The organism is Streptomyces sp. NPDC002773 (genome assembly GCF_040295605.1).
GTDB lineage: Bacteria > Actinomycetota > Actinomycetes > Streptomycetales > Streptomycetaceae > Streptomyces.
Window position 1 is genome coordinate 1 of sequence record NZ_JBEOVO010000035.1, and the last position, 56,984, is coordinate 56,984.

Below are 56,984 nucleotides of genomic sequence, written 5' to 3' on the forward strand. Positions count from 1 at the left end.
ATACCCCCGGGCCACACCCGCACCCGAGAGGTACAACTCACCCGCCACACCCACCGGAACCGGCCGCAACCCCCCGTCCAGCACGAACACACCCGCGTTGCGGAGGGGACGGCCGATCAGGGTGGCCGTACCGAGGGTGACGTCGTCGTGGGCGCCGTGGGTGGCGACCGCTCCGACCTCGGAGGCGCCGTAGAAGTTCACGAGGCGGGCGGAGGGCAGGCAGGCCCTGAACCGTTCCACGGTGGCGGCGGGAAGCTGCTCCCCGCTGCAGATCCAGACCGTGCAGCCGGCCATGCGCGGCAGTTCGCCGCTGTCGATGAAGGCGTTCAGGAGGCTGGGGACGACGGTGAGGCGGGCGATGCCGTGCCGCACGACGGCGTCCGCGAGATCGGGGACGCTGCGGGCGGTGTCGGCGTCGACCAGGACCGTCGACCCGCCGGACAGCAGCGGGGCGAGGAGTTCGGTGATGCCGTCGATGACGCTGACCGGCGACTTGGCGAGGATGGCGGCCGTGCGCTGCTCGGGGAACTCCTCGGCGAACCAGGTGAGCCGGTTGACGAGGGCCCGGTGCAGACCGGTGACGCCCTTCGGCCGGCCCGTGGAACCGGAGGTGTAGATGACGAAGGCGGGGTGATCCGGCCCGAGGGGGGCGGTCCGCTCCCGGTCGGTCACGTCGGCGTCGGCGTCGGCGTCGGCGTTGGCGTCGGTGTCGGTGGCAGTGCCAGGCAGGTCCTTCCGCTCAGCCGTCGTGCCGGGGTCGTCGAGCAGCAGCCGCGGCAGGTCCGTGTCCGGCAGGGTCCGGGCGGTCGGGCCGTCGGTGAGCAGCAGGGCCGGCCGGGCGTCGTCGAGCATGAGCGCAATTCGCTCCGCCGGGTAGGCGAGGTCGACGGGGAGGTAGGCGGCCCCGGACTTGAGTACCGCGAGGAGTCCGACGATCATCTCCTCGGTCCTCGGCAGCGCGAGCGCCACAAGCCGCTCGGGCCCGGCGCCGCGTGCGATCAGCTGCCGCGCGAGCCGGTTCGCCCGCGCGTTCAGCTCCCCGTACGTCAGCTCCGTACCGCCGAACACGACGGCGACCGCCTCCGGCGACCGTGCGGCCTGGGCCTCGAAGAGGGCGGGCAGGGTGGTGTTCGGGTTGCCGCCGGTGGTGCCGCTCCAGTCGTTCAGGATGCGGTCGCGTTCGGGCTGGGACAGGATCTCGATGCCGCTGACGGGGAGGTCGGGGTCGGCGGCGACCTGTTCCAGGAGGCGTACGAGCCGTGCGGCGACCGAGGTGGCCGTCGACTCGTCGAACACGTCGGCGCTGAACTCCAGGAATCCGTCCAGGCCGTCGGGAGTGCCGTCGTCGTCCTGCTGCTCGACGACGAAGAAGTTCAGGTCGAACTTGACCGAGTCGACGGACGGCGGTTCGAACTCGGCGCGTATGCCAGGGAGTTCGAGTCCTGCATGTTCGTTGTTCTGGAGTACGAGCATGACCTGGAAGAGGGGGTTGCGGCCCATGGACCGCACCGGGTCCAGGACCTCGACGAGCCGTTCGAACGGCACGTCCTGGTGGGCGAAGGCCGAAAGGGAGGTCTCGCGGGCGCGGTCGAGGAGGTCGCGGAAGGCCGGGTCTCCGGACACGTCGGTCCGCAGCACCAGGGTGTTCATGAAGCAGCCCACGAGCTCGTCCAGAGCGTCGTCGAGCCGGCCCGCCACGGGTGAGCCGATCGGCACGTCCTCCCCCGCACCCAACCGCGACAACAACGCGGCCAGACCGGCCTGGAGCACCATGAACACCGAGGCGCCCGACTCCCGCGCCAACCGCACCAGAGCACCGTGAGCCCCCGCGTCGAGCCGGAACGGAACCGTCCCGCCCCGATGCGACATCACCGCCGGCCGCGCACGGTCGAACGGCAACGCCAACTCCTCCGGCATACCCGCCAACCGCTCACGCCAGAAACCCACCTGACGTGCCGCCACACTCGAAGCGTCCGACTCGTCGCCCAGCAACTCCCGCTGCCACACCGCGAAGTCCGCGTACTGCACGGGCAACGCCGACCACTCCGGCGCGCCGCCCCCGCACCGCGCCGCGTACGCACGCGACACATCGCGGACGAGGGGGGCGACGGACCAGCCGTCCCAGGCGATGTGGTGGACGACGAGCTGGAGGAGCTGCTCGTCGGGGCCGGTGCGGTAGAGGTGGGCGCGTACGGGGATCTCGGCCGTCAGGTCGAAACCACGGGCCGCACGGGCCGCCGGCACCACCTCAGCGGCGTCCCCACCCACCAGGTCCACCACGTCCAGCCCCGGCCACACCTCGGCCGCGTCGAGGACCACCTGCCTCGGCTCCCCGTCCACCTCCGGGAACACCGTCCGCAGACTCTCGTGCCGCCCCACCACATCCGCCAGCGCCCCACCGAGGGCCGCCCCATCGAGCGGACCCGACAACCGCACCGCGAAGGAGACGTTGTAGGCGGCCGACTCGGGGTCGAGCCGGTTGAGGAACCACAGCCGTGTCTGGGTGAAGGAGAGCGGAAGGTGGCCGGCGGTGTCCTCGCGCGGAGTCCGGACGAGGGCGGGCCGGACCGTGTCGCCGTTGCCGAGGCGGGCGACGACTCCGGCCACGGTCCGCGCCTCGAAGAGGGTACGGATCGGCAGTTCGACGTCGAGCGCCGACCGGGCCCGGCTCACCATGCGGGTGGCGAGGAGGGAGTGGCCGCCCAGCTCGAAGAAGTCGTCGTCGATGCCTACGTCGGAGATCTGGAGCAGTTCGGCGAAGATGCCGCAGAGGATCTCCTCGACCGGGGTGCGGGGGCCGCGGCCGCGTCGGGTGCGGGTCTCCTCGGGGTCGGGCAGCGCCTTGCGGTCGAGCTTGCCCTGCGGGGTGAGCGGGAGTTCGTCGAGGCTCACGATCGCGGCGGGCACCATGTACTCGGGCAGGACGGCGGCGAGCGCGTCCCGCAGTGCGGCGGCGTCGGCGCCGCCGGGGGTCGCGGGGACCACGTAGGCGACGAGCCGGTCCTCCTGGCCGGGGGTGCTCCGTACGACGGCGGCGGCCTGGCGGACCTCCGGCCGGGCGGCGAGTTCGGTCTCGATCTCGCCGAGTTCGACGCGGAAGCCGCGCAGCTGCACCTGGTCGTCGGCGCGGCCGACGTAGTGGAGCTGTCCGTCGGGGCGCCAGTTCGCCAGGTCGCCCGTGCGGTACATGCGCGCTCCGGCGGGCCCGTACGGGTCGGCCACGAACCGTTTCGCGGTGAGGTCGGGCCGGTCCCGGTAGCCGCGGGCGAGGTTGCCGCCGACGTACAGCTCGCCGACGGCTCCGGCCGGGACCGGGCGGAGTGCCTCGTCGAGGACGTAGACGCGGTGGGCGGCGGTCGGGCGGCCGATCGGCGGGTGGCCGGCGGTGCCCAGCGGGTCGCTGACCGTGGAGGCGAGCACGGCCTCGGTGGGTCCGTAGCCGTTGAACATGCGGACCTGTCCGGCCCAGCGTTCCACGACGTGCGGCGGGCAGGCCTCGCCGGCGACGATCAGGGTGAGGTCGTCGGGGAGCCGGGAGCCCTCGGGGAGGGCGCCGACGACGACCGGCGGCAGTCCTGCCAGGTTGACCCGGTGCCGGTGGAGCAGGTCGACGAGGGGCCGACCGGGGACCCGGCAGTCCTCGTCGGCGACGACGAGGGTGCCGCCGGCGAGCAGGGAGAGGCTGAGTTCCCACACCGAGGCGTCGAAGCTGAACGAGGCGAACTTCAGGACGCGGGCCCGGTGGTCGACGCCGAACTTCTCGACGAGGCTGGCCACCATGGCGGCGAATCCGGCGTGGTCGACCAGGACGCCCTTGGGGCGGCCGGTGGAGCCGGACGTGTAGATGACGTACGCGGGGTGCCGGGGGTCCAGGGGCGCGGGCCGGTCGGAGTCCTCGGGTGCGTGGTCGGGCAGGGCGGCGAGGGCGGCTGCCGTGTCCTGTCCGTCGAGCAGGAGGACGTCGCAGTCGGCGGCGGGCAGCCGGCCGGCGAGCTCCGTGGTGGTCACGAGGGTGGCAGGACCGCTGTCGGAGAGCATGAACGCGATCCGGTCGGCGGGGTACTTGGGGTCGATGGGCAGGTAGGCGGCGCCCGCCTTGAGGACGGCGAGGATCGCCGCGGTCATCTCCACCGGGTCGGACACGGCGAGGGCGACGGTCCGCTCGGGTCCGGCGCCCCGGGCGAGGAGCAGCCGGGCGAGCCGGTTGGCGCGCCGGTCGAGTTCGCCGTACGTGACCTCGGTGTCCCCGGCGACGATGGCGACGGCCCGGGGGTTGTCGGCGACGCGGGACTGGAACAGGGCGGGGATGACGGGCCGGGGCGTGTCGTCGGCCTGGCCGCCCCACTCCGTGACGAGCCGCCGGTGCTCGGCGGTGTCGTCGAGGGTGAGGCGTCCGACGGGGGTGTCGGGGTGGTCGACCGCGGTGCGGACGACCTCGACCAGCTGCCGGAGCGTCTCCTCGACGGCGGTCCGTTCGTGCGCGGTGGGCCGGTACTGGAGGGTGAGTGTGAGCCGGGGGCCGGGGTGGACGAGGACGGCGAGGCCGCGCTCGGCCGCGAGGCGGGTGGTGCCGTCGCCGAGGCGCAGGGCGGGCACGAGCGCGTTGAGTGCGGTCAGGTCGGCGCGCGGCTGGTTCTGGAAGCTGAACACGGTGTCGAACAGGTCGCCGGCGCCCGCGAGCCGCTGCACCTCGCCGAGGCCGATGTGCTGGTGCTCCAGGAGGTCGGTCTGCTGGGCGTAGAGGCGGCGTACGAGGTCGGTGAACGGCTCCGCCGGGTCGAGGGTGACCCGCTGCGGAAGCATGTTGAGGAAGAGTCCGACCATGCCCTCGACGCCGGGGAGTTCCGGCGGGCGGGCGGAGGCGACGGTGCCGAAGACGAGGTCGCCGCGTCCGGTGCGGCGGCCGAGGACCACGGCCCAGCAGGCCTGGAGGACCGTGTTCAGGGTGACGTTGCGGCCGCGGGCCCAGGAGGTGAGGCGTGCGGTCAGGTCCTCGGGCAGTTCGTGGACGAGGGACTCGGGCGGCCGGGAGCCTTCGGCGTGCTCGCCGGTGGACAGCAGGGTGGGTTCGGTGACGCCCGCGAGCGCGGTCCGCCAGGCGGCCCGTGCGGCCTCGGTGTCCTGGGCGGCGAGCCAGGTGAAGTAGTCGCGGTAGGGCGGCGCGGGTGGCAGGACGTCGGCGTCGCCGCCCGCGGCGTACAGGGTGAAGAGTTCGCGGGCGAGGATCCCCATGGACCAGCCGTCCGCGAGGAGGTGGTGCAGGGTCCACAGCAGCCGGACGCGGTCGCCGGGCAGGCGGATCGCGGTGAACCGCAGCAGCGGCGCGGTCGTCAGGTCGAAGCCCCGCTCCCAGTCGGCCTCGGTGAGGCGGGCGCATTCGGCGTCCCGTTCGGCCTCCGACGCCGTCCCGGTGAGGTCGACGTCGGTCCAGGGGGCGCGGACGCGGCCGGCGACGGACTGCACGGGCTGCTCGTCGGGCGCCGCCTCGGGGAAGCTCACCCGGAGCCCGGGGTGCCGGTCGAGGAGGGCGTCGGCGGCGGCGCGGAAGGTGTCGGTGTCGAAGGGTCCCTCGATGTCGAGGACGGTCTGGAGGAGGTAGCTGTCCGTGCCGTTCCGCTCCAGTTCGGCCTGGATGAGCAGGCCCTGCTGGAGCGGGGAGAGCGGCAGGATCTCGGGGCGGGGCCCGTGCTCGGCTGCCTCCGCGGTATGCCGCGCGAGGGTTGTGAGGGCCCGGAACCAGGTGCGGGCGATGTCCTCCGCGTCGGCGTCCCCGAACAGTTCGCCGGCCCAGATCCAGTCCGCGACCAGGTGCGGTCCGTCGGCGCGGTCCTCGGTCACCGGGGTGACGGCGAGGACGTGCCGCAGCGGCATGCGGGGGTGGACGCCGGTGCCGATGACGGCGTCCTCGGTCACCAGGGACCAGTCGCCGCTCGGGGCGTCGGTCTGGAAGCGGCCGAGGTAGTTGAAGCCGATCTCGGGCACGCCGTGGCGGGCGAGGGCGGGGAGGGTCTGCGGGTTGAGGTGGCGCAGCAGGCCGAAGCCGAGGCCGTGGTCGGGGAGGCGGCGCAGCCTGCGCCCGACCTCCTGGAGTGCGGTGCCGGCGCTCTCGCCGCCGGCCCACAGGTCGTCCCAGTCCACGGTGGGGCCGGGGCCGACGAGGACGGGGTAGACGCTGGTGAACCAGCCGACGGTACGCGACAGGTCGACGTCGTCGGTGAACTGTTCGCGGCCGTGGCCCTCCATTTCGACGGTGGTGTCGGCCGGGACGTCCCCGTTGCGGCGGCGCCAGTCGGCGACCGCCATGCCGAGCGCGGTGAGCAGCAGGTCGTTGATCTCGCCGTCGTGGATGCCCCGGACGCCGGAGAGGACGGCGGCCGTCGTGCGGGTGTCCAGCTCCAGGCGCAGCCGGTGGGCGGTGCCGTAGACGTCGCGGAGCGGGTCGAGCGCGCGGTCGCCGAGCGGGGCGGCGCCGGGACTGAACTGTTCTTTCCACAGGGGGAATTCGGCGACCCGGTCGGCGGTCCTGGCGTGGGCGCCGAGCTTGCTCGTCCACTCGCGGTACGAGGTGGGGACCGGGTCCGGGCTGCCGCCCGCGACGGCGGCGGCGAGGTCGGAGACGAGGACGCGCCAGGAGACGCCGTCCACGCACAGGTGGTGGGTGAGCCAGACCAGGCGGCCGGAGCGGCCGGGGCCCCGGTCCACGAGGACGAGCTGGGTCACCTGGCCGGTGTCCGGGGAGAGCCGGGCGCGGGCGAGGTCGGTCTGCTCGCGGACGGCGTCGGCCAGGGCCCGGGGGTCGTCCGCGAGGTGGGAGGCGTCGACATGGCGTACGAGGTCGGCGGCGGTCACCGCGCCCGGCGGGAGCGCTTCGAGGGACCAGAGCCCCTCGACGGGGACGGTGAGCCGGGTGCGCAGGGCGGCGTGCCGGTCGAGGAGGGCGTCGACGGCGGTACGGAGGGTGTCGGCGCTCAGCCCGGCGGGGGTGCGCAGGACGACGAACTGGCTGTACTCGCGGGAGCGTTCGTCGAGGGCGGCGAGGTCCTCGCGCAACTGGTGGGCGATCGGGGCGAGTTCGATCTCGCCGGTGCCGTCGTGGAGGGGGGCGGCGGGGCGTGCGGGGCCGTCGGCGGGGGTGGCGGCGGCGACCGCGCGGGGGGTGCCGTGCTTGCGGATGAGGAGCGGGGTGACGGCGAGGCCGGCCTTGCGGGCGTGGCTGACCGCCTGGATGGCGGTGATGCTGTCGCCGCCGAGCTCGAAGAAGTTGTCGTCGGGGCCTGCGGGGACGCCGAGGACTTCGGTGTAGACGGCGCGGAGGATGACCTCGGCGGGGGCGGCCGAGCCGGGGGCTCCGGGGGCGGCCGGGGTGCCGGGGGCGGTCTGGTCGCCGGTGTCGTGCGCTGCGGTATCGCGGTCGGTCCTCGGCAGCGGCAGCGGCAGCGCCTTGCGGTCGACCTTGCCGTGCGCGGTCAGCGGGAGGGCGTCGAGGACGAGCAGGTGCTGCGGCACCATGTACTCCGGCAGGGTCGCCGCCAGGTGGGCGCGGAGCGAGCCGGTGCCGAGGGGGGCGCCCTCGCGGGGGACGCAGTGGGCGACGAGGTGCTTGCCGCCTGAGGCGTCGCCCACGACCGTGACGACGGCGTCGGCGACGTCCTCGTGGCGGCGCAGGGCGGTCTCGATCTCGCCGAGTTCGATGCGGTGGCCTCGGATCTTCACCTGGTGGTCCCTGCGTTCCAGGAAGACGAGTTCGCCGCCGTCGTCCCAGTGGACGCGGTCGCCCGTGCGGTACATGAGGGATCCTGCGGGGCCGTACGGGTCGGCGACGAAGGTGCTCGCCGTACGGCCCGGGTCGCCGAGGTAGCCGCGGCCGACGCCCGCGCCCGCAACGTACAGCTCGCCGGGCGTGCCGTGCGGCAGGGGCCGCAGGTCGTCGCCGAGGACGTACAGGCGGGTGTTGCGGACGGGGGCGCCGATGGGGACGGGCCGGTCGGAGGCGGGGGCGCGCCGGATGTGCGCGTGGGTGACGTCGTCGGAGCACTCGGTGGGTCCGTAGGCGTTGACGAGGGGCGTCCCCGGGTGGCGGGCGAGCCAGCGGCGGCAGAGGTCGGCGGGGAGGGCCTCGCCGGTGACCATGAGGTGGCGCAGGCCGGGCAGGTCCACGCCGGTGCCGGTGAGGTCCCAGGCGTCGAGGGCGGCGCGCAGCAGGGAGGGCACGACCTCCAGGACGGTGACGCCGTCGGCGGCGGCGAGCGGGAAGAGGAGGTCGGGGTCGGCCGCGGTGTCCCGGCCGACGACGCGCACCCGGCCGCCGACGACGAGCGGGGCGAGCATCTGCCAGACGGAGATGTCGAAGGTGACGGGGGCGTTCTGGACGAGCGTGTCCCGCTCGGTCAGCGCCAGGTCGTCGACCTTGGCGAGCAGGTGGTTGACCATGCCCGCGCGGTGCACCATGGCGCCCTTGGGCTGCCCGGTGGACCCGGAGGTGAAGATCACGTACGCCAGGTCCCGGGGCGCGCCGGCGAGCGGCGCGAGGCCGTCCAGGGGGTCCTCCGCGCCGTCGGGGGTGACGATCCGCACGGGGTGTCCTGCGGCCGCGGCGGCCTGCTCGGCGAGGGGGCGGTGCGGCGCGTCCGCGATCAGGTGGTCGATGCCGTGGTCGGCGAGGAGGGCGGCCGTGCGGGCGAGGGGCGCGTGCGGGTCGAGCGGTACGTAGGCGGCGCCGGCGGCGATGACGGCGAGTACCGAGGTCACGTAGCCGGCGCCGGGGGTGACGAGCACGCCGACGAGGCCCGTGCCGGGCAGGGTGCGGGACAGTGCGGAGGCGCGGGCGACGAGGGAGGCGTACGTGAGGCGGACGTCGTCGTCCTCGACGGCGACCGCGCCGGACCGCCGGGCGGCCTGCTCCCGGACGCGCTCGACGACGCAGGTGAAGTCGGCGGGCCGCTCGGGGCCCGAGGCGGTACGCAGCCAGGCGGGACGGCCGCGGCCTCCGGGCGAGGCGGCGCGGGGGCCTTCGGGCGACGGGGTGCCGCGGTCCCCGGGCGACGGGGTGCCGTGGCCTCCGGGCGACGACTCGCCCTGGCCTGCGCGCGGGAGAACGCCCTGGCCCCCGGGCGACGGCTCGCCCTGGCCTGCGGGGAACGGCTCGCCTTTGCCTCCGGGCGACGGCTCGCCCAGGCCTGCCCGCGAGGGAACGCCCTGGCCCGCGCGCGGCGGAACGCCCCGCCCTTCGGGCGACGAACCGCCCCGGCCTGCTCGCGCGGAGGCGCCGTGGGCTCCCTGCGCGGGGATGCCCGGCAGGTCGTCGGGGATGTCCAGGCTGCCCACGCGGTCCTCGTCCGCGGCCGTGGCGAACCGTCCGACGAAGGCGGCGAGCCTCGCGAGGTGGTGTGCGGTCTCGGCGTCGGTGTAGCGGTCGGGGTTGCCGTTGAGGTGGATCTCGATGCCGTCGCCGGGGGTCTCGACGAGCGTGACCATCACGTCGTCGACGAGGCCGGTGGACAGGTTGTGCACCTCGGCCGTGCACGGGCCGAGGCCGAGGCCGGTCTGCTGCGGCAGCAGGTTGACGAAGGGGCCGAAGGGACGGCGGTCGTCGCTGCGCAGCCCCATGCCGCGGCGGATCGCGCTGACCCGGTGCCGCTGGTGCCGCAGGACCTGGGCGAGCTCCCGGGAGGTGAGCCGGAGCAGTTCCGCCTTGGTGAGGGCGGGGCGTACCGGTACGCGCAGGGGCAGGTAGTTGGCCATCATGCCGGGCACGGCCCGCTGGCGGGCGTTCATCCGGGCGGTGGCCGGCAGGGTCAGCAGCACCTCTTCGGTGCCGGCGACCCGCTGGGTGTAGAGGGCGGTGGCGGCCATCGCCACGGTGGGCCAGGTGACGTCCGAGCGGCTCGCGCTGTCGCGGAGGGCCCGTACCGTCTCGTCGGGCAGGACGACGGAGTGGCGGAGGAATCCGCTGGGGAGCCCGGCGGCGGTGGGCCGGCGGGACAGCGTGACCGGCTCCGGCGGCTCGGGGAAGCGCCGCTGCCAGAACTCCGCGTCGCGGCGGGCCGGTCCGGACGCGCGGTACGCGGTCTCGGCGTCGACCAGGTCGCGCAGGGGCGGCAGGGCCGTACCGGGCGCGTGGCCGTCCGGGTCCGCGGCGTACAGCTCGGCGAGCCGGCGCCACAGGACCGTCTGGCTGAAGCCGTCGCACAGCAGGTGGTGCACGCACAGGTAGAAGAAGGCGCGGTCGGGGGCGACGGTGAGGACGGCGGTCCGCATCAGCGGGAAGTCGTCGATGCCCATGGGGACGGCGAGGTCCCGCCGCATCCACGCGCGGGCCGCCTCCGCGGGGTCGTCCGCGTGCCGCAGGTCGGCCTCGGTCAGCGGCGGCTCGGGGAGCGGTTCGATGCTCTGGCGCGGTTCGCCGTCGACGTCGGTGAAGCGGGCCCGCAGGCATTCGGCCTCTTCGGCGAGCCGGCGGAGCGCGGTGCGGAAGCGGCCGGTGTCGAGCGGGCCCCGGATGTCCAGGTATCCGGCCGAGTTGTACGCGCTGCTGCGTCCGGCGGCCCGCGCGTCGAGCCAGATCTCCACCTGGCCCGCGGTGAGCGCCGGTCCGGCGCCCGGAGTCGATGTCATCACAGGCTCCCAGTGGTGGTCGGGCCGACCCGGACGGGATCGGCGGGATGGTGCGGGGCGGGCGGGACGTGGGAGGGGCGGCGGCCGCGGGCCCTCGGGGCGGGCGGCGGCGGTGTGAAGGGGTCCTCGGTGAGGGTCTCCGGCCCGAACGCGTCGCCGACCCAGGCGTCGTCGTACACGGTGTCCAGATACCGCTCGCCGAGGTCGGGGGCGATGGCGACGGCGGTCAGGTCGGTGGCGCCGGGCCGGTTCTCGCGCAGCCAGCGGACGGCGCCGCTGAGCACGGTGCCGGTGGAGCCGCCGAGCAGGAAGCCTTCGCGGAGCAGCGCCCGGCAGGCGCGCACGGTGTCCTTCTCGGGGACGATGACGACGTCGTCGACGAGTGACGCGTCGAGGAGGGCGGGCCGCACGCTCGTGCCCACGCCGGGGATGAGCCGGGGGGCGGGCTCGCCGCCGAAGTTGACCGAGCCGGCCGCGTCGACGGCGACGATGGTCACCGCCGGGTTGTGCTCGCGGAAGAACCGGGCGCAGCCCATCAGGGTGCCGGTGGTGCCCGCGCCGACGAAGAGGAGGTCGAGGTCGGGGAAGGCCTTGGCGATCTGCGGGGCGGTCGACTGGTAGTGCGCGGTCCAGTTGCCCGTGTTGGCGTACTGGTTGAGCCAGTGGAAGTCGTCGTGCTCCTCGCACAGCCGGCGGACCAGGTCCAGGCGCGCGCCGAGAAGGCCCCGCTCCGGGTGCGGCCGGGAGACCACGCGTACGTCGGCGCCGAGCCGCTGCATCAGCCTGCGGGACGCCTGGGTGCACCGCGAGTCGGTGATGCAGACGAACCGGTAGCCCCGGCTGACGGCGACCAGGCTGAGGGCCACGCCCAGGTTCCCGGACGAGCTTTCGACGATGGTCATGCCGGGGCGGAGCGCCCCGGTGCGCTCGGCGGACTCCACCATCTCGTTCGCGGCGCGGAGTTTGACCGAGCCCGCGAAGTTGAAGCCCTCGCATTTCAGGTAGAGGGGATATCCGGTGACCCGCCGGACGTCGACGAAGAGGTCGTCGACGTCGAATTCCTGCGGCGTCGTGATGACTGGCATGCGTCTGCTCCCGCCCGCTGCGCGCGTGTTCAGGCCGTGGTGGTCTGCCGCTGTCCGTAGCGGTCCAGTTCGTGGAAGAAGTCGTCGACGACGTGGAGTTCACCGGCGTCTCGGACGAGGTCGTGGACGTACTTGCCGACGGCGAGGTCGAGCACGCCGAGGCCGAAGGGGGAGAACACCAGCGGCAGCGACGGATCGGGCCGTACGGACCCGGTGATCACGTCGTACAGGGTGCCGGTGATGAACTCGCGGTTTCCGGTGCGCTGTTCGGCGAGGTGGACCGAGGTGTCGGCCTTGAGGCAGTGCTCGATGTCGTCGACGATGTTGGCCGAGGCCAGGACGACCTCGGGTGCCAGGTCGCGCAGCGAGACGTTCAGGACGAGCGGGCGGTGGGCGAAGAGCCCGGGGTCGGTGACGTGCGGCGCGCCGGCGACGGTCGCGAAGACCACGAGGTCGGAGGAGCGCAGCAGGTCCTCCGAGGTCTCGTGGACGGTGACGGGGGCCCGCTCGCCGGTCTGCTCCAGGTAGACGCGGAACTCGCGGGCGTACTCGGGGCGCAGGTCGTGGACGCCCACGTGCTCGAACTCCCAGCCGGTGGCGGCCAGGAAGGTGTGGATGTAGCGGGCGATGAGGCCGGTGCCCACGATGCCGAGCCGCAGCGGCCGGGGGCGGCCCCGGGAGAGCCGGTCGGCGGCGAGCGCGGCGGACGCTGCGGTCCGGACGGCGCTGATGATGGAGCCTTCCATGCAGGCGAACGGGTAGCCCGTGGCGGGGTCGTTCAGGAGGAGGGCCGCGGAGGCGCGGGGCAGGCCGGAGGTGATGTTGCCGGGGAAGCTCGATATCCACTTGATGCCGTCGACGCCGATGTCACCGCCGCAGGAGGCGGGCAGCGCGATGATCCGCGCGTCGGGCCGGTCGGGGAAGCGCAGGAAGTACGAGGGCGGGTTGACGGTCCGGCCCGCTCCGTGGAGCCGGTAGGCGTCCTCCACGATCTCCACGACCTGTTTCTCGCGGCCGGAGAGGGCGCCCTGGACCTGCGCGCCCGGTATCACCGAGAAAGCCGGGGACGGCTTCACCATGACTGTGTCCACCTTTTCAGACGATGACGTGCTCGGCTCGGCCGAGGACGGTGAAAGTGCATGCTTGTGCCGGGCCCTGACGGCGGGCTGATCCACCGCTGACAGGACGGCGCTCTCAGCGCGTGGCGAGGGGTGGTGCGGCGCGGTCGATCTTTCCGCCGAGCAGCCCCTGGAAGAGGTTCAGCCGCTGCATGTGGGCGGTGCCTTCGAGGAATTCCATCGCCCGGGCGTCCCGGGTGAGTTTGTCGAGCAGCGGGTGGTCGAGGCGGGCGCCGGGCCCGAAGAAGGAGCAGGCCGCCAGGGTGGTGTCCTCGGCGAGCCGGGCGGTGCGCAGCTTGGCGGCGGAGGCCAGGTGGCCGTCCGTGCCGCGGGCGTCGACGGCGGCGGCGGCGTGGTGCACCAGGAGGCGTGCCGCGTCGACGCGCCGGCCGAGGTCGTCGAGCCGCTCGCGTTCGGCGGCGCGCAGGGTGCCGCGGTGGGCGGTGACGTACTCGAGGGCGGCCCGGGCGATGCCGACGGAGATGGCGGCGACGCCGGGTCGCAGCAGGTTGAAGGTCTGGACGAAGGCCCACACGCCGCGCCGGGTGGCGGGCAGGTGCCGGCCGAGGAAACGGTCCTCGGGGACGACGACGCGGTCCATGGCGATGGAGCTGATCCGGGCGCCGCGCAGTCCGATCATGTCGAGCGGTTCGGCGCGGAAACCAGGGTCCGCGGTGTCGACGAGGACGGCGGTGATGCCGAGCGGTCCCGGCCTGCTGCGGGCGAACACGACGCCGAGCTGGGCGCGGGACGCGTTGCCGACGTAGCGTTTCTCGCCGCTCAGCAGGGCGCCGCCGCCCTGGGCGGGGGTGAGGGTGCTGCGCATCGCGGCGGCGTCGGAGCCGCCGTCGGGTTCGGTCAGGGCGAAGCAGGTCCACAGCGGTTCACTGAGCATCCGGCCGTAGAACCAGCGTTTCTGGTCCTCGTCCGCGAAGAGGCCGACGGCGACCCCGGCGAGGAGCGGACCCGGCGCGGCGACGAGCGTGCCGACGTCGGCGCAGGCCAACTCCTCCATGACGATGGCCCGTTCGAGGGCGGAGTCGCCGTAGAAGCGGTATCCGTCGATCTTCTCCGGCTCGTGACCGTACGCTTCGGGTATGCCCATGGTGGCCAGGTGGCGCACGGCCGGCAGGTGGAAGTGGCGGCGGACGGCTTCCGGGTCGCGGTCGATCTCCAGGGCGAGCGGGCGCAGGTCCGCGCCCCATGCGCGCATGCGGCCGCGGAGCGCCGCGAGGCGTGCGTCCACGAAGGTCATGGCGTGCCCTCCCCGCCGGTGTGGGCCTCGGCGAGCAGCTCCGAGACGTGGACGGTCATGCCGGGGCTGTCCCTGAGGTAGCCCGAGGCCCCGAGCAGCCGTACCTGTTCGCGGTCGGCGGCGGTGATCCGGCGGTGCAGGTGGTGCAGCATGCCGGTGTCGAGAGCGCCCGGGGCGGCCCCGGTCAGTACGGCCCGGACCTCCAGGTGCTCGACGAGGACGTCGGCGACGGTGCCCTTGACCAGCTGCTGCTGGAGCAGGGTGGAGTCCCCGGTCCGCCGCTGCGCGAGACGGGCGACACAGGCGGCCCGCAGCCCTTCGGAGAGCCCGAGCCGCAGCCACACCAGGCCCAGGGCGTACGTGGCACCGGGCCCCCCCGTACCCAGGGTGTACGCGGCACCCGGGGCCCCGCCGGGCGCGCCCGGGAGGCTGTCGCCGTCCGGGCCCGGCCGGGTGGTCCGGGTCGTGAGTACGGCGCCGCCCGGGAGGGCGGTCTCGGTCGGCGGGGTCTCCCGTCGGCGGTCGCGGGGGTGGCGCAGGCCGTCGGTCCAGATCTCCTCGGCCTCCGCGTGGGTCCGGGCGTCGACCACGGCGTGCCCGGCGGGTCCGCACGGCAGCAGGCCGGGCAGGACGGCGGTGCCGAGCGCGGCGAGCGCGGGGGCGAGACCCTCGTGCCGGGCCGTGCCGTGGACGAGTTCGAGCAGCGCCGTACCGTCGGGCGCGAGCGTGGTCACGCGTCCGTCCTGAGCAGGCAGGCGCTGAGTTCGCCGGTCTCCGGATCGTGGTCGAGCAGCGCGAGACGGTCCTCGTGCGGGGCCCGGCCCGCCTCGGCGACCAGCTCGGTCAGGGCCGCGGAGGCCGGGAGCCCGGCCGGTGCCGGCAGCCGGCGGCCGGTGCGGCCGGGCAGCGCGGCCCCGGGGTCGAGGCCGGGGCCGAGGACGAGCGGGACGTCCGGGCCGCAGCCGAGGCCGTCGAGGAGCGCCGGGGCCAGGCCCGGCACGTCCTCGGCGCCGACGCCGGAGGTGCGGCGCACCGCGAGCTCTCCGGCCGCGCCGTCGACGGTGAACAGCAGGGCGACTCCCGCGTCACCGGCGAGGTCGCGGCCCGTCTCGTACGGCAGGGTCGCCTGGTCGAGGACGAACACGGCGGCCGAGCGGTATCCGTGCCGCCGGACGTACCGCCCGGCCAGCTCCAGGGCGACGAAGGGCGCCGCGGAGCCGCAGTCGGCGACCGTGAGCACCTGCGGGTCGCCGGGGACGAGCACGGAAAGGGCGGTGACCGCGGCGAGCCGGCAGTCCAGGTCGGGGGTGGCATGGGCGACGACGACGAGTTCGGCCTCCACGGGCCCGGCCGACAGTTCGGCGAGCAGCGCCGCGGCCATGACGGCGAAGGTGTTGCCGGTGCCGCGGGCGGCGACCTCGGGGCGGTGCTCGACCCCGTAGAGCGTGGTGAGGTCGGCGAAGTGCCGTGCGGAGAAGGCGTCGTCGATCCGTGCCGTGCCCTCGGGGAACGTACGGTGCGCGGCCGCCGCGAGCCGCAGCGGGAACACTCCGGTGTCCTCGGCGGCGCGGGGTGCCTGGGCGGGCTGCACGGTCATCCCCTGGCACCCGTTTCGGCGGCGATGAAGTCGGTGAGGGAGCGCACGCTCGCGAAGTGCGCCATCTCGAGGGAGTCCGTGTCGAACTCGATGTCCAGCGACTCCTCGAGACGCATCAGCATCTCGAAGACGCCCGTCGAGTCGAGGCCCAGCTCGTCGAAGAGCCGGGAGTCCTCGGTCAGTTCCGGCAGGTCGTAGTCGAGCACGTCGTGGAGGGCCGCGGAGATCTCGGAGACGATCCGGGCGCGGTCGGTGGTGGTCGGAGCGGTCATGGCGGGAGTCCTTCCGGCGGTGGTCGGGGTCAGTGGGTGGCGGTGGTGCGGGTCCGGAGTACGGCCGCCGGGAGCCGCTGCTTGCTCAGCAGGTCGTCCGGGCGGTCGGCCTCGCGGACGAGGTGGGCGTGTCCGTCGACGACGAGCACCTCGGCGGGGTAGCCGTGGCTGAGGAAGTTCACGGGCGAGGCGGTGGGGCCGTACGCGCCGGAGCGGTCCACGCCGAGCAGGTCGCCCGGGGCGAGCGGCGGCAGTTCGATCTTCTTGGCCAGGGTGTCGTTCGGGGTGCACAGCGGTCCGGTGACGTTCCACGTCTCCGTGCCGGTCTCGTCGCCCGCGGCGCCGCTGATCAGGCGCATGGGGAAGTTCCGCTTGACGAAGGAGCCGATGCCGACGGCCGCCATGTGGTGGTGGGTGCCGCCGTCGGTGACGGCGAAGCGCTCCCCGAGCGAGGTCTTCACGTACCGGACGCGGAGGACGTACGTGCCGGCCTCGGCGGTCAGGTAGCGGCCGAGTTCCATGACGAGCCGGGTGCGCGGGTGCCGGTCGGCGAAGGCGGCCACGACGGGGTTGAGGTCCGCGGCGAGCACCGGGAGGTCGAGGTCGTTCTCGCCGTCGAAGTAGGCGACGCCGAGGCCGCCGCCGATGTCGACGAGCTCCAGGTCGAAGCCGAGCGCGGCGGAGAGGCGTTCGGCCAGCTCGAAGATGCGCGTGGAGTTCTCGACGACGGACTGCTCGCTGAGGATGCGGGTGCCCATGTAGACCTGTACGCCCATCAGTCGGACGTGCGGGAAGCGCTGGGCGAGGCCGGTGTCGGCGAACAGCTGTGCCTCGTCGATGCCGAACTGGCGGGGCTTGCCGCCCATGGTGAGGCCGGAGCCCTTCACCGAGAAGGCGGGGTTGACGCGCAGGGCGACGGGCGCCCGCTCGCCGCGCTCCCGGGCCAGTTCGTCGATGACGGCGAGTTCCTGGAGCGACTCGCAGACGACGGCGGCCACGCCCTCGTCGAGGCAGGCGGCCAGTTCGGCGCGGCTCTTGCCCGGGCCGAGGAAGATGATGTCCTCGGGGGCGACGCCGGCCCGGCGGGCGGTGAGGAGCTCGGTCAGCGAGCAGACCTCGGCGCGGGCGCCGTGCGCGTGGAGCAGGGCGCAGACGGCGACGTTGGGGTTGGACTTGAGGGAGAAGAAGATTTCGAGGCGGGGGTCGAAGGCCTCGCGGAGCTCCCGCATGCGGCCTTCGAGCGCGTCCCCGTCGTACAGGTAGAAGGGGGTGCCGTAGGTCTCGGCGAGTTCGGCGACGGGGATTCCCTGGACCTCGTGTCGTGTGGTCATGCCGCGTTGTCCTTCCGTGCCGCGAGTCGCGCGGCGATCTCCGTGTCGAGGGTGCCGATGCGGGCGTCCGATTCCTCCACGAGGACCCCGTACAGGCGTCCGTCGACGGTCGGCGCGGCGGGGCTCTCGGCGGGGCCGCCGGGGAAGCTCTCGGCGAAGGCCGCGTTGACCGTGGCGTGGTTGTTGACGAGCAGGCCGGTCCCCCGGTCCGCGTCGAAGAGGAGCCCGTCGAGCAGGTCGCGGGTCTCCGCGAACGGCAGGGGCGCGGCGAGCCGGAGCGGGTAGTGGCGGGCGACGGCGATCCGGCCGTCCCGGACGAACCGCTCCTCCAGGCCGACCTGGTAGGTCGACATGTTGTGCCGGGCGTTGATCTCCACGACCGGGTAGAGGCCGCCGTCGGGGTCGACCATGGCGTCCACGCCGACCACGCCGAAGTAGCCGTCGGCGGCGAGGCGCTTGCCGAGTCGCTCGGCGGCGTCGCGGACCGCGTCCCGCTGGGCGGCGGTGAGCCGGGCGGGCATCCGGTGCCCCTTGTGCACCCCGCCCTCGGTGAGCTGTTCCTTGACGAAGTCGAAGCGTACGGAGCCGTCGCGGCCGACCGTGAACTGGTAGTTCAGGTCCGTCTCCTTGGCCACCCATTCCTCGACGACGAAGGCGACGGACCCGTTCCCCGAGCGGTCCGCCTGCTTGCGCACCATGCCGAGGATCCGGTCGGCCCTGCGCCGGCTCTCCAGTACGGCGATGCCCTTGCCGGAGACGCCGAACGCCTCCTTGACCACGTACCGGGTGCCGCTGTCGTCCGTGGCGGCGGCGAAGGCCGCGGCGAGTCCGTCGAGGGTGTCGCAGGCCCAGCCGCGGGGCTGGCGCAGCCCGAGCTCGTCGGCGACGCGGCGGCTGTACACCTTGCTGTTGACCGCCTTGCAGACGTCCGGGCCGGGTCCGGCGAGCGGCAGTCCTGCCGCCTCGGTGAAACGCCGCTCGTCCGTGGAGATGCCGTGCGCGGTGACCTGGCAGCCCTGCGCCGACAGCGCGGACAGGGCCGCCAGCAGCGCCGGGTCGTCGAGGGCGTCCTCGGTGACCGTGCGCTGCGGGTCCTGCCGGCCGGGCACGTGGATGCGGGGCAGGTCGACGCCGAGTCCGGCGAGGAAGGCGAGGTAGTCGTCGTCCGGCCGGGTCTTGAGGACGACGTGGTCGCCGGCGCCGCCGAGGAACAGGGCGAACTCGTCCATGTGGTTGACCACGGCTCCGGCCGTCGCCGCCGAGAGACGTGGCAGGGTGTGCTCGCCCTCCGCCCACTGCTGCTCCACCTCGAAGTTGCCGAGGAACAGCAGCGGGGTCTCGGGCGCCCCGGTCAGGGCTGTCGCGAGCCGCGCTCGGAAGCCCGGGAGTGTGCCGCTCATGTGCCGTCCTCTCGGTGTCAGTGCTGGAGGACCGTCGCCGCGAACGACTGGCCGAGGCCGGCGGAGGTCATCAGGTAGAGGCCTCCGGGCCGCAGCAGGCCGAGTTCGCGCGCGGACTGGTAGTTGACGAAGGGGTCGGCGCAGAAGCAGTGGCCGGTCTTCGCGATGTTGTCCAGGAAGATGCGGTCCTGGGAGATGCCGAGGTTCTTCGCGGCGACCGTCCACGAGACGCGGTTGACGTTGTGCGGGAGCACGAGGTCGAGGTCGCCGATGCCGATCCCGGCGGCGGCGAGCGCGCCGTGGATGACCTCGGACATGACGTCCTGGTAGATGCGCTTGGCCTCCCTGGCCCCCTCGGGGTCCAGGTCGATCACGCCGTCGTCCCGGCCGATGATGCGGGCCTGGTAGCCGAGGACCCGGTCGCGGGGGCCGTCCGCGCTGACGAGCAGGGCCGTCATGCCCTCGCCCATGATGGAGACGTCCTCGACCCACTGGGAGAACGGAGTGAACGTCTTGTCGCCGGCCAGGACCAGGGCGAGGGCGCCGGGGTCCGGGTCGGCGGCCAGCAGGGTGCCCGCCACGTCGAGGGCGAGCAGTCCGGTCGCGCAGCCGTGGTCGGCCACGGAGAACACGGTCGCGTGGCGCAGTCCGAGCGCCTCGCGCACCTGCTGGAGGGGGTTGACGGGGTAGGGCGCGGTGGTGCGCAGCCCCTTGGCGCGCACCACGTAGCGCACGCGGTCTTCCTGGCCTGCGAGGGCCTCCAGCTTCCCGGCGGCCGCGAGCAGCAGCTCGGCCTCGGACTGGTCGGGCGCCTGGCAGATCCGCTCCAGGCCGTAGAGCCTGGTGAACCTGCGTACCTGCTGGTCGGTGAGACCCAGCGGTTCACGCAGTTCTTCCACGGGTATGGCGGGTGGCAGATAACTCGACACCGCTTCGAGCGAGGTCATGCGCCGGGCCTCCTTGAGTGGTCGGAGCCACTCCAGACTCTTCAGAGGCGCTGACAGGGGGCTGACACGGCGCTGATCGCCACCGCCGCCGACGCCGCGAGGGCGTACGGACGGCGGGTGGGCGGCGGTCGTACGGAGGTGGGGACGGCGGCTGTACGCGGTGGGGGTCGCGGTCGTACGGAGGTGGGGCGGGCGGGCTCGGGCCCGCCCGGTGCTCAGCTGTTCCTGACGGTGATGTCGCCGTTGCTGGTGCGCACCCCGAGCTCGTACTTGCCGGCCGGGTCGCTGGGCACGTCGATGGTCTGGTCGCCGTTGTTGGAGTCGACGGTCACCTTGTAGCTGGCCCGCGGCACGGTGAGGGTGACGTCACCGTTGGAGGTCTGGGCGCGGACGTCGGCGGGGGTGTCCGGGGACAGGTTGATCTTGCCGTTGGAGGTCTGGGCCTGGATCCGGTCGCCCTTGATGCCGGTGCCGTTGATCTGGCCGTTGCTGGTCCGCACCTGGACGGTGCCGGTGACCCCGTTCATCTCGACGCGGCCCGAGCTGGTCGTCACCTCGACGGAACCGACCTGGGCGAGGCGGATCGCCCCGCTGGAGACCTCGCCGCTGACCGGGATGCCGGCCGGCACGTCGACGGTGTAGTTGACCGAGCAGCGGTTGCCGCAGCCGCCGAGGACGAGCACGCCGTTCTCGATCCGGTGGGTGGCTCCCTGGGGCCGCTCGCCCTGGAACTCGATCTTGCGGTGCAGCGCGAAGGCGCCGTCCTTGACCCCGTTGACCGTGACACCGCCCGATCCGTTGTCGAGGCGGACCGAGGTGATCTTGCCGGAGAGGTTGCTGTCGTCCTCGTACGTCTCCCCCTGCACCATTCCGCAGGAGGCGAGCGACACGACGGCGGTGCCGGACACGGCGAAGATCCCGAGGCCGCGGAGTAACTGGCGCATGAAGGTCCCTCAGTTCTGGAGAGTGGCCCGAACGGGCACGGGGGGGGGAGAGCCGGTCCGGGCCCCTGGTGGACCCGGCGCTCTGCGACGCTATCGCACGTGCAACGGAGCGACCATGGGGCAAACCCCCGGGTCCTGGAGCGGGTTGCCCGTACCCCCGGAGGGGTGGCCCGGGGCGGTGCGGGAGGCCGTCGGCGGGCCGGTCAGCGCGGTGTCAGCGGGGTGTCAGCGGCGGGGCCCAGCATCGTGCCATGACTGCGGCGACGACCCCGCCTCCGGGCAGAACGCTGGGCGTACTCGGCGGGATGGGGCCCGCGGCGACCGCGGAGTTCCTCCGTCTCCTGGCCGACGACGTGCCGGCCTCGCGGGACCAGGAACACCCCCGGATCGTCATGCTCTCCGACCCCTCCGTGCCCGACCGCACGGCGGCGATCCTCGGCGGCGACACCGAGGCGGCCCGGCGCATTCGCAAACATCTGTTCACCCTCGTCGAATGGGGGGCCGATCTGCTCGCGATCCCCTGCAACACCGCGCACGCGCTGCTCGACGACATCGCCTCCGAACTTCCCGCCCCCCTCGTGGACATCGTCGACGCGACCCTCGACGAGGCGGTACGGCTGAGCCCGGAGGGCGGCTGGCTCACGGCCACCACCGGAACCGTGGCCAGCGGCCTGTACCAGAAGCGGGCGGCGACGCGCGGTTACCCGCTGCACGTCCCCGGCGACGCGGAGCAGGAGCGCGTCCACACCGCCGCCGGGCTCGTGAAGGCCGGGCGGACCATCGAGGCCGCCGGCGCCTTCCAGGACGTCGTGGAATCCCTGTGGCGGCGGCGCTCCCTCCCGGTGCTCGCCGCCTGCACCGAACTCCCGCTCGCCCACCGGGCCTCGGCGCTGCCGCCGGAGTCCATGGTCTCCAGCCTGCGGGCGCTGTCCCGCGCCTGCGCCGCCGCACTGTACTGAGGAGGGCCCCATGCCGTGGACCCGTATCACCGCACCGCGGGCCTCGGCCCTGGTGCGGCTCTTCTGCTTTCCGCACGCCGGCGGCTCCCCGCTGTTCTTCCGGGGGTGGAGCGGCGCGCTCGCCGGCGCCGAGGTGTACACCGTGTGCTACCCGGGGCGCGCCGAGCGCCTCGACGAGGAGCCGTTCCGTGACCTGTGCGCGATGGCGCGCCTGATCGCCGAGGAGATCGCCGGTTCGGACGACGGCCGGCGGGTCGTGCTGTTCGGACACAGCATGGGCGCGCTCGTGGCGTACGAGACGGCGGCCGTGCTGGAGGAGCGCGGCTCCCCGGTGTACGGGCTCCTCGTCTCGGGTGCGCGGGCGCCGCACCTGCCGCGCTCCGACGCCCCGGAGGGCCCGGAGGGCGCCCTGCGGACCCTGACCGAACTGGGCGGCACCCCGCCGGAGTTGCTCGACGACCCGGACTTCCGCGCGCTGATCCTGCCCGCGCTCACCGCCGACTTCGCCATGCTCGGCGCGTACGCTCAGCCGGACCGGGCGCCGCTGTCCTGTCCCGTCACCGCGCTCGTCGGGGACGCCGATCCCCGGGTGACCCCGGCGCAGGCCGGGGCGTGGCAGGAGGCGAGCCGGGGCGCCTTCCGGCTGCGGACGGTGCCCGGCGACCACTTCTACCTGGCCGCCGAGCCCCCGTTCGACGTGCTCAGGGACGGCTGCCGGGCGTGAGCGTCGCCGGACGCTCGCGGTACCGCTCGGCGAGGAGGAAGGCCAGGTCGAGGGACTGGTCGTGGTTGAGCCGCGGATCGCAGGCGGTCTCGTAGCGCCGGTCGAGGTCCTCGGTGCGGACCTCGTTGCCGCCGCCCACGCACTCGGTGACGTCGTCACCGGTGAGTTCCACATGGACGCCGCCGGGGTGGGTGCCGAGGGCGTGGTGCACCTCCATGAAGCCGCGGACCTCGTCGAGGACGGCGTCGAAGCGGCGCGTCTTGTGCCCGCTCGGCGCCGTGAAGGTGTTGCCGTGCATCGGGTCGCTGACCCAGCACACCTGGGCCCCCTCCGCGGTCACCTTCTCCACGAGCGTGGGCAGCACGTCGCGGACGCGGTCGGCGCCGGCCCGGAGCACCAGGGTCAGCCGGCCCGGTTCGCGGGCGGGGTCGAGGCGGTCGATGAGGCCGAGGACGTCGTCGGGCGAGGCGGTGGGGCCGAGCTTGACCGCGATCGGGTTCGCGACGCGGGAGAAGTACTCGACGTGCGCGCCGTCCAGGTCCCGGGTCCGCTCACCGATCCACAGCAGGTGCCCGCTCGTGGCGTACGCGCGGCCGGACTCCGCCTCGACGCGGGTGAGGGCGGCCTCGTAGTCGAGGAGCAGCCCCTCGTGGCCGACGAAGAACTCCGCGCTCGTCAGCTCCCCGAGGCCGACCCCGCAAGCCTGCATGAAGGCGAGGGTGCGGTCGATCTCGTCGGCGATCCGCTCGTAGCGCCGGCCGGCCGCCGAGCCCGCCACGAACCCCTGGTTCCAGTCGTGCACCTGGCGCAGGTCGGCGAAGCCGCCGGTGGTGAGCGCCCGGACCAGGTTGAGGGTGGTCGCGGAGGCCTCGTACATCCGCCGCATCCGCCACGGGTCGGGCGTACGGTCCCGCTCGGTGAAGGCGGCGCCGTTGACCGCGTCGCCGCGGTACGACGGCAGGGCCACCCCGTCACGGAGCTCGACCGGGCTGGAGCGCGGCTTGGCGTACTGCCCCGCCATGCGGCCCACCTTCACCACCGGCAGGGCGGTGGCGTGGGTGAGGACGACGGCCATCTGGAGCAGGGTCCTGAGCTTGCCGCGCACGCCCTGGGCGGTCGCCTCGCCGAAGGTCTCCGCGCAGTCACCGCCCTGGAGGAGCACGGCCTCGCCCCTGGCCACCGCCGCCATCCGCTCGCGCAGCCGGTCGCACTCGGCGGCGAGGACCAGCGGCGGCGCCTGGGACAGCCACCGCGTCACGGAGCGCACCTCCCGCCCGTCCGGCCAGTCGGGCTGCTGGGCGGCGGCGCGCGTCCGCCAGGACCCGCCGGATTCATTCAAGTCGCTTTCCATGGTCCGAGCTCCCTTCCCGTGCACGGATCGAAAACTGCGGAAAGCACAGTCCATTACGGCGTCCGGGGTCAAGGAATTCGGAAGTGGTCCGTATCGGTGCGGCGCGATTGGTCTGGCACGCCGACGGCTCGCACGGTTCTCTTTTCATCGTCGGGATGAATCGACCGCTGCCCGGGACGATTTCGAGAATTCGACGGGAGTTCACCATGGCGAAGACGACGGGGACGACGGGGACGACGGGGAGTGAATCCATCGGGGTGCGGGTCGCGGCGGACGAACTGCCGTGGCACGACCCGCTCGACCTGTACACCGGCCTGCGCGAGGCGCTCGGGCCATCGGAGATCTTCCTCTTCGAGGACCTGAGCGGCGAGGGCCCGCGGCAGCGGCTCTCGGCCGCCGTCGGGGTGGGCCGGCTCGCGGAGATCCGCGGCTTCGCCGGCCACGTCGAGATCGACGGGGCGCCGGACGTGGTGCGCGCGCTCGTGGCGGCCGCCGAGGCAGCGGGACTCCACCCGGAGGCGGAGGGGCCGGGTGTGCGCCGGCTGCGGCTGACCCGCTCCGACCAGCTGTGGGACCTGGCGGCCCGCGCCCAGCGGCTCTTCGCCGTCGACACCGGACTGCCCGCCACCGACTACGCCTTCGGATTCCTGACGACGTTCGCGTACGAGTCCGCCTGGCACATGGAGGAGCTGCCGCCCCGCACCAAGGAGACGGACGGCCCCGATGTGACCCTGACGCTGTTCCGGGACACCGTCCGCTACGGACCCGACGGGGTGCGGCTGCTCACGGCCGACAGCGCGGCCTTCCCGCCGCGCCCCGCGCACCTGGACATCGCCCTGGAGGTCTGGGCCGCGGCCCAACGCCCCGAGAACGGCCCGCTGTCACCGGTCCCCGCGGCCCCGGAGCCCCTGGACGTGCGGGACAGCGTCAGCCGCTCGACGTTCCTCGACTGGGCCGGACGCTGCCTCGACCACATCGGGGTCGGTGACATCTACCAGATCCAGATCGGCCACCGCATCGACGTGACGACCGCCCTGGGCCCCGTCGACGTCTACCGCCGGCTGCGCGGCCGCAACCCCTCGCCGCACATGTACCTGCTGCCGCGCGCCGGCAGCACCCTGATCGGCGCGAGCCCCGAGCTGTTCCTGCGGATCGAGGACGGCAGGATCGTCATGCGCCCCATCGCGGGTACGGCTCCGCGCTGCCCGGACGACCACGAGGAGAACCAGCGGCGGATCAAGGAGCTGCGCGAGAGCGAGAAGGAACGGGCCGAGCACATCATGCTGGTCGACCTGTGCCGCAACGACATCGGGCGGGTCTGCCGGCCGAGCGTCCAGCCCGTCGACCGGCTGATGGCGGTGGAGACGTTCTCGCACGTCTTCCACCTGGTGTCCTCCGTCTCCGGCGAGCTCGAACCCGGCACGGACCCGTGGCAGGCCGTACGGGCGACGTTCCCGGCCGGCACCATGACCGGCGCCCCCAAGCTCCGCGCGATGGAGATCATCGACGGTCTGGAGCGGGAGCACCGGGGCGCGTACGCCGGCGCGGTGGGCCTGGTCGACGTGCGCGGCTGGAGCGAACTGGCCCTGTGCATCCGCACCATCGAGTACGACGGCGCCGTCTACTCCACGCAGAGCTCGGCCGGTCTGGTGGCGCAGTCCGACCCCGAGGCCGAGTGGCGCGAGACCCTGGCCAAGATGGGCGCCGCGTACTGGGCGCTGACCGGGGCCGAGCTCTCGGCGTAGGCGAACCCCGCAGCCATTCGTATCCATCCCATCCCCGATACCGCTCTGGAGACGACCGGTATGAAGGTCCTGCTGATCGACGCCTACGACAGCTTCGTCCACATCATCGACCAGTACCTGCGCACCCTCGGGGCGGACACCGAGGTCGTACGGTCCCGCACCCGCTCCCCCGACGAGCTCGCCGCCTCCCGCCCCGACGCGGTGGTCCTCGGCCCCGGCCCCGGACACCCCCGGGACTCCGGCCACGTCGACCTTGTCCACCGCTTCGCCGGCCGGGTGCCCCTGCTCGGCGTGTGCCTCGGCCATCAGGCCATCGCGTTGGCGTACGGCGGCCGGGTCGAGGTCGCCGACCAGATCATGCACGGCCGGATCAGCACGGTCCGGCATGACGGCGCGGGCATCTACCAGGGTCTCGGCCACACGCTTGAGGCCACGCGGTACCACTCGCTGGTCGTCTCCGAACCGCTGCCCGAGGAGCTGACCGTCACCGCGGTCGCCGCCGACCACGGCTATGTGATGGGGCTGCGGCACCGCTCCCTGGCCGTCGAGGGCGTGCAGTTCCACCCGGAAAGCATCATGACGACGGCCGGTCTCACCCTCCTGGAGAACTTCCTCCGCGGCGGCGGCTCCCCGGCGCCCGGGCAGGGCGCGGGGCTCACCGGCGCACGGCCGCGCTGATCCCCGGCGCGAACGCGCCGAACTCCCGTACGGCCGCGCCGATCTCCCGTACGGCCTCGGCCACGCCCGAGCGCGGCAGGTGCGTGTGCCCGACCACGAGCGCGGGCGCGCCCCGCAGCGGCCGTGCGTGGTAGGCCGCCGCGCCGCGCAGCAGCACCGACCGGCCGAGGGCGGCTCCCACGAGCGCCGCCTCGTCGGCGTACCGGGGCAGCCGGACGTACGCGTGGTGCCCCGCGGCCCGGCCGGTGACCTCCGCGCCCGGAAGATGGCGGCGCACCGCCTCGTCGAGCGCCTCGCGGCGGCCGCGGCAGTGGGCGTTGAGCCGGCGCAGGTGCCGGTCGAACGTCCCGCTGCGCAGCAGTTCCGCGAAGGCCAGCTGGGTCAGCGTCTCGGTGCCGAGGTCGTGGCGGGCCCGCCCCCGCAGCAGCGGCTCGACGAGTTCTCCGGGGACCGCGAGCCAGCCCAGTCTGAGGCCGGGTGCCAGTGTCTTGCTGGCGGTCCCGGCGTAGAGGACCCGGTCGGGGGCGAGGCGTTGGAGCGCGAGCGGCCGGGGGGTGCGCTCGTACCAGAGGCCGCCGTCGTAGTCGTCCTCGATGATCCAGCCGCCGACGGCCCCGGCCCACCGGATCAGCGCCTCGCGCCGCCGTGCGCTCAGGGTCACCCCGGTGGGGAACTGGTGGGCGGGCGTCACGAGGACGGCCCGGGCGCCGCTCGCGGCCAGGGCGTCGACGTCGAGGCCCTCGTCGTCGACGGGCACCGGCACCGGGGTGAGGCCGCTCTCCCGCAGGAACCGGCGCTGCCCCGGATGGCCGGGGTCCTCGATGGCGAGCCGGTCCACGCCGTGCCACGGCAGCACGGCGCAGAGCAGGCCGAGGGCGTGCCCGAAGCCGGCCACCACCATGATCGTGTCGGCGTCCGCGCGGACGCCGCGCGATCTGCCCAGGTAGTGGGCGAGTTCGGTGCGCAGGGCGGGCTCGCCGGCCGGCGGCGGGTAGTCGTGGTCGGCGGGCGTGGCCGCGTCGAGGACGCGCTGGTAGCAGGAGAGCCACTCGCGCCTCGGGAAGGCGGGCAGATTGCGTCCCCCCGCCCGCAGGTCCCAGCGGGTCGCCGGGCTGCGGCCCGCGTCGAGCAGCGCGGGTACGACGGCCTCCTCGCCCACGTGCGGGCCCACCCGGGTCCCCGCGCCCCGCGTCGCCTCCAGGTACCCCTCGGCGACGAGCTGCCCGTAGGCCTCCACGACCACGCTGCGTGACACGTCGAGGTCGTCGGCGAGGGCGCGGCTGGACGGCAGCCGGGTGCCGGGATGGAGAACTCCCTCGGATATCTCCTTCTTGATGAACCGCTGGATCTGCGCCGTCAGGGAAATCTCGGAATCCCTCGCGATGTCGACGGTCATGTGCAGTGCCACAGCACTTCCCTCCCTCTGGCGGATTCCCGCGGAAATTGGACCGTACGACTCGGCGGACAGTGGTCTGGAATGCCGGTCGGGCGGTCAGCAGACTGGTGTACGACACGTATTCGGATGTCGGGCTGAGGAGAATTCCATGAGCGCCGAACCGCTGACGCACAGCTGGCCGGATCTGCTGGACGCCCTGCTGAACGGCCGGAGTCTTACCGCGCGGGACACGGAATGGGCGATGGACGACGTCATGTCGGGCAGGGCGGGGCCGGTACGGCTCGCCGGGCTCATGGTGGCGCTGCGGGCCAAGGGCGAGACCGTCGAGGAGATCGAGGGGCTGGTACGGGCCCTGTACCGGCACGCGGTACGTCTGGAGGTCCCGGGCGCCACGCTCGACATCGTGGGCACGGGCGGTGACGGGTCGAACAGCGTCAACATCTCGACGATGTCCGCGGTCGTGGCCGCCGGCGCCGGTGCCCGTGTCGTCAAGCACGGCAACCGGTCGGCGTCCTCGGCCTGCGGCTCGGCCGACGTCCTGGAGGAGCTGGGCGTCGCGCTGCGGCTGGAGCCGGCCGAGATCGCGGAGGTCGCCGAGGACGTCGGCATCACCTTCTGCTTCGCACCGGAGTTCCACCCGGCGCTGCGGCACGCGGCCGGGCCGCGCCGGGAGCTGGGCATCCGTACGGTCTTCAACGCGCTGGGCCCGCTGGTGAATCCGGCCGCGCCGACCGCCTGCGCCGTGGGCGTGGCCGATCCCCGGCTGGCTCCGCTGCTCGCCGGGGTACTGGCCCGGCGGGGGGTGTCGGCGCTGGTGTTCCGGGGCGACGACGGCATGGACGAACTGACGGTCACCACGACCTCCACGGTCTGGTCGGTGCACGGCGGTGAGGTGCGCGAGGAGCGCTTCGACCCGCGGGCCCTCGGCATCCCCCGGGCGGACGCGGGCGCGCTGCGAGGCGGCGACCGGGCGCACAACGCGCGGGTGGCCCGCGAGGTCCTCGCCGGCGCCCGGGGGCCCGTACGGGACGCGGTACTGCTCTCGGCGGCCGCCGGTCTCGCCGCGCTCGAACCGTCCTCGCGGCCCTTCACCGAGCGGCTGTCCCCGGCCCTGTTCCGGGCGGCCGAGTCCATCGACTCGGGCGCGGCGACCGCCGTCCTCGACCGCTGGCGCACGATCACCACGAAGCGTGCGACGGGAGGCTGAACCCCCGTCAGGGCCGGGCCCACGGGGCCCGGCCCTGACGGTCCGGTCGAGGTCGAGGTCGTCACGATTCCGGCGGCCGGGCCGGGGGCGGCGAGGCGGGAAGGGGCCGGGCGGGAGCGGGACGTGCCCGCCCCTCCGGCGCCACGGGGACCCGGCCCGCCGACGCGGGAGCAGGACGTCCCCCGCCCGCAGACACGGGAGCGGACCGCGCCCCGCCCGCCGACGCCGCAGTGGACCGCGCCCCGCCCGCCCTCGTCAGCTTCCGTACCGCCTCGCGCGGGGCGCCGCCCGTCACCAGGCAGGTGCCGACCAGGACCGCGTCCGCGCCCTGACGGGCGTGGGCGGCGACGTCGGCCGGGCCGCGGACGCCCGACTCGGCGATGGCGACGACGTCCGCGGGGAGGTGGGGCGCGACACGGGCGAAGGCCGTCCGGTCCACCTCCAGGGTGCGCAGGTCACGGGCGTTGACGCCGATCACCCGCGCGCCCGCGGCCAGCGCCCGTTCCGCCTCGTCGGCGTCGTGGACCTCCACCAGCGGGGTGAGGCCGATCTCGCCGGCCTGGGCCACCAGGTCGGCGAGCAGCGGCTGGTCGAGCGCGGCGACGATCAGCAGCACGAGGTCCGCGCCGTGGGCCCGCGCCTCCCACAGCTGGTAGTCGCCCAGGACGAAGTCCTTGCGCAGGACCGGCACGCTCACGCGCGAGCGTACGGCGTCCAGGTCGGCGAGCGTCCCGCCGAACCGGCGCCGCTCGGTCAGCACGCTGACGGCACGGGCGCCGCCCGCCTCGTAGTCGGCGGCGAGGGACGCCGGGGAGGGGATGGCGGCGAGCGGCCCCTGGGACGGGCTGGCCCGCTTCACCTCGGCGATCACCCCGGTGCCGCCGTCGCCACGCAGCAGCGCCACGCAGTCCCTGACCGGCCCGGCCTGTGCCGCCCGGTCCCGCAACTCCCGTACGGGCACACGGCGTCGCCGCTCGTCCAGGTCGTCACGCACACCCGCGACGATGTCGTCGAGGACCGTCACGACAGCTCCTCCTCCGCCGAAGGCCCGGCGGAGAGACCCGCCGGCCCCGCGGCCGACGGCCCCCCGCGGCCCGGCCTCATCCGCAGCCCCCCGCGTGGCCGTCGTCGGTGGAGCGGGGGCCGAGTCCGACGGCGGCGGCGACCGGTTCCGGCAGGCGGGGGGCGGGGATCGTCCGTGTCCGGAGGTGGCCGACGAAGTCGGGGAGTCGGTCGAGGCCCCAGAACCGGCTGTAGCCGTGGACGAAGAACGGCACGCCGAACACACCGTCCGCCTCGATGTCCAGCAGCAGCCGCACGCCCTCGCGGCGCAGCTCCGGGTCGTCGGCGGCGCCCGCCGCCGCCTCGCCGTCGACGCCGGCGCCGTCGGCGATCGCGGCCACGACGGCCGGGTCGCAGATGTCGCGGCCCTCCTCCCAGCGCGCCCGGTAGGCCGCCGCCACGTACTCCGGACCGCGTCCCTCGCGCAGCGCGACGAGGTACGCCAGGTGCGGGACCTCCCACACCGGCGCCCGGTCGACCGGCCAGGTCAGACGCAACCCCCGGGCCTTGGCGAGGCGCCCGACGTCCTGGAGGACGTACAGGTGCTTGGCGCGGGACATGGGCGTGTACGGGAAGGCGCCGCCGGCCTCCGTGAGCATCCGCTCGCTGACCGGGTCCGGCTCGAAGAACGGCCGCCACTCGACGGCGGCGGCGACGTCGGGGTGTTCGTCGACCAGGCGGCGGTGGGCGAGCCACGAGTAGGGGCTGCGCAGCGAGAAGTAGAACCGCGGGGTCCTGTCGGCCGCCATGTCAGATCACCAGGCCGCCGTCGACCCCGAAGACCTGCCCGGTGATGTACGAGGCGCGGTCCGACGCCAGGAAGGACACCATGTCGGCGACCTCCTCGGGGCGGCCGAAGCGGCCGAGCGGGACGCGGGCCGCCAGCCGCTCGCCGGCGTCGTCGCCGAGCGCCGAGGTCATGTCGGTGTCGATGAAGCCGGGGGCCACGCTGTTGACGCGGATGCCCCGGGGCGCGACCTCCTTGGCCAGGGCCTTGGAGAAGCCGATGATGCCGGCCTTGGAGGCGGAGTAGTTGGTCTGGGTGGCGTTGCCGTACACCCCGGCCACCGAGGACATGGTGATGACGGACCCGGTCCGGCGCTTGAGCATGGCGAAGACGGCCGCGCGGCAGACGTGGTAGGTGCCGTCGAGGTTGACGCGCAGCACCTCCTGCCAGGACTGGCCGTTCATCATGATGAGCGGGTTGTCGCGGACGATGCCGGCCGAGGAGACGACGACGTGGACGGGGCCGAGCTCGCGCTCGGTCTCGCGGACGAAGTCCTCGGCCTCGAACTGCTCGGCCACGTCGACCTGGCGGGCCAGTACGGTCGCGCCGGCGGCCTCGGCCTCCTTGGCGACGGCCCGCGCCTCCTCCTCGCGCGAGCGGTAGCAGAAGGCGATGTCGTATCCGTCGGCGGCGAGGCGCTGGACCACGCTGCGGCCGATGCCCCGGGAACCTCCCGTGACCAGGGCGACGCGGTTGTCTGCGGACATCATGACCTCTCGTCGGTTGTCTGTGCGGTGGGTCCGGCCGCCGGGTCGAGGACGCCGGCCGGCCGCAGGGCGAGCGTCAGCTGCCCCACCTCCAGGACCGGCCGGTCCCCCACGACGGTGGTGCCGGTGGTGAGGACGGTGTCGCCGAGGTCCCGCACGACGCGGACCTCGTGGACGAGGAGCGCCCCGGGGGCGACGGGGGCCAGGGCGCGCACGTCGCGCACCCCGGCGAGGAGGGCGACGTTCCCCTTCAGGACGTCCGGGTTGGGCCGCTCCCAGCAGGCGAGGAGGACGGCGGCCTGGGCCCAGGACTCGAGCAGCAGGCCGAGCGGGAGGGACGTCTCGCCGTCCCGCCTGGAGTGGTCGGGCCCGGGGTGGAAACCGGGCCCGGCGGCGGCCGTCCGGTGGGCGACGAGCCGCCGCCCGGGCTCCACGTCCACCACCCGGTCCACGAGCAGCGCCGGCGGGCGGTGCGGGATGACCGCGGTGACACGGGCGGTCGCCGTCGCGGGTCCTCCCGCAAGCGTCGTCAGCGGCTCGCCCGCAGGCGTCGTCGCGGGCTCTTCCTGGGGCGTCTTCACGGAGTCTCCTGCGGGTCCCGGGTCTCCCGCGGGTAGTGGAGGGTGATCTCGGCGGCGGGGCGGTCGTCCGCGCTGACGGCGGCGACCGCGCGGACGCCGTCGGCGGTCCGTTCGATCCGCGCCTCGACGACCATCTCCTCGCCGGGCCGTACGGGGCTGAGGAACCGCGCCTTGCGGACGACGACCGGATGGTCGCGCGGTGCCCCGGCGCCGGCGGCCAGCTCGTACACGTACTGGACGAGGCTGAAGCCCGGTACCAGCGGGAAGCCGGGGTAGTGGCCCGCGAGGAACGGGTCGTCGGCGGGTACGGCGAACGAGGTCCGTACGGTCTCCTCGGCCGGCCCGGTCCTCTCGGGTCCCGCGGCCGTCCGCGGGCGGTCCTCCACCAGGCCGAGGGCCTCTTCAAGCGTCATGGGTCGTCTCCTCATCCGCTCAGCAGCGCGCAGCCGACCGTGCCGTCGCGGTCGATGCCGGTGACGAGCGCGAGCTGTCCGGCCGGCAGTCCGCCCCCGGCCGCGAGGGCGAGGACGGCCGCCGTCTGGAAGCCGGTCGCGGCGGCCGAGGTGTCGCCGAGCAGCGGCCGGCAGTGGATCCAGTCGGGCTCCCGGCCGGCCGGCAGTGCCTCCCGCACGGCGTCCTGTTCGCCGTCGGTGCCGAGCGGCACGACGAAGCGGACGTCCCGCGGGTCGGCGCCGGCCTCGTCGAGCAGGGCGCGTACGCACCGGGTCAGGGCGTCACCGGCCTCGTCGGGCCGGTGGTAGGCCCGGAAGCGGGTGCCCCGCAGCCGGGCGAGCGGGGTGCGGCCCGCCTCCCGCGCGGCTTCGGCGGATTCGAGCAGCCAGGCCGCGCCGCCCTCGCCGAGCGGGGTGCGCGCGCCGCCGTCGGCGGCGTGCCACTCCAGCCAGGCCCGCTGCTGCGAGTACTCCTCCGCGACCCCGCACAGCACCCGCTCGCAGTGTCCGCCCCGGTACAGCCGGCGGGCGTAGCCGAGGACGAGGAGGCCGGTCAGCCAGCCGCCCGCGATGGTGGTGTTCGGGCCCTTGATGCCGTGCCAGATGGCGCTCTGGCCGGCCGCCCTGTTCATCACCGTGTTGGGGAAGCGCGCCGGGTCGACGAGGTAGGGCCGGTCCCCCGTGAGCGAGTCGCGGGTGAAGTCCATGATGCTCTGGACGCTGCCGGATCCGGTGCCGAGGACGAGGGCGACGCTCTCCGGGCGCTCGACGAGGGCGGGTCCGCACGCGTCGAGGAGTCTGCCGAAGGTGGAGACGGCGAGGGCGGTGACCCGGTCCATGGTGCGGGTCCCCTTCTTGCCGAGGGCGCCCGCCGCGGTGAAGTCCGGGACGAGCGCGCCCTGCCGGTAGGGCCCGGGGAAGGCCTCGGGGTCCAGGTCGGCGAGCGCGCTCGCCTCCGACCGGATCCCCTCGGCGTACGCGGTCGCCTCCATGCCGTACGGCGAGACCGACGACCAGGCGGTGAAGACGAGTTCGTCCACCGGGCCGGTCCGGTCGGTGGCCCCGGCCGGGCGGCTCGCGACGGCCGCCGCGGTCATGCCGTCCCCCGGCCGACCGCCTTGCCCGCCTTGCCGTTGAGCGCGTTGATCAGACGGTCGTCGAAGTCGACGAGGCTCCAGTCGGCGCGGTTCTCGATGACGGCCCAGCCGTGGGTGATGCGGCCGGTGGTGGTGGGGACGAGGACGCCGTCGCGGAGGACGTAGGTGTCCATGCGGGCGGTGTAGGTGTAGCGCTTGAAGACGTTCTCGACGGTGAAGACGGTGTAGAGCGTCTCCTCCATGCGGGCCTCGTCGAGGACGGTGATCCGCGAGTGCGGGACGACGGGGATCCAGTCCTGCTCGTCGAGGAGGGTCTTGATCGAGACCCCGCGGTCCTCCAGGAAGAGGTCGACGACCTCCTCCATCTGCCGCAGGTACCCGGACATCTGCACGCGCTCGGTGAAGTGGCAGTAGAAGTACGGCATCCGCCAGGCCCAGCCGAAGGCGTTGCGGCCGGCGGTCAGCTGCTCAAGGGGGTCCGTGCCCGGCTGCACCGGGATCGCCTCCGCGCCGGCGCCGAGCCGGTCGACGACGAATCCGGCGAGCTCGGCCGGGGCCTCCTCGGCCTCGTGGCCGCGCGGGTCGAACCGCAGCTGGACGGCGACCTTCGAGACGACGGCCTTCACGGGCTCGCCGTCGCGCTCGGTCGTCATCTCGACAATCAGGCGCAGCCCGTCGCCCTTGCCGGGGGCGGGCCGGACGACGGCGGTGGCGACGCTGTCGATGTGGAAGGCGGTGAGGATCTTGGTGTCGAGGTCGGTGATGTCGACGCCGAGGCCGTACCGCTCGTACAGCTCGCCGGCGGGGAAGCCGCGCTGCCGCAGGTGGTCGTAGACGGCTTCCTCGACCATGTAGTTGACGTGCTTGAAGCCGATCCAGGTGCAGATGTTGGACCCCTCGTAGCGGGGCCGGATCTCCAGGCGGGTGCTGCCGTCCGTGGTGGCGGCCGTGCTGCTGCTCATGTCATCTCCAGTCGGGGAACGGGGGCTGCGGCGGAGTGCCGTGCCGGACGGGGTCCTACGGCGAGGACGTCGTGCAGGAAACCGTGCACGAGACGGGTGACGAGGTCCGGGTCCTCCACCATCGGGAAGTGCCGGCAGCCGTCGAGGCGCTCGAAGCGGGCGCCGGGCACGGCCGCGGCGAGGGCGCTGCCGTCCTCCGGCCGCGCCGCGCTGTCCTTCTCGCCGGACAGCACGAGCAGGGGCGAGCGGACGGCGGCGAGGTCGAGGAAGGGGGTGCGCAGGTACGACTCGAAGAACCGCATCCAGCCGTACGGGCCGATCTGGTCGCGCAGCCGCAGCGCCATCCAGTCCCGGTGGGTCTTGGCGTACCGCTGGGTCTCGCCGACCTCCAGCGCCTCCTCGAAGACGCGGTGGAAGTCGTTGAGGTAGTACGAGATCACCGACCAGTCGAAGTCCCGGGGACTGGACCGGTAGAAGGGGCTGATCAGGACGGTGGGCCGGGGTGCGACGAGACCGGCGGCCCCGGCCTCGGTGAGCAGGTTGGCCGCGTACGAGTGGGCCACGACGGCGTCGTAGGGCTCCTGGAGCAGTTCGACGAGGCACTGGGCGGGCTGGGGCAGGGAGCCCCAGCCCTCGCTGTCGGCCATGGCCCGCCAGGGCAGTTCCACGTCCCACAGCTCCAGGCGTCCGTCGGCGCGGGCCGCGAACGGGTCCCAGACCGAGGGCCGGCCGCCGAGACCGTGCAGCAGGAGCACCCGCAGCGGGTCGCCGTGCGTGGCGGGCCGGCGCAGCCGCGGGGTCACGGCTGTCATGCGGCCGTTTCCGGCTCGTACGGGCCGGCGGCGGCCGACTCGGACGGGTCGACGGACCCCGGCTCGGACCGGTCGGCGGCGGCCGGTTCGTATCTGCCGAGGATCACCACGGCGTTGTTGCCGGCGAAGGCGAGTGCGTTGTTCTGCACGATGCGTACGTCGGCGGGGCGTGCCTCGTTGGGTACCGGGTCCACGCCGCACTCGGGGTCCGTCCGCCGGTGGTTGATGGTCGGCGGGATGAACCCCTCGGTGATGGCGAGGGCGCAGGCGGCCGAGGCGAGGGCGCTGGCGGCCCCCATGGTGTGGCCGAGCATGGACTTGATGGACACCGTGGGCGGGGGGTCGGCGAACACCTGGCGGATGGCTCCCGCCTCGGTGACGTCGTTGGCCTTCGTCCCGGTGCCGTGCGCCGAGATGAAGTCGATGTCCTCGGGCTTGACCCCGGCGTTGCGGTGGGCCAGCTCGATGCAGGCGGCGAGGCTGTCCTGGTCCGGGGCGACCGGGTGGTGGGCGTCGCAGTTCAGACCGTAGCCGAGGATCTCGGCGTAGATCCGGGCACCGCGGGCGAGGGCCGATTCCAGGCTCTCCAGGAACAGGATGCCGGCTCCCTCCCCGGTGAGGATGCCCTTCCGGTCGGCGTCGAACGGCCGGCACACGTCGGGTGCGATGGTGCCGAGCCGGTAGAAGCCGGTGAAGGTCTTGCGGCACACGGCGTCGGCCCCGCCCGACAGGGCGACGTCGACCTCGCCCGCCCGGATCGCGTCGAAGCCGGAGCCGATGGCGTAGTTGCCCGCGGCGCAGGCGGTGGGGATGGTGACCGCCTCCACGTCACGCAGCTCCAGCTCGCGGACGATGCTGCTGGACAGCATCCCCGCGGCGGACCGGCGTGCCACGACCGGGTCCAGGTGCTCGGGCCCGACGGAGAGTTGGCTCTCCATCAGGCCGTCGAGGTCGTGCGACTCCCCGTCGGTGGTGCCGACGGAGACGAGCACCCGGCGGGCGCGCAGCTCCTCCAGACCCATGCCGGCGTCGGACACGGCCATCCTGGCCGCGGCCACCGAGAACTGGCCGGCCCGGCCCAGCTCTCCGGGATCGACGCGCTCGATCCACTCCGCGGGGTCGAAGCCCTCGATCTCACAGCCGTTGGCGTACGCGTATCCGGTCGTGTCGAAGGCGGTGATCGGCTTGACCCCGCTGCGTCCGGTGCGCAGCCCGGTCAGGAACTCGGTGGCCGAGGTGCCGATACTGGTCACCGTCCCCAGGCCGGTGACGACGACCCGGTGCGGCCGGCGCTCACTGCTCATCGCTGTCCCCTCTGTCGGCTCTGTCGGGATCCGTGGCGGGGCGGCTACGCGGAGAGGTTCTCCTGGACGACGGCGACGACGCCGTCCAGGTTCACCATCCGGGTGAGCTCGGTCTGGTCGATCTCGATGTGGAACGTGCGCTCCAGGGAGGAGAGGATCTCGATCGCGCCGAGCGAGTCGGCGTTGTGGTCCTCCTTGAAGAGGCTCGTGTCGGTGACCTCGGCCGGTTCGATCTCGAGGATCTCGCAGACGATCTCCTTGATCTCGGCACGCTGTTCGGTGGTGATCGCGACCGTGCTGGTCATTTTTTTCGCCTCCACGTGTTGACGCAGCTTGTGATGAGGAGTTTTCTCGGCTGCGCTGACACGGAACTGACAAGCAACTGACTCCGGTCGGGCGGGTGTTCCGGCACCGCCGTGGGCTGCGTTGTTCGGCGTCCGCTGAAACACCTGGCCCTGGGCGGGCGAGCGCGTCAAGGTGGTCGATCGACACCTCCGCGCCCGCCCGCACCGCTGGAGAAGGCTTGAACCCCCGCCTCTTGCCCCGCCTCTTGCCCCGCCGGATCACCGTCGTCGTCACGCCCACGCCGGCCCTGGACGCCGCGGCCTCACGTGCCGCTCTGCTGACCGCCGCGACCCGCGTCTGCGGGGTCGCGCCGGGCTCGCTGCGGCTGCGGCACGATCACCTCGGCCGCCCCCTGCTGTCCGGTCTCGGCGAGGGGCTGTGGGTGAGCCTCAGCCACGGTCGCGGCCTCGCCGCCCTTGCCCTGTCGGACGTGGGGCCCGTCGGCGTCGACGTCGAGGTCCCCCGCCGGGTGGCCGCCGAGCAGCTCGCCGCCCGGTGGTTCCCCGCAGCGGAGGCCGCGTGGGTACGCGCACGGCCCGAGGCGGAGCGGGACCTGGCGTTCTTCTGGCTGTGGACGCACAAGGAGGCGATGGGCAAGGCCTACGGGACCGGTCTCGACTCGGGCGGGCTCGAACGGCCCGGTCCGCTGCCGCCCCGGTGGCCGCCGGCTCCGGGCCGCCGGCTGCGACCGCTCCCGGCCCCGGGCGCCCCGCCGCACGCCGGCACGGAGCCGCCTGTACGGCACTCGGTCACGGCGCCGCATGCCTGGCACTCCGTCACCGCGCCGTTCGCCGGGCCCGGCGGGGTCCTCGCCGTGGCGGCGCTCGGCCCGCGGGCCCGGGGTGCGGCCGTGGACGTACGGCTGTGCCCGGCGCCGCTCCGGCGGCCGGAGCACCTCACGAGTCGAAGGGAAGCGACGACATGAACGGCGGGCTCATCGCCATCCTCATCACGTTCATCGTGGTGCTCGGTCTCAGCACGAGCACGGTCGCCTACTTCGTCCTGCAGAGACATCGCGCGGACGGGGTCGCCATGGCCCAGTACCGGCTGCTCGCGGAGGAGGCCGTGGCACGGCAGGAGTCGCTGCACCGGACGCTCAGGGAAATCACCGACCGGCTGTGCGCCGTCGAGTTCATGCTGCGGAGCGTCGACGAGGGATGAGCACGCGTACCAGCGACCACGACCGCACGACGACCATCCGCACCAGGACCAGCACCAGCACCAGCACCAGCACCAAGGAGATCCAGCCATGAACAGCACGCCGCCGCGTGGTGCCGACGAGGTCGTCGTACTCAGCAGGGTGCGTCGGGCGTACGGCGCCGAACGCACCGGCGTGGTCGCGCTCGACGACGTGTCGATCGGCTTCCGGCGCGGCACCTTCACCGCCGTGATGGGACCGTCCGGCTCGGGCAAGACCACCCTGCTCCAGTGCGCGGCGGGCCTCGACCGCCCGACGTCCGGGTCGGTCACCCTCGACGGTGTCGAGCTGACCGGCATGAGCGAGCGGAACCTGACCAGGCTCCGCCGCGAACGCATCGGCTTCGTCTTCCAGTCGTACAACCTGCTGCCCGCGCTGACCGTCGAGGACAACGTCACCCTGCCGTTACGGCTCGCGAGCCGCCGACCCGAACCCGGCAGCGTGGCGCGGGTGCTGGAGCAGGTGGGCCTGGGCGACCGCGGCAAACGCCGGCCCGACGAGCTCTCCGGCGGCCAGCGGCAGCGGGTCGCCATCGCCCGCGCGCTGATCACCGAACCCGCCGTCATCTTCGGCGACGAGCCCACCGGCGCGCTCGACACCCACACCGCCCTCGAGGTGCTGCGGCTGCTGCGCTCCGCGGTGCGTGACGGAGGGCGGACGGCCATCGTCGTGACCCACGACCCGGGGGCCGCCTCGCACGCCGACCGGGTCGTCTTCCTGGCCGACGGCCGGGTCGTGGACGAGTTGTACGGCGCCTCCGTCGACACGATCGCCGAGCGCATGATCCATCTCGGCGCGTGGGGCGAGCGTCCCGGCGTCCACGTCCCCGGAGGATCGGTCTGATGTTCGGTCTGGCCCTGCGCACCCTGCGCTTCCGCAAGAGCGGCTTCGTCGCCTCCTTCGTGGCGCTGTTCCTCGGAGCCGTGATCGTCGCCGCGTGCGGCGGTCTGATGGAGACCGGCATCCGCGCCTCCGCGTCGGTCCGGCAGGCGGACGACGGCCACGCCGTCGTCATGTTCTCCCCGATCGAGCAGGAGGCGACCCGGCTGGTCTCGCTCTCCGCCGTGTTCGGCGGGATCGCCGTCATGGTCGTCGTGTTCGTCGTCGGTTCCACGCTCGCCGTGCTCGTGCAGCAGCGCATGCGGGAGATGGCCCTGCTGCGGGCGGTCGGTTCGCTGCCCGGCCAGATCCGGCTCCTGGTGGTGTCCGAGACGCTGGTGGTCGGGGCCCTCGCGACCGTGCTCGCCCTGGCGCCCGGTCACGCCGCGGGACGGCTGATGCTGGAGCGGTTCGCCGAGGGCGGGATGGTCTCCCCCGCGATCCCCTACCGCGCCGGCTGGATCCCCCTGGGCATCGCCGCCGGGGCGGCCCTGCTCGCGGCCGTGGCCGCCGCGTGGATCGCCTCGCGCCGGGCCGCGCTGATCAAGCCCGCCGCCGCCCTCGCCGAGGCGGGGCTCCAGCGCCGCTGGATGAGCGCGCCGCGACTGGTGTTCGCGCTGCTCTGCCTCGCCGGCGGCACCGCCCTGGCCCTGGTCACGGCGCTGGTGATGCCGGGGTCGGTCGCCGCGAGCACGGCGGGTCCGACCGCGATGCTCTGGGCGTCCGGCACGGCCCTCGTGGCTCCGGGGCTCACGCGGGTGCTGATCGCGGTGCTGCGGCCGCCGCTGCGCCTGCTGCCGGGACCGGTCTGCCGCCTCGCCTCCGACAACGTCCGGGCCCGGGCGGTCAGGACGGCCGGGGCGGTCACTCCGGTGATGCTGGCCACGGGGCTCGCCACGGGGCTGCTCTATCTCCAGACGACGCAGGACGCGTCGGCCCGCGACGCCGCCGCCGCACGGGACGCCCGCGGGTCGGGCACGGTCGCGAGCGCGCCGGTGTCCGTCACCCCGGCCCGTACGGACACGAGCGGGCAGGTCACCGTCACCCTCGCCCGTACGGACCCGGGCAGCCCTGTCGCCGTCGCCCCCGCCCGTACGGACCCGAGCGCGCAGGTCTCCGTCACCCCGGCCCGGGCGGAGGATCGGCCCTCCCGGGCCACGGTCGTGACGGCGTCCTCCGGAGGCGCGTCGGCCGATGCCTGGATCAACTTCCTGCTGGCCGGCACCATCATCGGGTACGCGATGATCTCCCTGGTCAACACCCTGGTGGTGGCGGCGTCCGAGCGTCGTGAGGAGTTCGCGCTCCAGCGTCTCGTGGGGGCCACCACGGGCCAGGTGATGCGGATGATGACGGTCGAGGCGCTGCTGGTGGCCGTGATGGGGACCGTCCTCGGCTCCCTGGTGGCCGCCGCGACGCTGGTCCCCTTCCGGCTCGCTCTCGACGGTTCGTGGCTGCCCGGCGGCCCGTGGTGGATCTACCTCGCGATCGTCGGCTCGGTCACCGCGCTGACCGTGGCGGCCACCCTGGTGCCGGTCCGCCTCGCCCTGCGCGTCCCGCCCGCCGGGGCGCCGGCCGCGCCCTGACCGGCGCTCACGGGGCGGCCGGGTCGAAGGGGCCCAGCTCGGCGAAGTCCCCCGGGTGGTCGACGATCCACGGCCAGTACTGGGGGATGGTCCGCGCGTAGTCGCGGTAGTAGCGGCGGACCGTCCCGAGGAGGCCCCGCCGCATCGACTCGGCGAGCGCGTCGCCCCGCCACACGAGCAGCAGTTCGGTGCGCTCGGTGTCCCGTATCGGCACGAGGGCGACCTCCCTGGTCGCGCCGGTGGGGGTGGTCAGGGCCGCCGCGTCGGCGTCGCGGACCCAGTTCATCGCCTCGTGGTGGCCGTCGACGTGGTGCAGCACCTCCGGGTCGTCCCCGGCGACCCTGGCGAACAGCTGCTTCTCGATGGGGTGGAACCAGTGCTCGCGTGCGTACCGGACCCACCGCAGGCCCCCCAGGTCCCGCACGTCGACGACGCTCCGGCCGGCCAGCGCGTGCCTCGGGGGTACGGCGAGCCAGACCGGTTCCCGTACGACGACCGCGCCGGCCAGGGGGAGTTCGAGGCATTCCGCCGCGGCGGTCCCGGGCGTGCCGGTCACCAGGGCCGCGTCGAGCGCGCCGCCGCGCACCGCCGCCACGGCGGCGGCCGGGTCGAGCGTCTCGGTCCGCACCTCGGCGACGGGCAGCGCCTCCTGGAGCACGGCGCGCAGGGACGGGGGCGTCCATTCCGTGTTCCCGAAGCGGAAGACGTCCGAGGTGTACGCGGCGGCCTCGGCGATCACGAGATCGGCCTGCCGGGTCAGGTCGGCCAGCATGGGGATGAGCCGCTCACCGAGCGGGGTGGGAGTCACCCCGGAACGGGTCCTGACGAACAGTTCGCCGCCGACGGCCTTCTCGATGCGGCGCAGCTGCGCGGTGAGGCTCGACTGCGGGAGGCTCAGCTCGACCGCGGCCTTCGAGATGCTCCCCGCGCGGTCGATGGCCGTCACGACTCTGGCGTGGCGTAACTCGACGTTCACCTGTCCCCCGTGTGTGGCCGGCCCCTGCGGACGTTCCCCCCGGCTGGCGACCACGGGGAGATCGCCACGCTAACAGGGGGGACTGACACCGTCCATGTCGGCGGCGCGGGGCCGCGGGGTGCCCCGGAGGGGCGGCGGGAGGGAGGGGATCAGGCCAGTGCGGGGGCCGAGCGCGCCAGGACACGGCGCGGCTCGCCGAGCGTCTCGTCCTGCCGGAGGATCGCCTCGTAGGCGTGGTGGAGGGCGCGGCCGGGTTCGAGTCCGAGGTCGCCGGCGAGGCGGCGGCGCGCCCCGTGGAAGACCTCGAGCGCCTCGGCCTGGCGGCCGTCGCGGTAGAGCGCCAGCATCAGCAGTTCGCTCAGCCGCTCCCGGCCGGAGTGCTCGTCGGCGAGCTGGCGCAGTTCGGAGACGGGCACGCGGGCCGCGTCGACGGAGAGCTTGGCCGCGGTGAGGTCCTCGTAGGCCGTGATGCGGCGTTCCTCCAGATGGGCCGCCTGGATCCGGCAGCGCACGCCTTCGCAGGTGTCGATGAGGGCGGGGCCGCGCCACAGGTCGAGGGCGGCCTCCAGGGTGTCGATGGCGCGGGCGGGGTCCGCTCCGGCCAGTCGGGCGCCGGCGGCGGCGAGTTCCAGGAAGCGCTGGGCGTCCACGGAGTCGGCCGGTGTGTCGAGGAGGTATCCGTTGCCCGCGGTCCGCAGGAGTTCGGCTCCGTCCCGGCCCGTGACCGCCTGGAGCAGTTTGCGGAGTCTGCGGACGTTGGCCTGGAGTGCGTTGCGCGCGTTGGCCATGGGCTGGTCCGCCCAGAGTTCGTCCACCAACTGGTCGGCGGTGACCGGTACTCCCGGGGACAGCGCGAGCATCGTGACGACGACGCTCGCCCGCTGCGAGGTCATCGTGTACCGCTTCCCCTCGTGCGAGAGGAAAAGCGGGCCGAGAACATTGATTTCCACCGTGGGAACCCCCATGTCGTCACGCGGACATGGCACATCATGCGCGAGTTCGACCGGCGTCGGGAAATACCACCTCGCTCGTCGGGACATCGCTCACCAGTATGACCGGAGACCCGCTGCCACCTGCGGGTTTCACCTGAAAGAAAAAACCTACAGGTGTTTCCCGAAGCTTTCCCCCGACCCTTCCCGGAGCGTTCCCACCGCCTCCTCGAAGTGTTCCCGGCAGTGTGCCGGGAATACCTGACACGTGACTGACATCTCGTCAATTACATGGCGTGTACGGCCGGTCCGACTGGTCTCAACTGCGATATTCGGCGGGCACTGAAAGACCTCGTACTCGATTGGTTCCCGTCCTAGAGTCCTTCTTCGGTGGCGCCATCCCCAACTTCCCACCGAAGGAGTCGTCGTGCTCAACCGAGTTGTGATCGTGGGCGGCGGAACAGCCGGCTGGATGACCGCCTCGTACTTCAAGGCCGCGTTCGGAGACCGAATCGACATCACCCTCGTCGAATCGGGAACCGTCGGAGCGGTCGGTGTCGGCGAGGCCACGTTCAGCGACATCCGTCACTTCTTCGAGTTCCTCGGACTCAAGGAGAAGGACTGGATGCCGGCCTGCAACGCCACGTACAAGCTGGCCGTACGCTTCGAGGACTGGCGCGAGCCGGGACACTACTTCTACCACCCGTTCGAGCAGATGCGGTCCGTCAACGGCTTCCCGTTGACCGACTGGTGGCTCAAGAACGGGCCGACCGACCGCTTCGACAAGGACTGCTTCGTCATGGCGTCGGTCATCGACGCCGGACTGAGCCCCCGGCACCAGGACGGCACCCTCATCGACCAGCCCTTCGTCGAGGGCGGGAACGAGATGCAGGGCCTGACGATGTCCGAGCACCAGGGCAAGACGCAGTTCCCCTACGCCTACCAGTTCGAGGCCGCACTCCTGGCCAAGTACCTGACCCGCTACTCCGTGGAGCGGGGCGTGCGGCACATCGTCGACGACGTGACCAAGGTCGAGCTCGACGAGCGGGGCTGGATCTCCTCCGTGCGGACCGCGGAGCACGGCGACATCACCGGTGACATCTACGTCGACTGCACCGGCTTCCGCGGCGTGCTGCTCAACCAGGCCCTGGAGGAGCCGTTCATCTCCTACCAGGACACGCTGCCCAACGACAGCGCGGTCGCCCTCCAGGTGCCCATGGACATGGAGCGGCGCGGCATCCGGCCGTGCACGACGGCGACGGCCCAGGACGCCGGCTGGATCTGGACCATTCCGCTGACCGGCCGGGTCGGCACCGGGTACGTGTACGCCAAGGACTACCTGTCCCCCGAGGACGCCGAGCGCACCCTGCGGGAGTTCGTGGGACCGGCCGCGGCGGACGTCGAGGCGAACCACATCCGCATGCGGATCGGCCGCAGCAGGAACTCGTGGGTGAAGAACTGCGTGGCCATCGGCCTGTCCAGCGGGTTCGTGGAGCCGCTGGAGTCGACCGGCATCTTCTTCATCCACCACGCCATCGAGCAGCTCGCCAAGAACTTCCCCGGCGAGGACTGGAACCCGGCCCACCGCGACCTCTACAACAACGCCATCTCCCACGTCATGGACGGGGTACGGGAGTTCCTGGTGCTGCACTACGTGGCGGCCAAGCGCACGGACACCCAGTACTGGCGTGACGCCAAGACCCGCGCGATACCGGACTCGCTGGCCGAGCGGATCGAGAAGTGGAAGGTCCAGCTGCCCGACAGCGAGTCGATCTACCCGCACTACCATGGCCTGCCGGCGTACTCGTACATGTGCATCCTGCTCGGCATGGGCGGCATCGACCTCGCGCCCTCGCCCGCGCTCTCCCTGTCCGACGGCGCCGCCGCGCGCCGGGAGTTCGAGCTGATCAGGGAGAAGACCGAGCGTCTGACCAAGGTGCTGCCGAAGGCCTACGACTACTTCACCCAGCTGGGCTGACGGGGCCCGGGCGGGAAAGGACTCTCTGTCATGGACGTCCTCAACCTGTGGCCACGGCTTCCGCACGCCGTCGCGGTCCTGGGCGTGGTGGCGGTGATCGCCTACGCGGGCAGGTGGGCCGCGCGGCTGCTGCGGCAGCCGGTGGTCGTCGGGGAGGTGACCCTGGGCCTGCTCGCCGGTCCCGCCGCGCTCGCGCTGATGGGCCGGCCGGCCTTCGACACCCTGCTGCCCGGCCCCGTGCTTCACCTCGTCGCCCTCGTCGCCGAGGCGGGGCTCGTGTTCTACCTGGTCGGCCTGGCCCATGAACTGCGGGCCGGGCCGGCCGGGCCGGACCGGCGCGGCGCGACGGCACTGACGCTGGGCGCCCTGCTCGCGCCGCTGTTCACGGGTCTGCTCCTGGTCGGCTGGGTCCAGCTCACGGACGACGCGGCCGCCCGCGGGAACGCGCCGCTGCCGGCGTTCGCCCTGATGGTCTCGGTGGCGATGTCCGTGACGGCGGTCCCCGTGCTCGCCAGGATCCTCAACGAGCGGGGGATGTCCCGGTCGACGGCGGGCCGGGTGGCGATGACCTCCGCGATCGTCATCGACGCGATCGCGTGGCTCCTGTTCACCGCCTCGGTCGCCCTCGCCTCCGGCGACACCGCGGGGCTCCTGCGCTGTCTCGGCGCGATCGCGCTGGGTCTCGTGTGCGCGGCCGTACTGGGGTGGGCGCTGCGCACCGGGGCCGCGCGCCGCGGCGCCGGGCGCTTCCCCGTCCTCGCCGCGGTCCTCCTCGGCGCGGCCGCCCTAACGGTGGCGCTCACCATGAAGGACCTCGGCATGACCGCGATCCTGGGCGCCGCCATGGTCGGCTTCGCGGTCCCCGGAGCCGTGCCCGGGGCCGCACCCGGAACCGTCCGACCCGCCGGAGCCGCCTCTCGTGGCGGGTCCGGGGGCGGGCGCGGGTCCGGTGGCGGGTCCGAGCCCTGGGCGCGGGTGGTCACGGCCGTGTCGCGGACCGGGCGCGCGCTCGTCCCCACCTTCTTCGTGGTGTCGGGGATCGCCCTGCTCGACGACGTCTCCCCCTCCGCGTCCTGGACGCTGATCGCCTGGACCATCGCGCTGGCCTGTCTCGGCAAGGGCGTCGGCTCCTACGTCGGCGCCCGCCTCGACGGCCGGCCGCCCCGTCTGGCCGGCCGCATCGCCATCCTCATGAACACCCGTGGCCTGACCGAACTCGTCGTCGTCCAGGCCGGCTACTCGGCGGGCATCCTGTCCGCCGCGATGATGCTGGCCCTGACGGTGATGGCGCTGGTGACCACGGCCATGACGGGCCCGCTGCTCGACCTCCTCGACCGCGGGGAGCGCGCGCCACGTGCCGAGCCGCTTCCCCTCACGACGACAGAAAGCAGCAGACGATGACCGATCCCGCCGTCCGGACCCCGCCCGCCCCGCAGGCCACCGCCGGCGGATTCCGGACCATGATGAGCGGCTTTCCCACCGGCGTGTGCATCGTCACCTCCGCGGATCTCGACGGCACGCCGCGCGGAATGACCTGCTCCTCGCTGTGCAGCGTCTCCCTGGACCCGCCGACCCTGCTGGTGTGCCTGCGCGCCGGCAGTCCCACCCTCCGGGCGGTCCTCGACACCGGCCGGTTCACCGTGAACCTGCTGCACGAGGGGGCGCGGGAGGCCGCCGAGCTGTTCGCGTCGGGGGACCCGGAGCGCTTCGCGCTGGTCCCCTGGGAGCGGTCCCCGGAGGCGGCCGGGCCGCATCTGGTCCGGGACGCCCACACGATCGCCGACTGCGAGGTGACCCTGACTCAGCGGACCGGCGACCACGTCACCGTCTTCGGCGAGGCCCGCGCCATCCGGCAGGAGCAGGAACGTCCGCCGCTCCTCTACGGTCTGCGGCAGTTCCGCTCCTGGTCCGCCGCCTGACCCCGGCTTCCCCGGACCGCCGCCTGACACCTGCCGTACGACGAACCCGCCCGGCGCTCACCCGGCCCGGCGGGTTCGCGCGTACGGCGGAGTGGTCGGTCCCCGACTCAGACGGCGGGCACGGCGGGCACGGCGGGCAGCACGGCGCCGCGGGTGAGCGGCTCGCGCCGGACGCCCCGCGGGCCGCTCGCAGGACGGGCCGGCCGGCCGTCGAGCAGGGCGAGGCCGAGCGGGGACACCGAGTGCAGCATCGAGTTGCGGACCCTGCGGCTGGTGATGAGGCCGGTGCGCCGCAGTACGGCGGCGTGCTGGCTGGCTCCGGCCGGCGAGATGCCGAGCCGGTCCGCCAGTTCGGTGGTGGTGCAGGCGGCACGCAGCACCCGGAGGGCCGCCGCCCGGGTCTGGCCGACCAGCGCGCCGAGCGCCTCGGTGGTCTCGTCGGGCTCCGCCCACAGCACCTCGGCCTCGTGGGCCCGCGGCGGGGCGGCGACCACGAGGGTCGGCCGGCCGCTGCCGTCCTGGGGCCAGATGAGCTGTCCCGGCCGGTGGTTGAGGAAGACGGAAGGGGCGAGCACCAGGCCCCGGCCGCCGAGCACGACATCGCCTTCGGGGCCGCCGGGGATCTCGAGGACGGGTGACGTCCAGGTGATCCGGGGGTGGGCCGTGGAGAGCAGCTGTTCCACCCCGCCGGCCATCACGGCCCGGCCGCGCGCCTCGCAGTCGGCCTCCAGGTACTCCAGGACCTTGTCCCAGTAGGGGGCGACGGCGGCGCGCCAGATGTCGGGCAGGTCGGGCCCGGGCGCAGTCCCGGCGGAACCGCGGAGCCGGGGTGGCGTCGCCGGGCCCGGGGTCGCCGTTGCGCCTGCGGGCGTCGCGCGGACGCCGTCCTCACCGCCGTACTCCAGGGCGCGCCGGACCAGTTCGTCGGCCTCGGCGCCGGGCCCCTGCCCGGGCCGGGGCGGGGGCAGCCGTTTGCTCACCTGTCTGCGCCAGCCCGCGTACGGAGCGCCGACGCCGCGGCCGAGGAGGACCGCCGCGAACGCCGTCTCGACGAGCGGTCCGGCGCTGGTCCTCAGCCGGGTGCGTGCCAGGTCCGCGCTGGAGAAGTGGATACGTTGCACGGTGAGGGCCCCCGAATCTCCGCGACGTGTAGGTGGTCGGTGCGCGCGGACGACGGGCCGTTCCCCAAGACCGTCCCCACGTCCGGACCGGGCACGTCGGTTCATGCTCGGTGCAGCCGCTGACGCGTCACTGACCGCCCTCTGACGCGAGGGCGTACTCGCCCCGCAGCGAGGCGTCGCCCTGTACGGCGGCCAGGACCCCGGCCACGTTCAGCCGTACGTCGAAGGGGACGAGCTCGAAATAGCGCAACGCCTTGCCGTCCTCGGAGAGTTCGAGGGTGCCGACCACGATGCCGGCCTTTTCCAGCCGCTCCAGGTGCATGTAGAGCAGGGGCCGTGAGATCACCAGGCACCGGGCGAGCTCGCTGACGTACCGGCGGTCCTTGGCCAGCTCGGCGACGATCCGGAGGCGCTGCGGGTGTCCGACGGCAGAGAGAACAACTAGGAGTTCCTCACCGGTCATGCCCCATCTCCCACCGTTCGGAACGTTTCGGACGGGTCTTCCCGCCCCGGCCACTGTAAGCGATTCCCACGTCAGGAGGTATCTCTGAATCTCACGGCTCGGGGATGAAGGATTCATATGCCGGAGGCTGGTGAATTCATGTGGTCAAGCCACGGATCGGCCATCCGTAAGGCCTACTTGGGGCGTTCACGGCCCCCCGCGAGCGATACGGAATTCCGCAATCCATTCGGAACCCGCATTTCCGATTGTAGGGCGCGTGTGAACCATGGAACACGTGTGCCGCCATGAGAAGTTCACACCCGCACAGTGATTCCCACACTGTTCCGTTCCGGCTCCTCCGGTGCAGAATTACCCCGGAAATTGGTCGACAAAGACTTGGAGAGTGGAAGACATGACGATCGCCGTTGCCACACCCACCCGCTTCGGCGAGCCGACCACCGCAGGCGCACATCGGCCCGCCGTGCGCCGTCTCGTGATCGAGGACCTCGACGCCATGCCCGACCACCAGGGCGCCGCACTGCTGAGCATCTGCATCGTCGCGGCTCCCGCCGTCGGCGGCGACGCTCCCCTTCCGGCCGCCTAGACACCGAAGACGGGGCCGACATGGTCGACGAGGAAGGCGGCGGCACCTCCGCCGCCCGGACACGGCTCGGCTTCCGGAGTCATCTGCGGGCCACCGTCGTTCCCGGCGAGGCCGTGTACCTCGTCTCGCACCGCGGGGTCACCGCGCTCCACGGTGACCCCGCGGAGGTGCTGGCACCGCTGCTCGACGGAACCCGCAGCCCGGCCGACGTCCTGCGGGAGGCCTCGGCCTCACTCACCACGGACGAGGCGGTCCAGGCACTGCGGGCCCTGGAGTCCTCCGGCCTCCTGACCCTGCGCCCCGCCCCCGCGGAGCCCGTACCGGCAAACCCCCCGGCCGACCCCCACCGGCCGGATCCCGCCGCCGAGGCGTACTGGGACCTGGCCGGGCTCGACGGCGCCCGGGTCTGCGCCGCACTGGCGCGGAGCGCCGTGCACGTCGTCGCGGTCGGCGGCGTCGACGCCGATGAGGTGCGCGAGGCCTGCCGGGCCTCCGGGCTCGGCCTCGCGCGCTCCGGCGCGGACGCCGACCTCACGCTCGTGGTCTGCGACGACTACCTGTCCCCGCACCTGCACGAGATCGACGCCGCCCACCGCGCGGCCCGCCGGCCCTGGCTCCTCGCCGGTGTGGGCTCCACCGCCGGCTGGGTCGGCCCGCTGATCCGGCCGTACGAAGGGCCCTGCTGGCACTGTCTCGCCCACCGGCTGCGAGGGCACCGCCGCTCCGAGGAGCCGCTGCGGCGCGCCCTCGGTCTGGCGGGCCCGCCGCCCCGTCCGCAGGCGACGCTCCCGGCGGGCCGGGCCCTCACCGTGCACCTGGCGGTCATGGAGGCCGCGAAATGGCTCGCGGGCCTGCGCCACGAGGCCCAGGACTCCGTGTACGTCCATGACACGCTCCGGTCGCACGGCTCGGCCCACCCCGTCGTCCGGCTGCCGCAGTGCGCGGTGTGCGGCGACCCGGGCCTCGTGGCCTCGCGTGCGTCCCGCCCGTTCGTCCCGCGGTCCCGCCCCAAGACGGCGGAGGACCTCAACGGCCACCGGGCGCTCACCCCCGAACGGATGCTGGAGCGCTACGGGCCCCTGGTCGACCCCGTCACCGGGATCGTCAAGGAGATCCGCAGCGCCCCGGGCAGCCCCGACTTCGTGCACGCCTACCTGTCCGGCCAGAACCTGGCCATGCGCAGCCCGACCCTCACCGGCCTGCGCGCCGGGCTGCGTGCCCTCAGCGGCGGCAAGGGACTCACGGAGACGGAGGCCAGGGTCAGCGCGCTCGGCGAGGCGGTGGAGCGCTACAGCGGGACCCGGCAGGGCGACGAACCGGTGGTGCGCGACACCTACCGCGGGCTCGGCCCCGCCGCAGTCCACCCCAACGCAAGCCAGCTCTACCACGAGCGGCAGCTGCGCGACCGGAACGGCTGGAACGCCCGCGGCTCCAGCCTCCAGTACGTTCCGCCGCCCTTCGACGAGACCCGGCCCACCGACTGGACGCCCGTGTGGTCGCTCACCGAGGGGACCCAGCGGCTGCTGCCCACGTCGATGCTGTACTTCAGCGAGGAGCCGTCACCGGACGGCCTGTGCGCCGACTCCAACGGCAACGCCGCCGGCAGCAGCCCCGAGGACGCCCTCGTCCAGGGCTTCCTGGAGCTGGTCGAGCGCGACGCGGTGGCACTGTGGTGGTACAACCGCACCCGGCAACCGGCGCTCGACCTCGACGCGTTCGCGGAGCCGTACCTCGCCCGGCTGATCGACGGCTACGGCGCCCTGCGCCGGGAGGTGTGGGCCCTGGACCTCACCACGGACCTCGGCATCCCGGTGGTCGCGGCCCTGTCCCGGCGCACCGACAAGCCGGGCGAGGACGTCCTCTTCGGCTTCGGCGCCCACTTCGACCCCCGGGTCGCCCTGCGCCGGGCACTCACCGAGATGGGCCAACTGCTGCCCCTGGTCGCCGAGGTGACACCTGAGGGCACCGGCTACCGGATCGACGACCCCGACGCGCTCGACTGGTGGCGGCACGCCACCCGGGCCGGCCGGCCGTACCTGGCACCCGGCCCCGGTCTGCCGCCGCGCGGCCCGGACTCCTGGACGTACCGGCCCACCACCGACCTCCGCGACGACGTCGCGACGATCACGGAGACCGTACGGGAGCGGGGCCTTGAGCTCCTCGTCCTCGACCAGACGCGGCCCGATCTCGAGCTGCCCGTGGTCAAGGTCGTCGTCCCCGGGCTCCGGCACTTCTGGGCCAGGTTCGCCCCCGGCCGCCTCTTCGACACCCCCGTCGCCCTCGGCAGGCTCACCACCCCCACTCCCTACGAGGAGTTGAACCCCGTTCCGCTGTTCGTCTAGCCGCTCTTTGTCGCTCCGGTGTTCGCGTGGAACACATACACTCGCTCCGCATACCCGCACCACGGGAGCATCAGAGGACACGGACAGGGCAACAACGGGCGGACGAACGAATGCCACGTCACGACGAGCACCACGCACACCAGGACGGGTTACCGGCGGCGGGCGACACCATGGCGTCACCGCCCGACGTCCATGACCTGCCCGCCCCCCGGCTGGCCCGCACCGTGCTCACGGTCGCCCTCCTCGGCTATCTGAGTGTGACGGCGCTGAACCTCGCGGGCGAGCGGCTCGGACTCCCCCAGCTGATCGCGTCCGTCGTCTGCCTGCTCCTCATCTTCCTTCTCCAGCTGCGCCATTCGCTGCCGGGCGCGCGCCGGGCCCCGGTGCGGCAGTGGGCGGCGACCCTGTCGGCGCAGGCCCTCCTCACGTATCTCCCGATCGCGGTGTTCCATTCCCAGTGGGGGGCGATGGCGGGCTTCCTCGCCGGTTCCCTGCTGCTGCTCCTGCCCGGCCGGTGGGCCTGGCCCGCGTACGGCCTCGTGGGGCTCACCATGCTCGTACCGCCGACCCTGGACGGGCTGTCCCTCCAGGAGACCGTCTACCTCTGCCTCTCCACGCTGCTGACCGGACTCGTCGTCTTCGGCCTGTCCCGCATGACCGAACTCGTCCAGGCCCTGCACGAGACGCGGGGCCAGCTCGCCGGCATGGCCGTCACCAAGGAACGGCTCCGCTTCGCCCGGGACCTGCACGACCTCCTCGGCTACAGCCTCTCCGCGATCACGCTGAAGAGCGAGCTCATCCACCGTCTCATCCCCACCCACCCGGAACGCGCGATGGACGAGGTGAGCGAAGTCCTCACCATCTCCCGGCAGTCGCTCGCCGACGTCCGGTCCGTCTCCAGCGGGCTGCGCCGCATGTCCCTCGAACAGGAGCTGGGAGCGGCCCGGTCCCTGCTCCAGGCCGCCGACGTCGACGTGCGCACCGACCTCCGGCTGAGCGGCCTCGACCAGCAGGTGGACTCCGTGCTCGCCGCCGTGCTCCGCGAAGCAGTAACGAATCTGCTGCGCCACTCCCGCGTCGGCACCTGCACCCTCGAGGCCGTCGAGGAGGACGGCTGGGTCCGGCTCACCGTGGTGAACGACGGTGTGGATCCCGACTACCGGGACGCTTCACCGGACAGCGGCAGCGGCCTCGGCAACCTCAGGGCACGGCTCCGTACGGTCTCCGGCAAGCTCACGGTCACCCGCGGCGCGGGAACCTTCAGCCTGACGGCCGAGGCGCCGGCCCGCTTCCGCCCGCGCCTCGCCGCCCCCGACGAAGGCCCGTGCCCCCGCAGCGACCCGGCCATCTGACGCACCCCCCACCCTGTCCCGCGAGCCGCCGACGGCCGAGACCCGGCCGGAAAGGACATTCATCATGCCGATCCGCATCCTGCTGGCCGAGGACATGAACATGGTGCGCGGAGCACTCGTGGCCCTGCTGGACCTGGAGGACGACCTGGAGGTGGTCTGCGAACTCGAACGCGGCGACCAGATCGTGCCCTGCGCCCTCGAGCACCGCCCGGACGTCGCCATCATCGACATCGACTTGCCGGGCACCGACGGACTCACGGCCGCCGCCGCTCTGCGCGAGCAGCTCCCGGAGTGCCGGACCCTCATCCTCACCAGTCTGGGCCGCCCCGGGGCACTCCGCCGCGCCCTCGCCGCCCAGGTCGCCGGCTTCCTGCTCAAGGACGCCCCGCCGCACGAACTGGCCGAGGCGGTACGGAGCGTGGCCGCCGGCCGCCGGGTGATCAACTCCCAGCTGGCGCTCTCCGCGTGGAGCAGTTCGCAGAGCCCGCTGACCGCACGGGAGACGGAGGTGCTGCGGCTCGCCGCCGAGGGCCTCGAGCCCATCGAGATCGCGGGCGGACTCGGACTCTCGCTCGGCACGGTCCGCAACTACCTGACGTCCGTGGTGACCAAGCTGAACGCGCGCAACCGCGTGGACGCCATCAAGATCGCACAGGACGCGGACTGGCTGCTCTGACGGCCTAGGGGGCGTCGCGCCCGCCACTCCCACTCCCCCGTACGAGCATGCCCGCCGCCGCCAGGTACTCCAGGATCTCCCTCGTCACCGTCCGCGGCAGGGGCAGGGCGCGCGCCACCGCCTCGGGCGTGACGGCGACGGCCAGCATGGCGACCACCCACATCGGCTCGGGCCGGTGCAGCAGCACCCGGTGCCGCGCGCCGCCCCGCTCCAGGCGGAAGCCCTTGGCCTCCAGGAGCAGGGTCGCGCCCCGGTGCAGCCGGACCGGTTCCGTCTCCCCCAGCCGGGGCAGCACGAACACCGCGGGCCTGGTGAGCGGGAGCACCGAGAGGAGCGGGCCGCGCAGGTCCGCGAGTCCCAGCGTGCGCACGGTCAGATGGGACAGCCGCCGCAGAGCGGGGAGGAGGACCAGGTACAGGCCGGCGCCGAGCGGCGGGCTGCCGGGCGCGGACTCGATGTTGCTCAGCAGGACGGGCCCGAGCTCCATCCGGTAGAGGGCCTCGCGCAGCACCGGATGCGCGTCACCGATGCGCTCGTCGCCCCAGGGTCCGACGAGCAGCAGGCCACCGTCGTCCTCCCGCTCGATGGCGACGTCTTCTCGCAGGGACCACAGGTGCACGGTCCCGGGTTCGCCCATACTCCGCACGAGTTTTCCTCGACTTGACACCACGTTCGCATCGAGTATCCGGCCCGGAGGCGGAGGCACGGTAGCCAAGCATTCACGTATCTGTCGTGAATTTCTCATACGCGCCGTCCGATGCGCGGACGGCGCCGGAAGGGGGGCAAGTCCACAAGATGTGCCCGTTCGGGGTGGAACAGGTCGTCCCTTCCCCATATCCCCAGGCTACTTCTGAGTCACCTCCGTGATCGGGTAGCGTCCGGAGCTGTTTAGTCCGCTTCGATGCTCCCGTCCCGTCTAGAGGACCCATGCCTGCCAGTGAAGTCCCCTCCCGTCGTGCCCGTCGGGGCCGCCGATCCGCCGGCGCGGCCACCCTGCGGCCCGCCCGGCTCCGGCCGTCCCGAATACCGGGAGACGGAGCTCTGGTCCCTTGAGGCTCCGGATCAGACGCTCAGGCAGCACGCCCGTTCCCGCCTCCCCGGAGGACCTGGACCCCGGACCCGCCGAGTACCACCCCCTTGAGCCGGAGGCCGCGGAGCCGCCCCTCTCGGCGTACGAGATCGAGCTCGTCCGTGCCTCCGCGACGGTGGTCGAGCCGGTGGTCGCGGACATGACGGTCTACTTCTACGCGATCCTCTTCGCCCGCTACCCCCAGGTGCGGCCGTTGTTCCCGCCGGGGATGGACGCCCAGCGCGGACGCCTGCTGCGCGCGCTGCTGCGGATCGTCGACCTGGTCGACGACCCCGAGAACCTGGTCCGCTTCTGCGGACACCTCGGTCGTGACCACCGCAAGTTCGGCGCGCTGCGCGACCACTTCCCCGCCGTCGGCGAATGCCTCCTCGCCTCCCTCGCCCGCTACGCCGGATCCGCCTGGACCCAGGAGATGGCCGCCGCGTGGACCAAGGCGTACGGAGTGGTCGCCGACGTCATGATCGGCGCGGCCGAGCAGGACGCGCAGTCGCGCCCCGCCGTCTGGCCCGCCACGATCGTGCACCGCGTCCCCTGCGGGCCCGGCATCGCCGCGGTCACCGTGCGACCCCACATGCCCTACGAGCATGCAGCCGGCCAGTACGTCAGTGTCGAGACCCCCTGGTACCCGAAGCAGTGGCGCTCCTACTCCCCCGCCAACGCGCCCCGCGAGGACGGCACCCTCACCTTCCACGTACGGGCCGTGCCCGGTGGCACGGTCAGCAACGCCCTGGTGCACCACGCGGCCCCGGGCGACGTGGTCCGGCTGGGCGCGCCCATGGGCGACATGGTGCTCGACGTGGCCGTCCACAACGACCTGCTCCTGGTGGCGGGCGGCACCGGTCTCGCCCCCATCCGCGCGCTCATCGAGGAGGTCGCCCGGCGCGGCGGCCGGCACCAGGTGAACCTCTTCATCGGCGCCCGCACCGGCGCCGAGCTGTACGGGGTGGACGACATGCTGCGCATGGCCCAGCGGCATCACTGGCTGACGGTCAGGGGCGCGGTCTCCGACGAGTACATCCCCGGGATCCGGGGGTCCCTGCCGCAGGTGCTCGCCGAGTACGGGCCGTGGTACCAGCACGACGTCTTCCTCAGCGGTCCGACCCCGATGGTCACGTCCGCCACGCAGACGCTCACGCTCACCGGCACGTCGCCGGAGCGCATCCACCACGACCCGTTCGACACCTCGGCCCTGGCCGCCACCTGAGCCCCGCCTGCCCTCCCACCCTCCCCCTCCCTCCCTCCCTCCCTGCCAGGAGAAAACCCCGTGTCTTCGCACCCGACGCCCTTCGGTTCAGCAGGCGAGCACCTTCTGCAGCAGCAGCTGGGCACCGCCGACCGCGCCCACCGGTTCTACGACCAGCAGGTGCGGCCCTGCCTCACGCCTCACATGCGGGAGTTCATCGGCCGCCAGTCCATGGTCTTCCTCGCGACCTCGGACTCACGGGGCGAGTGCGATGCCAGCTTCCGTGCGGGCCCGCCGGGATTCGTCCACGTCATCGACGAACACACCCTGGCCTACCCGGAGTTCCGGGGGAACGGCGTACTCGCCAGCGCCGGCAACATGAGCGAGAACCCTCATCTCGGCATGCTCTTCGTGGACTTCACCCACGACCGCATCGGCCTGCACGTGAACGGCGTGGCCCGCCTGTACACCGACACGACCCTGCGCTCGCTCCACCCCGAACTGCCCTCCGACGCCGCCCCGGGGCGCGGCCCCGAGCTGTGGGTGCACCTGAGCGTCGAGGAGGCGTACATCCACTGCTCGAAGTACATCCCCCACCTCACCCAGTCCCCCCACCCGGCCCCACACGACCCCGCCCGCCCGAAGGACGCGCAGTACTTCACCGGTCCCGTCGTACGGTCATGAGCCCTGCCCCACCTCCCCACCCCCACCACCCTCGCCCCCTGACACTGCCCCGGCGGCGCCAGCCCCGTGATCACAGGGGCTGGTCGGGCCAGTCCAGGAGTCTGGCGCCGACGACGGCGGTCTGGAGCGTGTAGCGCTGGACGGGATCGCCGGGGTCGGCGCCGGTCAGGCGGTGGATGCGGTCGAGGCGGTACGTCATGGCCCGCACGCTGAGGTTGAGGCGGCGGGCCGCCCGGGCGGTGACGCAGCCGGTGTCGAAGTACTCCGTGAGGGTGTTCAGGAGGGGCTTCGCGCCTCCTCGTGCCTGTTGCAACGGGCCGAGGACGGTGCGGACCAGGTCGGCCATGGCCTGCCGGTCGCGGGTGAGGACCGGGTAGACGAGGAGGTCGGCGGCGTGCAGGACCGGCTCGTCGATGTTCATGCGAGCGGCGAGGTCCAGGGCGTTGAGGGCTTCCTCGTAGGAGTGGACGACGCCGCCCGCGCCCGGGTGCGCGCGCCCGATCGCCACCTGGCCGCCGTCCGTGGCGGCGTACGCCTGTTTGGCGAAGTGGGCGAGCACGTCGGGTTCGTCCGCCGGGGCGACGCAGATCAGCCGCCCGTCCTTGGTGGTGAGCAGGATGCGGCGGTTGCCGAAGCGGGCGGTGAGCGAGGACTCGACGGTACGGGTGACCTCGTAGCCGTCACCGTACGGTTCCCGTCCCTGTGCGACGGCCACGGCGTGGGCGTGGGACAGGAGCAGCCCGAATCGTTCGGCGCGCTCGGCCAGCCTGCCGAGGTCGCTCCGGCCGTACAGGAGGTCGTCGATGAACTCCCGCCGCGCGGCTTCTTCCTGACGCATCGCCAGGTGCTGCGCCCGCTCGTGTCCCTCGGCGAAGGCGTCGACGGCCTGCTCCACGGCGGACAGGAGGTGGTCGGCGGCTGCCCTCGGCAGCCCGGGGCGTACCCGCTGTGCGGCGGAGAGGTGGGCTCGGACGAGGTCCCGCAGCCCGATGCCGGCTTCAGCGGCCCGCACTCCGAGAGCGCGGAGGGCAGCGCGCTCCTCCGGGGTGAGCCTGCGGCGGGTCTCGCACACACCCGTCAGAATCTCGGCGTACCCCTCCAGGTACCCCTCGACCGGTTCCCTCTCCGCCACGGTCCCTCCCCGCTTCCTGACGCGTCTGCGACGAGTTCCTGACGCGCGGGCCAAGACTGGCACGCCGTCCTGCGGGGTTCGCAACCGGCATCAAGAAGGCGTCAAAGACTGCCTGGTTACGGCAATGCCAAAGCCGCGATCCTCCAGCAGGATGGCTCCACGGG

General features: G+C 73.3%; 46 protein-coding genes and 1 pseudogene. 18 read left to right on the forward strand and 29 right to left on the reverse strand.

Going from position 1 to position 56,984, the window contains the following annotated elements; translation table 11 throughout:
- The 11 genes from ABT034_RS29620 to ABT034_RS29670 form a co-directional block, all read right to left on the reverse strand.
- Positions 1-10,614: non-ribosomal peptide synthetase (locus ABT034_RS29620; protein WP_351220145.1), on the reverse strand; the 10,614-nt coding region annotated here is incomplete at its 3' end.
- Positions 10,614-11,699 (reverse strand): 2,3-diaminopropionate biosynthesis protein SbnA, encoded by a 1,086-nt coding sequence (gene sbnA / locus ABT034_RS29625; RefSeq protein ID WP_351220146.1) that lies wholly within the window; start codon positions 11,697-11,699, stop codon positions 10,614-10,616. The genes ABT034_RS29620 and sbnA, both read right to left, overlap by 1 nt.
- Positions 11,700-11,728: 29 nt before the next feature.
- Complete coding sequence (gene sbnB, locus ABT034_RS29630) at positions 11,729-12,778, reverse strand: 2,3-diaminopropionate biosynthesis protein SbnB (RefSeq protein ID WP_351220147.1); 1,050 nt, start codon at positions 12,776-12,778, stop codon at positions 11,729-11,731.
- Between the two features lie 115 nt (positions 12,779-12,893).
- Positions 12,894-14,072, reverse strand: a complete 1,179-nt coding sequence (locus ABT034_RS29635) for an acyl-CoA dehydrogenase family protein (RefSeq protein WP_351220148.1) — start codon at positions 14,070-14,072, stop codon at positions 12,894-12,896.
- Positions 14,069-14,806 (reverse strand): hypothetical protein, encoded by a 738-nt coding sequence (locus tag ABT034_RS29640; protein ID WP_351220149.1) that lies wholly within the window; start codon positions 14,804-14,806, stop codon positions 14,069-14,071. The genes ABT034_RS29635 and ABT034_RS29640 overlap by 4 nt, the downstream gene beginning before the upstream one ends.
- On the reverse strand, positions 14,803-15,669 hold the full coding sequence (locus tag ABT034_RS29645) for a hypothetical protein (RefSeq protein WP_351220150.1): 867 nt from the start codon (positions 15,667-15,669) through the stop codon (positions 14,803-14,805). The genes ABT034_RS29640 and ABT034_RS29645 overlap by 4 nt, the downstream gene beginning before the upstream one ends.
- Positions 15,666-15,941, reverse strand: a complete 276-nt coding sequence (locus tag ABT034_RS29650) for an acyl carrier protein (protein ID WP_032767757.1) — start codon at positions 15,939-15,941, stop codon at positions 15,666-15,668. Before ABT034_RS29650 ends, ABT034_RS29645 begins: the two co-directional genes overlap by 4 nt.
- A gap of 29 nt (positions 15,942-15,970) precedes the next feature.
- Complete coding sequence (locus ABT034_RS29655; RefSeq protein WP_351220151.1) at positions 15,971-17,272, reverse strand: type III PLP-dependent enzyme; 1,302 nt, start codon at positions 17,270-17,272, stop codon at positions 15,971-15,973.
- Complete coding sequence (locus ABT034_RS29660; RefSeq protein WP_351220152.1) at positions 17,269-18,672, reverse strand: preATP grasp domain-containing protein; 1,404 nt, start codon at positions 18,670-18,672, stop codon at positions 17,269-17,271. Before ABT034_RS29660 ends, ABT034_RS29655 begins: the two co-directional genes overlap by 4 nt.
- 17 nt (positions 18,673-18,689) lie before the next feature.
- Complete coding sequence (locus ABT034_RS29665) at positions 18,690-19,619, reverse strand: 3-oxoacyl-[acyl-carrier-protein] synthase III C-terminal domain-containing protein (RefSeq protein ID WP_351220153.1); 930 nt, start codon at positions 19,617-19,619, stop codon at positions 18,690-18,692.
- Positions 19,620-19,834: 215 nt separating this feature from the next.
- Positions 19,835-20,563 (reverse strand): DUF4097 family beta strand repeat-containing protein, encoded by a 729-nt coding sequence (locus ABT034_RS29670; RefSeq protein WP_351220154.1) that lies wholly within the window; start codon positions 20,561-20,563, stop codon positions 19,835-19,837.
- A gap of 251 nt (positions 20,564-20,814) precedes the next feature.
- On the opposite strand from ABT034_RS29670, the gene ABT034_RS29675 reads away from it, so the two are divergent.
- The gene (locus ABT034_RS29675; RefSeq protein WP_351220155.1) at positions 20,815-21,522 is read left to right on the forward strand and encodes an aspartate/glutamate racemase family protein; all 708 of its coding nucleotides are present in this window, start codon (positions 20,815-20,817) and stop codon (positions 21,520-21,522) included.
- Positions 21,523-21,532: 10 nt separating this feature from the next.
- The gene (locus tag ABT034_RS29680; protein WP_351220156.1) at positions 21,533-22,246 is read left to right on the forward strand and encodes a thioesterase II family protein; all 714 of its coding nucleotides are present in this window, start codon (positions 21,533-21,535) and stop codon (positions 22,244-22,246) included.
- Here ABT034_RS29680 and ABT034_RS29685 read toward each other — a convergent pair.
- Complete coding sequence (locus ABT034_RS29685; RefSeq protein WP_351220157.1) at positions 22,224-23,597, reverse strand: class II 3-deoxy-7-phosphoheptulonate synthase; 1,374 nt, start codon at positions 23,595-23,597, stop codon at positions 22,224-22,226. The two genes, ABT034_RS29680 and ABT034_RS29685, sit on opposite strands and share 23 nt — an antisense overlap.
- A gap of 206 nt (positions 23,598-23,803) precedes the next feature.
- Here ABT034_RS29685 and ABT034_RS29690 point away from each other — a divergent pair, with 206 nt between their 5' ends.
- Positions 23,804-25,342: an anthranilate synthase component I family protein gene (locus ABT034_RS29690; protein ID WP_351220158.1), complete on the forward strand. Its 1,539-nt coding sequence runs from the start codon at positions 23,804-23,806 to the stop codon at positions 25,340-25,342.
- Between the two features lie 60 nt (positions 25,343-25,402).
- Positions 25,403-26,020 carry an anthranilate synthase component II gene (locus tag ABT034_RS29695; RefSeq protein ID WP_351220159.1) on the forward strand — a complete coding sequence of 206 codons (618 nt, stop codon included), beginning with the start codon at positions 25,403-25,405 and terminating at the stop codon, positions 26,018-26,020.
- On the opposite strand, the gene pdxR is transcribed toward ABT034_RS29695, so the two are convergent.
- A complete protein-coding gene (gene pdxR, locus ABT034_RS29700) occupies positions 25,998-27,428 on the reverse strand; it encodes a MocR-like pyridoxine biosynthesis transcription factor PdxR (protein WP_351220160.1) in 1,431 nt (476 codons plus the stop codon). The genes ABT034_RS29695 and pdxR overlap by 23 nt on opposite strands.
- Positions 27,429-27,564: 136 nt before the next feature.
- Between pdxR and trpD the strand changes: the two genes are divergently transcribed.
- Complete coding sequence (trpD, locus tag ABT034_RS29705; RefSeq protein WP_351220161.1) at positions 27,565-28,623, forward strand: anthranilate phosphoribosyltransferase; 1,059 nt, start codon at positions 27,565-27,567, stop codon at positions 28,621-28,623.
- A gap of 214 nt (positions 28,624-28,837) precedes the next feature.
- Here trpD and trpC read toward each other — a convergent pair.
- From trpC to ABT034_RS29755, 10 genes and pseudogenes are all read right to left on the reverse strand, one after another.
- Positions 28,838-29,647, reverse strand: a pseudogene (gene trpC / locus ABT034_RS29710) (indole-3-glycerol phosphate synthase TrpC); the annotation flags it as partial.
- Positions 29,648-29,723: 76 nt separating this feature from the next.
- Positions 29,724-30,434, reverse strand: coding sequence for a 2-hydroxychromene-2-carboxylate isomerase (locus tag ABT034_RS29715; protein WP_351220163.1), 711 nt, complete (start codon positions 30,432-30,434; stop codon positions 29,724-29,726).
- Between the two features lies 1 nt (position 30,435).
- Complete coding sequence (gene fabG, locus ABT034_RS29720) at positions 30,436-31,182, reverse strand: 3-oxoacyl-[acyl-carrier-protein] reductase (RefSeq protein ID WP_351220164.1); 747 nt, start codon at positions 31,180-31,182, stop codon at positions 30,436-30,438.
- Positions 31,179-31,760, reverse strand: a complete 582-nt coding sequence (locus ABT034_RS29725) for a 3-hydroxyacyl-ACP dehydratase FabZ family protein (RefSeq protein WP_351220165.1) — start codon at positions 31,758-31,760, stop codon at positions 31,179-31,181. Before ABT034_RS29725 ends, fabG begins: the two co-directional genes overlap by 4 nt.
- A complete protein-coding gene (locus ABT034_RS29730; protein WP_351220166.1) occupies positions 31,757-32,173 on the reverse strand; it encodes an ApeI family dehydratase in 417 nt (138 codons plus the stop codon). Before ABT034_RS29730 ends, ABT034_RS29725 begins: the two co-directional genes overlap by 4 nt.
- Before the next feature lie 11 nt (positions 32,174-32,184).
- Positions 32,185-33,309, reverse strand: a complete 1,125-nt coding sequence (locus tag ABT034_RS29735; protein ID WP_351220167.1) for a beta-ketoacyl synthase N-terminal-like domain-containing protein — start codon at positions 33,307-33,309, stop codon at positions 32,185-32,187.
- Positions 33,306-34,271: an acyl-CoA thioesterase family protein gene (locus ABT034_RS29740; RefSeq protein ID WP_351220168.1), complete on the reverse strand. Its 966-nt coding sequence runs from the start codon at positions 34,269-34,271 to the stop codon at positions 33,306-33,308. The genes ABT034_RS29735 and ABT034_RS29740 overlap by 4 nt, the downstream gene beginning before the upstream one ends.
- Positions 34,268-35,083 carry an alpha/beta fold hydrolase gene (locus ABT034_RS29745; RefSeq protein WP_351220169.1) on the reverse strand — a complete coding sequence of 272 codons (816 nt, stop codon included), beginning with the start codon at positions 35,081-35,083 and terminating at the stop codon, positions 34,268-34,270. The genes ABT034_RS29740 and ABT034_RS29745 overlap by 4 nt, the downstream gene beginning before the upstream one ends.
- Positions 35,080-36,387, reverse strand: coding sequence for a beta-ketoacyl-[acyl-carrier-protein] synthase family protein (locus ABT034_RS29750; RefSeq protein WP_351220170.1), 1,308 nt, complete (start codon positions 36,385-36,387; stop codon positions 35,080-35,082). Before ABT034_RS29750 ends, ABT034_RS29745 begins: the two co-directional genes overlap by 4 nt.
- Before the next feature lie 44 nt (positions 36,388-36,431).
- Positions 36,432-36,692, reverse strand: a complete 261-nt coding sequence (locus tag ABT034_RS29755) for an acyl carrier protein (protein ID WP_351220171.1) — start codon at positions 36,690-36,692, stop codon at positions 36,432-36,434.
- Between the two features lie 233 nt (positions 36,693-36,925).
- On the opposite strand from ABT034_RS29755, the gene ABT034_RS29760 reads away from it, so the two are divergent.
- From ABT034_RS29760 to ABT034_RS29775, 4 genes are all read left to right on the forward strand, one after another.
- A complete protein-coding gene (locus ABT034_RS29760) occupies positions 36,926-37,657 on the forward strand; it encodes a 4'-phosphopantetheinyl transferase family protein (RefSeq protein WP_351220172.1) in 732 nt (243 codons plus the stop codon).
- Positions 37,654-37,893, forward strand: a complete 240-nt coding sequence (locus ABT034_RS29765; protein WP_351220173.1) for a hypothetical protein — start codon at positions 37,654-37,656, stop codon at positions 37,891-37,893. Before ABT034_RS29760 ends, ABT034_RS29765 begins: the two co-directional genes overlap by 4 nt.
- Positions 37,894-37,981: 88 nt before the next feature.
- On the forward strand, positions 37,982-38,773 hold the full coding sequence (locus tag ABT034_RS29770) for an ABC transporter ATP-binding protein (protein WP_351220174.1): 792 nt from the start codon (positions 37,982-37,984) through the stop codon (positions 38,771-38,773).
- A complete protein-coding gene (locus ABT034_RS29775; RefSeq protein ID WP_351220175.1) occupies positions 38,773-40,392 on the forward strand; it encodes an ABC transporter permease in 1,620 nt (539 codons plus the stop codon). Before ABT034_RS29770 ends, ABT034_RS29775 begins: the two co-directional genes overlap by 1 nt.
- A gap of 7 nt (positions 40,393-40,399) precedes the next feature.
- On the opposite strand, the gene ABT034_RS29780 is transcribed toward ABT034_RS29775, so the two are convergent.
- Entirely contained in the window at positions 40,400-41,422 is a 1,023-nt protein-coding gene (locus ABT034_RS29780) for a LysR family transcriptional regulator (protein ID WP_351220176.1), read from the reverse strand.
- Positions 41,423-41,517: 95 nt separating this feature from the next.
- On the reverse strand, positions 41,518-42,261 hold the full coding sequence (locus tag ABT034_RS29785; RefSeq protein ID WP_351220177.1) for an AfsR/SARP family transcriptional regulator: 744 nt from the start codon (positions 42,259-42,261) through the stop codon (positions 41,518-41,520).
- Positions 42,262-42,724: 463 nt separating this feature from the next.
- Here ABT034_RS29785 and ABT034_RS29790 point away from each other — a divergent pair, with 463 nt between their 5' ends.
- From ABT034_RS29790 to ABT034_RS29800, 3 genes are read left to right on the forward strand one after another with little or no spacing between them, the layout of a single operon-like run.
- Positions 42,725-44,275, forward strand: a complete 1,551-nt coding sequence (locus tag ABT034_RS29790) for a tryptophan halogenase family protein (RefSeq protein ID WP_351220178.1) — start codon at positions 42,725-42,727, stop codon at positions 44,273-44,275.
- Positions 44,276-44,305: 30 nt separating this feature from the next.
- The gene (locus ABT034_RS29795) at positions 44,306-45,676 is read left to right on the forward strand and encodes a cation:proton antiporter (RefSeq protein WP_351220179.1); all 1,371 of its coding nucleotides are present in this window, start codon (positions 44,306-44,308) and stop codon (positions 45,674-45,676) included.
- The gene (locus ABT034_RS29800; protein ID WP_351220180.1) at positions 45,673-46,194 is read left to right on the forward strand and encodes a flavin reductase family protein; all 522 of its coding nucleotides are present in this window, start codon (positions 45,673-45,675) and stop codon (positions 46,192-46,194) included. Before ABT034_RS29795 ends, ABT034_RS29800 begins: the two co-directional genes overlap by 4 nt.
- A 107-nt stretch (positions 46,195-46,301) precedes the next feature.
- Here ABT034_RS29800 and ABT034_RS29805 read toward each other — a convergent pair whose 3' ends face one another.
- Positions 46,302-47,315: an ArsR/SmtB family transcription factor gene (locus ABT034_RS29805; protein WP_351220181.1), complete on the reverse strand. Its 1,014-nt coding sequence runs from the start codon at positions 47,313-47,315 to the stop codon at positions 46,302-46,304.
- 127 nt (positions 47,316-47,442) lie between these two features.
- Positions 47,443-47,778 carry an ArsR/SmtB family transcription factor gene (locus ABT034_RS29810; RefSeq protein ID WP_073817704.1) on the reverse strand — a complete coding sequence of 112 codons (336 nt, stop codon included), beginning with the start codon at positions 47,776-47,778 and terminating at the stop codon, positions 47,443-47,445.
- Positions 47,779-48,169: 391 nt separating this feature from the next.
- Here ABT034_RS29810 and ABT034_RS29815 point away from each other — a divergent pair, with 391 nt between their 5' ends.
- The 4 genes from ABT034_RS29815 to ABT034_RS29830 all read left to right on the forward strand — a co-directional run bounded on the left by ABT034_RS29815 (position 48,170) and on the right by ABT034_RS29830 (position 52,731).
- The gene (locus tag ABT034_RS29815; RefSeq protein WP_351220182.1) at positions 48,170-48,361 is read left to right on the forward strand and encodes a hypothetical protein; all 192 of its coding nucleotides are present in this window, start codon (positions 48,170-48,172) and stop codon (positions 48,359-48,361) included.
- A 20-nt stretch (positions 48,362-48,381) separates the two neighbouring features.
- Complete coding sequence (locus ABT034_RS29820; protein ID WP_351220183.1) at positions 48,382-50,703, forward strand: TOMM precursor leader peptide-binding protein; 2,322 nt, start codon at positions 48,382-48,384, stop codon at positions 50,701-50,703.
- Positions 50,704-50,813: 110 nt separating this feature from the next.
- Positions 50,814-52,055 (forward strand): sensor histidine kinase, encoded by a 1,242-nt coding sequence (locus tag ABT034_RS29825; protein ID WP_502973084.1) that lies wholly within the window; start codon positions 50,814-50,816, stop codon positions 52,053-52,055.
- Between the two features lie 64 nt (positions 52,056-52,119).
- Entirely contained in the window at positions 52,120-52,731 is a 612-nt protein-coding gene (locus tag ABT034_RS29830; protein WP_351220184.1) for a response regulator transcription factor, read from the forward strand.
- Positions 52,732-52,735: 4 nt separating this feature from the next.
- On the opposite strand, the gene ABT034_RS29835 is transcribed toward ABT034_RS29830, so the two are convergent.
- A complete protein-coding gene (locus ABT034_RS29835; RefSeq protein WP_351220185.1) occupies positions 52,736-53,368 on the reverse strand; it encodes an NADH oxidase in 633 nt (210 codons plus the stop codon).
- A gap of 412 nt (positions 53,369-53,780) precedes the next feature.
- Here ABT034_RS29835 and ABT034_RS29840 point away from each other — a divergent pair, with 412 nt between their 5' ends.
- Together ABT034_RS29840 and ABT034_RS29845 are read left to right on the forward strand one after the other, a co-directional pair.
- The gene (locus tag ABT034_RS29840; protein WP_351220186.1) at positions 53,781-55,025 is read left to right on the forward strand and encodes a globin domain-containing protein; all 1,245 of its coding nucleotides are present in this window, start codon (positions 53,781-53,783) and stop codon (positions 55,023-55,025) included.
- Positions 55,026-55,085: 60 nt separating this feature from the next.
- Entirely contained in the window at positions 55,086-55,688 is a 603-nt protein-coding gene (locus ABT034_RS29845; protein WP_351220187.1) for a pyridoxamine 5'-phosphate oxidase family protein, read from the forward strand.
- Positions 55,689-55,758: 70 nt separating this feature from the next.
- Here the strand turns inward: ABT034_RS29845 and ABT034_RS29850 are convergent, their stop codons facing one another.
- Complete coding sequence (locus ABT034_RS29850; protein WP_351220188.1) at positions 55,759-56,820, reverse strand: PucR family transcriptional regulator; 1,062 nt, start codon at positions 56,818-56,820, stop codon at positions 55,759-55,761.
- Positions 56,821-56,984: the final 164 nt, after the last annotated feature.

Bases quoted from the DNA above. Each gene is read 5' to 3' on its own strand.
- sbnA (WP_351220146.1), bottom strand. From the start codon at position 11,699: ATGCCAGTCATCACGACGCCGCAGGAATTCGACGTCGACGACCTCTTC.
- sbnB (WP_351220147.1), bottom strand. From the start codon at position 12,778: ATGGTGAAGCCGTCCCCGGCTTTCTCGGTGATACCGGGCGCGCAGGTC.
- ABT034_RS29635 (WP_351220148.1), bottom strand. From the start codon at position 14,072: ATGACCTTCGTGGACGCACGCCTCGCGGCGCTCCGCGGCCGCATGCGC.
- ABT034_RS29645 (WP_351220150.1), bottom strand. From the start codon at position 15,669: ATGACCGTGCAGCCCGCCCAGGCACCCCGCGCCGCCGAGGACACCGGA.
- ABT034_RS29650 (WP_032767757.1), bottom strand. From the start codon at position 15,941: ATGACCGCTCCGACCACCACCGACCGCGCCCGGATCGTCTCCGAGATC.
- ABT034_RS29655 (WP_351220151.1), bottom strand. From the start codon at position 17,272: ATGACCACACGACACGAGGTCCAGGGAATCCCCGTCGCCGAACTCGCC.
- ABT034_RS29660 (WP_351220152.1), bottom strand. From the start codon at position 18,672: ATGAGCGGCACACTCCCGGGCTTCCGAGCGCGGCTCGCGACAGCCCTG.
- ABT034_RS29665 (WP_351220153.1), bottom strand. From the start codon at position 19,619: ATGACCTCGCTCGAAGCGGTGTCGAGTTATCTGCCACCCGCCATACCC.
- ABT034_RS29670 (WP_351220154.1), bottom strand. From the start codon at position 20,563: ATGCGCCAGTTACTCCGCGGCCTCGGGATCTTCGCCGTGTCCGGCACC.
- ABT034_RS29675 (WP_351220155.1), top strand. From the start codon at position 20,815: ATGACTGCGGCGACGACCCCGCCTCCGGGCAGAACGCTGGGCGTACTC.
- ABT034_RS29680 (WP_351220156.1), top strand. From the start codon at position 21,533: ATGCCGTGGACCCGTATCACCGCACCGCGGGCCTCGGCCCTGGTGCGG.
- ABT034_RS29685 (WP_351220157.1), bottom strand. From the start codon at position 23,597: ATGGAAAGCGACTTGAATGAATCCGGCGGGTCCTGGCGGACGCGCGCC.
- ABT034_RS29690 (WP_351220158.1), top strand. From the start codon at position 23,804: ATGGCGAAGACGACGGGGACGACGGGGACGACGGGGAGTGAATCCATC.
- ABT034_RS29695 (WP_351220159.1), top strand. From the start codon at position 25,403: ATGAAGGTCCTGCTGATCGACGCCTACGACAGCTTCGTCCACATCATC.
- trpD (WP_351220161.1), top strand. From the start codon at position 27,565: ATGAGCGCCGAACCGCTGACGCACAGCTGGCCGGATCTGCTGGACGCC.
- ABT034_RS29715 (WP_351220163.1), bottom strand. From the start codon at position 30,434: ATGGCGGCCGACAGGACCCCGCGGTTCTACTTCTCGCTGCGCAGCCCC.
- fabG (WP_351220164.1), bottom strand. From the start codon at position 31,182: ATGATGTCCGCAGACAACCGCGTCGCCCTGGTCACGGGAGGTTCCCGG.
- ABT034_RS29730 (WP_351220166.1), bottom strand. From the start codon at position 32,173: ATGACGCTTGAAGAGGCCCTCGGCCTGGTGGAGGACCGCCCGCGGACG.
- ABT034_RS29735 (WP_351220167.1), bottom strand. From the start codon at position 33,309: ATGACCGCGGCGGCCGTCGCGAGCCGCCCGGCCGGGGCCACCGACCGG.
- ABT034_RS29740 (WP_351220168.1), bottom strand. From the start codon at position 34,271: ATGAGCAGCAGCACGGCCGCCACCACGGACGGCAGCACCCGCCTGGAG.
- ABT034_RS29745 (WP_351220169.1), bottom strand. From the start codon at position 35,083: ATGACAGCCGTGACCCCGCGGCTGCGCCGGCCCGCCACGCACGGCGAC.
- ABT034_RS29750 (WP_351220170.1), bottom strand. From the start codon at position 36,387: ATGAGCAGTGAGCGCCGGCCGCACCGGGTCGTCGTCACCGGCCTGGGG.
- ABT034_RS29755 (WP_351220171.1), bottom strand. From the start codon at position 36,692: ATGACCAGCACGGTCGCGATCACCACCGAACAGCGTGCCGAGATCAAG.
- ABT034_RS29765 (WP_351220173.1), top strand. From the start codon at position 37,654: ATGAACGGCGGGCTCATCGCCATCCTCATCACGTTCATCGTGGTGCTC.
- ABT034_RS29770 (WP_351220174.1), top strand. From the start codon at position 37,982: ATGAACAGCACGCCGCCGCGTGGTGCCGACGAGGTCGTCGTACTCAGC.
- ABT034_RS29775 (WP_351220175.1), top strand. From the start codon at position 38,773: ATGTTCGGTCTGGCCCTGCGCACCCTGCGCTTCCGCAAGAGCGGCTTC.
- ABT034_RS29785 (WP_351220177.1), bottom strand. From the start codon at position 42,261: ATGACCTCGCAGCGGGCGAGCGTCGTCGTCACGATGCTCGCGCTGTCC.
- ABT034_RS29795 (WP_351220179.1), top strand. From the start codon at position 44,306: ATGGACGTCCTCAACCTGTGGCCACGGCTTCCGCACGCCGTCGCGGTC.
- ABT034_RS29800 (WP_351220180.1), top strand. From the start codon at position 45,673: ATGACCGATCCCGCCGTCCGGACCCCGCCCGCCCCGCAGGCCACCGCC.
- ABT034_RS29810 (WP_073817704.1), bottom strand. From the start codon at position 47,778: ATGACCGGTGAGGAACTCCTAGTTGTTCTCTCTGCCGTCGGACACCCG.
- ABT034_RS29815 (WP_351220182.1), top strand. From the start codon at position 48,170: ATGACGATCGCCGTTGCCACACCCACCCGCTTCGGCGAGCCGACCACC.
- ABT034_RS29820 (WP_351220183.1), top strand. From the start codon at position 48,382: ATGGTCGACGAGGAAGGCGGCGGCACCTCCGCCGCCCGGACACGGCTC.
- ABT034_RS29825 (WP_502973084.1), top strand. From the start codon at position 50,814: ATGCCACGTCACGACGAGCACCACGCACACCAGGACGGGTTACCGGCG.
- ABT034_RS29830 (WP_351220184.1), top strand. From the start codon at position 52,120: ATGCCGATCCGCATCCTGCTGGCCGAGGACATGAACATGGTGCGCGGA.
- ABT034_RS29835 (WP_351220185.1), bottom strand. From the start codon at position 53,368: ATGGGCGAACCCGGGACCGTGCACCTGTGGTCCCTGCGAGAAGACGTC.